The organism is Caballeronia sp. J97 (assembly GCF_905220305.1).
In the GTDB taxonomy this organism is placed as follows: domain Bacteria; phylum Pseudomonadota; class Gammaproteobacteria; order Burkholderiales; family Burkholderiaceae; genus Caballeronia.
Genome location: NZ_CAJMZL010000010.1, coordinates 1 through 57,671, shown reverse-complemented (window position 1 = coordinate 57,671; position 57,671 = coordinate 1). Strand labels below are relative to the sequence as shown.

Below are 57,671 nucleotides of genomic sequence, written 5' to 3'. Positions count from 1 at the left end.
CGTTCAGCCACAAGTGAAAGCGGTTTGCTCGCGATCCCGGCAGACAAGCGTGTAGAGACCTATGTGGCGCGAACTTTTTGCGCTCGCCATTGCGCGTTCCGTGTCACGCCTTCAGCGGCCGAATTCGGACAGTCATCCCCACGTGTTCAGCCCATCGCGCCAGCGAGATTTCAAAAAATTTACGTCTGTTGTCTATCCAAATACGGACACTCACGTCGGCTTCGGCTCCCGATGGCGGCGATTCCGAATTCCACGTTCTCGTTACAGTCCGGCTTCGGACGTTCATTTCGTCATGATCGTCTCATCACGCCCGCGAGACTTCAAATTCCGATTCCACTTCACTGTCCGAATTCGGACACTCATCACGAGGACATCTACTGATTGCGCCCACGAGCCTTCGGACTCCACGTCCCTACCACTGTCCGAATTCGGACACTCATCTCGCCGTGTCCGGTTCATCACGGCGACGGCGCTTCGAATTCCACGCTGGACAGTTCCGCATCTTGACTCTCATCTCAGCGCATTCGGTCCATCACACCGACGAGATGCCGAATCCTATGCCGGCGCGCTGTCCGAATTCGGACACTCTTGCGGATAGCTTGTGCCGCTCGCCCCGACGACACCTCCAAATCACTCCAATAAAAAACCCGCCGAAGCGGGTTCTGAAGCGAATTACTCAGATCGTATCGAGAACATCTTTCCTATGTGTTCTCTAAGCTGGCTTTCCTGCTCCTCAGTCATAACACCCGCTTTGAACTTGAACGTGAGACCTTTGACGTCCTTCGTTATGCTCCCGGCTTGTACCTTGCCGGCGAAAATCTTGAGAATGCTCCGGCCTCCCGCGTCCGTCGCGGACTCGCCACGGCTCGCGTGTGCGCTCAAGCTCGCCGCGACCTTGGTTTGAACGAGATCTCCTGAGAGAACCTGTGGCCACAACTCCTGAAGCGCCTTGAAACCCTGTTCGCCGGTCTTCTTCAGCGCGTTGGCGATATCCTGCGCCGACGACGCTCCGAGCACCGATGGGTTCAAATCCAGATCTCGCTTCACAAAGTCTGGCAACGCATCGTATGCGAGAAAGCGATAAAGATCGCTGCGCGTGATCCCCATCGCTTCCGCTAGCCTGGTCCGATTGGGAAACTCTGCTTCGGCTCGACGGATCGCAATGGCTATTTCGTAATCGGACAGATCATCGCGCGTGACGTTTTCCATTAACGCCAGCGCGGCCATATCCTGATCCGTACAGTCGATGACGACCGCCCGAATCGTTGCCTTGTTAATTAGTTTGTGTGCCCGCCAACGCCGCTCGCCGGCTACGAGCTGAAATGCTTCGCCAACGCGTCGAACCGTCACCGCCTGAAGCAGACCCACCTCACCGATGGAGCGTGCCAGTTCCGAAAGTTTCGCCTCGCTGAATTGGCGACGTGGCTGCCAAGGATTCGGGACAATGGCGTCGACGGAGATTTCCGTTTCGACGCCCCGCGATTCCAGTTCCTGAATCCGAAGCTGAGCGGCAGCCAACGCGCTCGTGATGCCCGGCATCGTCTGCGGACCGCGATTTGTCTTATCCTTTTTGTTCTCGCCTTTGAAATCGGCTGGCTTCGGCAAGTTGGCCGTCTTGGCCATCAGTTGTTCCCGAATATTATTGCTCATGCCGACTCCTTCCACGATTTGACAAACATATCATCCAGCCATTTGGCATATTGCATCATGGGCTGTCGCACGCGTTGAAGCGACTTCGCCGTGGAATGCGTGCTGACGACATCCAGGGCAGTCGAGAAGGAAAGGGCGCCGCCGCTCATCACCGAGCTGGCCGGAATCTCGAATGGATCGAGCCAGCGGCCGTATGCGCTTTGTGCCCATTGACGCACGACCGGCGCCGACGACGTCTTGCCATAGTCGACCTTCGACAGCAGGATGGAGATGAAGTCGTAGACCTTGTCTTCTTCGTAAGGAAGAAAATCTTCCGCGACGTCGGAGAAGAGCCGCCAGAATGCCAACGAACTGATGAAGTCCAGATTCTCGGGAATCATCGGCATGACGAGCGCGTCGGCGGCAAGCAGCGCATTAAGGTTCATGTACGACAGCGACGGTGACGTATCGATCAAGATGTAGTCGTACTGCGATCGCAGCGGTTCGAGACCTTCGCGCAACACCGCCCAGAATCGATAACCTTGAATCGTTTTCTGGCGAGCGGGGAGAAGAAACTCCGCACCATATAAGAACGTGTGACCGGGGATGATGTCGAGGCCGTCCCAATACGTCGACTGTACGCTCGCTCCGAGCCCGCCTTCGACGTTCTGGTCATAGATATAGGGCAGGACGGTATCGTCGCCGGATATTTCCTTCTCGGCATAGAGGCCACACAACTCGGACGCGGATGCCTGCGGATCGAGGTCGATCAGCAAAACCTTGCGACCGAGGAGCGTCAGCGCCTGCGCCAGGCAGACGGTCGTCGTCGTCTTCGCCGATCCGCCTTTCAGTTGAGCAGTCGTCAGTACTTTGCCCCTGAACGCACCGTCACTGTCGTCGAGACGAGTCTGGTAGATATCAGACGCCATCTTCACCCAGACTCGAACTTCCGGCAGAGTAAACGTCCGACTGCGCCCGCTGCCATTGAGCGTGCCCGTCGGCAGCCCACCTTCGCCCTTGGTCACCAGATATTGGATCTGCTGCCGAGTCAGATTGCACATCTCGGCCAGTTCGCTGATCGTATAGAAAGGCGCGACCTTGCGCGGGCGGGGAGCGAGGATTTGTTCCCGAAGGTTGTCCGAAAAGGGTTCGAGGTTATCCGCGAAATCCGCCACTTCACGAAGGGTAACCTTCCGGTCTTCCATAGGTAGAGTGCCTACGTTTGCCATTCTGCGCTTTCTCCAAGTATTGACGTCGAAGCGCAGAATACACGAATACGTGTAAACAAGGTTGTATTGCGCCGAGATTTAACCGTTCGGCCATCTCGTGCACGACATTACTTTGATTTTGAAGCGGTTTTTAAGCTGCCCCAATCGACGTTCTGCACGCCTAACCCGCCTATTACTCCGGTTCTATCGCATCCCGCCAGATCGCCATTGCGCCTGCACAAAAACCACCCAGGGGACGGTTTTTGTGTCGACTGCCTATGAACTAATTTTCTCTTGAAATTCAATCGCTTAGCGTATTCGATGCGAATTTGGCGAGTAAACAATCCCCTGCGTTTGTTTGGTTTTTTTGTAAACCTAGACCCGCAAACCAACAAACAGGGAACCCCTTTTCCCTTATGAATCAACTAACAAGCCTGTGAATAGGGACGCTTTTTGTGAAGAGCCGGGCGGTTTTTGTGCTGAGCAGTTCGCAAATTGGGCTGCGGGGGGCGGAATTTGTGGCGAGCCGGGCGGAAATTGTGATCGTCTGAAGCGATCGGGACGGTTTTTGTGCGGATAACATCATGCGAGCGCCGGGGCGGTTTTTGTGTTGACACCCCTTGCTCGCCTGATAGAGTGCCGGGGATCGAAGCCGAATCGGAAGCATGGAAAACCAAGACCTCACTGTCACGCCGCAGCAGCTTGCGCTGGACATTTACGAAGACATGTCCGCACAAGGCTCGGCGATCTGCGAGTCGACGAGGGACATCGGTTTCCTGCGCAACAACATCTTCACGCGCGTCGGCGGCCTTGGCATCGCCGCGCGGCGCGTGCTGGATGCGGCCTATTTCATCGTCGCAACGAAAGCGCCCGAAGAGCTCGTCGACGACAAGGTCTACACCTTCACGGCTGACGTCAACTACTTCAAGTGGCTGATGCGTTACGACAGCCGCAACCACAGCCACCTCATCGCGCAGATGCGAGCCGCGGCGCGCGCACGCGTCGAAATCATGACGGCGCCGTCGATCGAGGAACTGACCGAAAAAGACTCGTGGGGCACCATCAGTCTGCTGGGCGACTGCTATATCGAGCGCAACGTCGTTTGCGTTCTGCTCGCGGGGCGCGTCATCAAGTATCTGATCAGCCCGTACAAGGCCCACTGGCTGAGTCTGCGCGCATCGACGGCGTTCTCGCTTTCGCTGGCCCGGGCGATCTACGACCGCCTCATTCCGTGCGAAGGCCACGGCGTGACGGAGTGGTTCGCATTCGACGACGTGCTCGAATGGCCGGGAAAAGTCGGCGAGTCGCGCAAGGAAGTGAAGGAGTTCAAGAAGCGCTTCCTCGAGCCCGCCATCGACCAGCTCAACGAGGTCTCCGACTTCGATGTCAGTTGGGAGCCGAATGCCGAACGTGTCCCCGCGGAGAAACTGAAGATTCGTTTTCGCTTCACGAAGAAGCAGGGCGCCGATGCAGCGCGCGCCGGCATTCAGGACTCGATGTATCTTCTCCTGCACAACGAATTCGCCTTCGACACGCCCGACTTCGAACGCCTCGCGAAGCGTCGCGACGTCTGGACCGACGAGCGGCTCGAGCAGGCCATCGAATACACGCGTTACAAGCTCAACGAAGGCAAGGTGACGGTCAGCCCGCGCGGCTATCTGTTCAAGGCGCTGGAGGGAAACTACCGCATCGGCGAAGCGGACCGCAGGATGGCGTCGATCAAGGCGAAGCAGCTGGAGGACGACAAAAAAGACCGTCGTTCACGCGATTCGGCGCAAGCGAATCTCGAAGCCAGTATCCAGGCTCAGAACGACTCGGCCAAGGCCAAGATGAGCGAGGAGATCAAAGCCGGCCGCGACTACTTCGAATCGGTCGACGCGCCGTCACGCAAGGAGTTGTGCCACTCGTTCGTGAGCCAACTGATTCCGCAGCGTCTCATCGAAAAACAGGGGCTTTCGCGCGAGAGCTTGAGCGCGGAAAACATTCTCACGGTCAATCGCGTCGTCGCCGACGCGTTCTGCTCGCACGTCTACGCGAAAATGAAAAAGGCGCGCGCGGGCAGCCGGATCTGACCCACGCGAAGCACCGCGGATTCATTCGGACTCCGGATGATCAGTCACGCCGCGTCTGACGTGCGGTGCAACGGCTTCTGACACGCCGCGAGCATCGCACCCACTGCCAGCACGAGCGCCGAATACACGAGGCCGCGAGTCAGCCCCGCGCTGTCCGAGATCCGCCCGATCACGACCGGACCGACGATCTGCCCCAGCGCGAACACGATCGTGAACGCGTTGATGCCCCTCGGCCACTGATTCGCCGGCAGGTTGTGCCGCACGAAAGCCGTCGTCGATGCCACCGCCGACAGGAACGTCGCACCGAACAGCGCACCCGACACGAATGCCGCCAACGGATGCGCGAGCATCGCGGGAACGAGCGTCGCCGCGGCGAGCAGGCCGTTGAGAATCGCCAGCGCCTGGCCGCCGCGCATCCGGTCGAGAAGCCCGGACCACATCCGCGCGGACACGACCGTCGCCACGCCCAGCAGGACATAGAAGCCGCTCACCACCGCCGCGCTCATGCCGGTGTTGCGCAGCAGGGCGACGATGAAAGTCATGTAGCCGATATAGCCGATGCCGAAGCATCCGTATCCGGCGAGCGCGAGCGCAAAGCGCCGCCGTTGCACCGGCACGCCCGATGCGGACCCCGCGCCGTGCCGCGCCGACGACAGCGGCTGCGCGATTTCGATTCGTCGCGCGGCCCAGATCGCGGCGCCCGAGCACGCGGCGCATGCGGCCGCGAGCGCGAACCACGCGAAGCGCCAGCCGTGCGCGACGGGCAGCACCGCAAGCGGAACCAGCAGCGACGAAATCACGATGCCCCAGCCCGTGCCGCCGTAGTAGAGGCCGATCACGAGCCCGGCATCGCGCGGCGACATCGATGCGAGCCGTGCCGCCAGCACGCCGCCGCTCACGAAGACGAGCGCGCTGCCGATGCCCGTGCCCACGCGCAGCGCGAGCAGGGCATCGGTATCGGTCGTGGTGCCGCTTGCCGCCATCAGGAAAACTGTCAGCGCGCAGCCGGCGACGAATAGCGTCTGCGAGGGCACGCGCATCGACAATCGTGAGAATGCGAGCGCGCCGAGCAGATAGCCGAACGCATTCGCCGTATTCATCGCGCCGGCCTGGGCGAAGTTCCACGCGAGATCGAGCCGCATCGGCGGAAGCAGCAGCCCGTAGGAAAAGCGCGCGAGCCCGAGCGCGATGGCGCTGCCGAGCGACAGCGCCATCGCGAGCAGGAGCGCTTGCTTGCGATCGGTCTCGTGGACGATCGCCCGGTGCGCGGCGGATGCATCGGATAGGGAAGGGGCTGCGTTGTCCTGGCGAAGTTCTCCGTTCGCATCGTCGTGCTGTCTCACGCGCGTGTCGTCCTCTGGATGGCGATTCGTCTTGTCATGTCGTCGATCTGCGGGCCTATGGTATCGCGGCCCGGTCACATTGCTTACACAAGCCATGGCTAAGCTTCGCAGCGCCGTATCGATCTGCGCGACCTTGCCGGAGAAGCCGATGTCGACTGCTGTATGCCGCCGCCACGCCGTCGTGGCGTGTTTCGTCGCTTGCGCCGGCGCAATCGTTTGCGGATGCAGCAAGCCGGATGCGAGTTCGTCGTCATCGGTCGACGCGTCGAACAACGCGCCTTTCGCGACGCCCGCGTCCGGCGCGACGAGCGAGCTTCAGGACTGGGCGCAGCAGGCCACGGGTGGCGCATCCGATCGGTCCGCGCGACCCGCGATGGCACGGGCCGCGTCGGAGCCGCTCGCGACACCGGTGATTCACTCTGTGGACTGACCTTTCCTCTTCACTTCCCCGCGAAACGAATGAAAAACAAAAACCGTCGTGACTTTCTGCGCGCGGCCGTCGAGGCTGCAGGCGCGACCGCCGCGTTGAACGTGATGCCGCTCGGCATTCGCCAGGCGCTCGCGATTCCCGCGAACAACCGTCATGGATCGATCGAGGACATCGAGCACATCGTCGTGCTGATGCAGGAGAATCGCTCGTTCGATCATTACTTCGGCACCTTGCGCGGCGTGCGCGGCTTCGGCGACAAGAGCGCCGTGACGCTGCCCGGCGGCAAGCCGGTTTTCAATCAGCCGGTCGCGGCCGGCGCGGGCGAAGTGCTGCCGTTTCATCCCGGTGCTGCGAATATGGGCCTGCAATTCCTGCAGGATCTGCCGCACGGCTGGACGGACGGGAAGGGCGCGTTCCACGGCGGCCTGTACGACCAGTGGGTGCCGTTCAAGGGCACGACGACGATGGCGTACCTGCAACGCGACGACATCCCGTTCCACTATCAGCTCGCCGACGCCTTCACGATTTGCGACGCGTACCACTGCTCGACCAACACGTCGACCGATCCGAATCGCTACTACATGTGGACGGGCTATGTCGGCAACGACGGCACGGGCGGCGGCCCGGTCGTCGACAACGCGGAAGCCGGCTACGGCTGGTCCACGTTCCCCGAAGTGCTGGAGCGCGCGGGCATCTCGTGGAAGATTTATCAGGACATCGGCAACGGGCTCGACGCGAAGAATGCGTGGGGCTGGACCGACGACGCCTACATCGGCAACTACGGCGACAACTCGCTGCTGTACTTCACGCAATATCAGAACGCGCAGCCCGGCAGCCCGCTGTATGAAAAGGCGCGCCGCGGTACGAACGCGGCCGCCGGCGACGACTACTTCTCGATTCTGAAGCGCGACGTGCAAGCCGGCACGCTGCCGCAAGTCTCGTGGATCGTCGCGCCCGAGGCGTTTTCCGAGCATCCGAACTGGCCCGCGAACTATGGCGCCTGGTATATCGATCAGGTGTTGCAGGTGCTGACCTCGAACTCGGATCTGTGGAGCAAGACGGCGCTGCTGATCAACTACGACGAAAACGACGGCTTCTTCGATCACGTCGTGCCGCCGTTTCCGCCGACATCCAGCGCGAACGGCCTGTCGACGGTCGATACCGGCGCGGAAATCTTCCCGGGCAGCGCGAAATACGCGAGCGGCCCGTATGGCCTGGGCGCGCGCGTGCCGATGCTCGTCGTGTCGCCGTGGTCCAAAGGCGGCTGGGTGTGCTCCGAAACCTTCGACCATACCTCGGTGATCCGCTTCATCCAGAAGCGCTTCGGGCGCGCGCACGGCCTCGCCGAGCCGAATATCTCGCCATGGCGACGCGCGATCTGCGGCGATCTGACCTCGGCGTTCGACTTCCGCAATCCGAACAGCGCGATGCCCACGTTACCGAGCACGAGCGACTATGTTCCCCCCGACAAGCAACGTCACCCGGACTACGTGCCCGTTCCGCCCGCCGCGCAGACGATGCCGAAGCAGGAATCGGGTTCGCGTGCCGCGCGCGCGTTGCCGTACGAGCTTTTCGTGCGCGCGCGCCCGGATGCGTCGAAGGACGCCGTTGCGTTCGATTTCATCAACACTGGAAGCGCGGGCGCGGTGTTCCTGCTCTATCGCAACGCGAGCACGGACGCGCCGCGCACGTACACGGTCGAAGCGCGCAAGCGTCTCGCAGACCGCGTCGCGGCGAATGCCGACGGCAACTTCGATTTCGTCGTGCACGGCCCCAACGGTTTTCTGCGGCGGATCGCGGGCAAAGCCGGCACGCAGCAGCGGGGCTGGTGGACACGAGAGCAGGCCGCGCCGGAAGTCGCCGAAGGCTACGACGTCGCCAACGGCAATCTGGAACTGAGACTCGCGAATCGCGGAACGGCCGCGTGCACCTTCAGTGTGAGCAATGCGTACGATCCGTCGAAGACGATCACGCGGCGCGTACGGGGCGGCGACATCGCGCAGGTCTACCTCGATCTGCGCGACGCGCACGGCTGGTACGACGTCGAGATCACGATCGACACGGATCGTGCGTTTCTGCGGCGTCTCGCGGGTCACGTGGAGACCGGACGCGACAGCATGAGCGATCCCGCGCTGGGCGAATGACGGGGATCGCGCAAAACATCCATGTCCCATAGCAGACATCGCCGGCCGCGCGCTCGACTCGCGCGCGGCCGCGCATCAGTCACGCATCTTTCTGCAATCCCCCGGCGCGCAGAACCCGGTCGGTCCGACCCACTCCGATAATCTTGCCATTGCGGGCATTTTTTCCGCTCACGCCTCGTCGTACAGCGCACATACGTGGGACATCACGCATTGCGAAGCCCGGCGAAGCCTGTGAAGATCGAGCGTGCACGCCAGTTCAAGCTTAAGATCGACACGACGGTGATTTAAAAATGGCACGCCGCGTGTCGTATCGCACCATCAATCCAACAACGAATTGGGGTGCAACACGGAGACGGGGATGAGAGAACGAGCAACAGTGCTGCTGGTTCGTCACCAGTCAGTGCTGCTGGTCCGCGAACGGGGCGGACCGTGGTTGCTGCCAGGCGGAGCAGTAGCATTCGACGAATTGACGATTGTCGCAGCGATCCGAGCGCTGCACGAAGACACCGGCGTGGAGGCCAAGGCCGCCGCGTTCCTGTTTCAACAGGTGTCGGCGCATCATCTGCATCATGTTTTTCGCATTGCGATACCGGAGGATGTGCATTTGCGGCCGAAGGCCAGTGCCCGATTCCATGAGCTGCTGTGGGTCGAGGCCACCCAGCTTGCGCACCTCAGCGCGACGCCGGGCACAAGGGCGATCCTCACGCGCGCGATGGGCGGCGGCCGCGACTCTGCGAGGCACGCGTGGAACCACGATGGTGCGGAAGCGGAGGTGACGGTCGGCGTCGGCAGGCGCGGGCGCTGAAATCGATCGCGTCGATCCCCTCTGACGATATTTTTTCGTCTGCGCAAATCGCGTGGGCGCATATTTCGCCGCAGAATGAATACTTTTTCGGCGAAGTTGCGTCTATGCTACCGTTGAAACGGTTGCCGGCGCTCGCGCTGACGTAGCGAGCGCGGGCGGCCACCTTGAGCAACGGAAGCATTCGCCCTTTGACTGGCGGAGGAAACCATGAAGCTCGTCAGCATGTTCGCGGGAACCGTCGGATTCGTGGCCGTATTGAGCCTCTCTTTGTTGGCGGTAGCGGACATTCTCTTGACAACGTCCGACAAACCCGCCGAAAAAGAACGCCTTGCATGACAGAGGGATTTCTTACTGTCGATGGAAGATAAATTGTCGGTCAAATGGGCAGTACCGACTGTCGACGATACGTCGAATATCGAAATGAGAAATCGAATGGCGGAATGCTGTCTTAAGCTGATCTCTGCAATTAATTCGTGAACCGTGCGGGATTAAATCGCGAAGCATAGCCCACCCGGCGCGTGCTCCGCGGGCGTCTCGGCCGCCTCGCGCCGGGCTGGCAGGCTTTCGGGCTGCACCGCAACGGTGACGGTCAACGAAACAGACGTGCATTCACCCTTTTGTTCGGCGATTTGTCGACGTCGGATCTGTCCGAAAATCACCTGTAAAAGTCTTGGCGCCAATTTTTGGCCGATCTCGATGTGATATAATTTGTAATAAATCAAAAGAAGAATCGGCCAAAACTTTTTGAAGCGGGATTTATCAAATGCTTGATTCAACGCGGGTGAGCGCGGAGGGAGCATGTCTGTAGTCGGTGTTATAGGCGCAATTGTTTTTTTCGCAATAATCGGTCTGGCATTGCTGGCCGTGTTCGAAATTATTTTCTCGCCGTCTTCGAGGAATAAGGCAGAAGAAACGAGCAAGCGAGGGCACAAGCGTCCTGCGTGGTATCGCAGGCGCGAAGTCGCCGTGCGCCGCGACGAGCCCTGATCCAGGACAATTTTTCCTCATCCGCCAAAGGGTTACGATCGACCCCTAGGCCAGCAATGCAGCCGCTTCGAGTTCGCCCATCAGCACGCCGCGCGGCATTTCCTGCACAGCCGTACAAAATCCCTCGCATTATTTAGCTGTCGCAACTGTGTGCGATAGCGCACCGCACACACCTTCCCCAGACTCTAGTCTTTCTTCGCCGGCATCGGATTTGAAATGTATGTTCATCATTTCGAAAGCGCCGGAACACAAACTATATAAAGACAGTTAAGCGCTTAGCTAAAGATGATTAATCGGTCGATTGGCAAATCCGCTGCTGTCTGAGGGAAACGAAATGGCGCAACCCGCATATCCTTCCATGCTCGAGTGGTGGACGCGCATCGAAAAGCGGCTCTACGGTGACTCTGACGAGGCACCGCGAGGCGGCGTTCGTGCACGCGGCTCGATCATCGTCCTGTACGACGGCTACGAGAATATCGAAGCGCTGTGGAACGCGCTTCTCCAATGCCGAACCCCGCATATCCAGATCGCGTGGAAGTCGCCCGACTCGGGCGAGATGCGACTGCTCGCCGAGTCGTATGTCGCAATACCGGAGAAGCTCTTCTTCCTGAAGTCGCTTCAGACCAGCGAGCGGCGTGTCGCCGTTCTCGTAGAGCGGGCGCAGAAGCGGCTCGAGGCCGCGTCGTCGGTCCGCGATTTTCCGGTCATCGAGGCGAAGGCGCGGCCCGCGCGTCTGTCGGCGTTCACGTCGGCATGTTTCGCGCTGCGGCATCTCGGGCGCAAGGTGCTGAATCAGCCGCTCAAGCTGCTGATCCAGCGCGGTCACTGGGTATTGGCCTATCGTCGCGCCGATACCCCGGCCGAGCCGCGGGCGGAGAGCGGCGTCGACGGTGACGAGAGCCGCAACTGGGTCACGCTTCCGGGCATGAGCTCGCAGTTTCACGCCGATCCTTTCCTCTGGCGCGGCAAGAACGGCGATTACCACCTGTTCTTCGAGAGCCTTCCCTACGACACGAACCGCGGCACGATCAGCCATATCGCGTTCGATCCCGCCACGCAGTCGTGGCAGGAAACGCCGCGCGTCGTGCTCGACAAGAGCTATCACCTTTCATACCCGTTCCTCTTCGAACATGAAGGCGACGTCTTCATGATTCCGGAAACCTGCGGCAACCGCACGATCGAGATGTACCGGGCGGCCGCGTTCCCGACCGAATGGGTGCTGCACAAGGTGATCATGCGCGATGTCGTCGCCGCCGATACGACGCTTCACCACGACGGCAAGACGTGGTGGATGTTCACGAGCATGACGGAGGACGGCGGCTCGAACTGGGACGAACTGTCGATCTTCCACTCCGACAGCCCGTTCGGCGAGTGGACCGCGCATCCGATGAATCCCGTCGTCTCGGATTGCCGTCTCGCGCGCATGGCCGGCAACCTGTTCAAGGACGGGCAGAACCGCCTGATTCGCCCCGCGCAGAATTGCGAGCGCGAATACGGCGCGGCGCTGACCTTCCGCGAAATCACCGAGCTCACGACGACGACTTACGCCGAGCGGACCGTTTCGATTCGCAATCCGCCGCGCGGCCATCAGGGGCTTCATACGTGGAATGCGGTCGGCGGGATCACGGTCATCGATCTCAAGACGCAGCTTCGCAAGTGGAATCCCTGGCGTGGGGCGATGCGGCGCGCGTGACACGGAACGCGCACGGGCAAGACAACGGGCGTGTGGCACGTCGCACAGTGCGTGCCACCGCGCCGGCTTACATTGATGACTCACCGGAGACGGGCATCCGCGCGTGATACAGGCCCTCCGGCGAGGCAGCCCATCGTCAAAAACACACCCGTCAGCACAAGCATTTCCGCCAGCGACGCGCGCGCCGGTTGCCTGGAGACGGGCCCATCGTAAAAAAACGGCAGCCGGGACCATGAAGCTTCTCCATGTCATCATTGCGCTCAATGCGGACGGCGCAGAACGCATGCTTCAGCGCCTCATCGAGTCGCACATCGAACACCCGCGGTTTCGTCACGTCGTCTGCTCGCTGACGACCACCGGCAAGGTCGGTGAAGAACTGGCCGCGCGCGGCATCGACGTGCGCAGCCTCGGCATGAAATCCCCGCTCGGTTTTCCGCGCGCGCTATTGCGTCTCGTGAAACTGATCCGCGAAGTGCGCCCCGACATCATCCAGACCTGGATGTATCACGCCGATTTTCTCGGCGGCCTCGCGGGCCGGATCGCGGCGCACAAGCGCATCGTCTGGGGCGTGCGCACCACCGACGTCAAATCCGGCGGCTCGCGCGTGACCGTCCTCTTGCGCAAGATCTGCGCGTGGCTGTCGTACTCCGTGCCGCAGACGATCGTGTGCGCGGCCGAGGCGTCGCGCCGCGCGCATGTCTCCGTCGGCTACGACGCGAGCCGCATGATGGTCGTGCCCAACGGATTCGATGTCGCGCGCCTGTGCGCCACGCCCGAGCAACGCAACGCGATCCGCGAGCAATGCGGATTCGACGAGCGCACGGTCGTCGTCGGCATTCTCGGGCGCTTTCATCCGGTGAAGGATCACCACAATTTCGTGCGCGCGGCCGGCATGCTGGCTGCGCGCCATTCCGACGTGCGCTTCATGATGGTCGGCCGCGATCTCGACGCGAACAATCGCGAGCTCGCTGACTGGATCGCGCAGACGGGCTTCGCTTCGCGCTTCGTGCTGCTCGGCGAGCGGCGCGACGTGCCCGCGTGCCTGTCGGCGATGGATGTGTTCTGCCTGTCGTCGCGCACGGAAGGATTCCCGAACGTGGTCGGCGAAGCCATGGCGATGGCGCTGCCGTGCGTCGTCACCGACGTGGGCGACGCGGCCATGCTCGTCGCCAGCACGGGCGTGGTCGTCGAGAAGGAAAACACCGATGCACTCGCAGCGGGCCTCGCCCGCGTCGTCGAGATGAAACCCGATGAGCGCATGCGTCTCGGTCAAATGGCGAAAGCGCGCATCCACGCCGAATTCACGATGATGCGCGCGCGCGAGCGTTTCGAAGATATCTACCTGCGGCTCGTCGAAGAAAAGTGAGCATCGCAACAGCGCGGCCTTTGGCCGGATCGTAAGGAGAACGAATATGTGCGGTATCGTCGGCTTTCTGGGTGGACGCGGTTTCGGCCCGGGCGACTCGAAGACAACGGTCCGGAAGATGGCGATGGCCATCGCCTATCGCGGGCCCGACGACGCAGGCGACTGGACCGATGATCTGCGCGGCGTCGCGCTCGGTCATCGCCGGCTGGCGATTCTGGATCTCTCGGCGGCGGGGCATCAGCCGATGTCGTCGGGCAGCGGGCGTTATGTCATCGTCTTCAACGGCGAAATCTATAACCACCTCGATCTGCGCGATGAACTCGAGGACACGCAACGCGCGCCCGCCTGGCGCGGCAGCTCCGACACGGAAACGCTGATGGCGGGCTTCGACGCGTGGGGCATCCAGGCGACCATCGAGCGCGCGGTCGGCATGTTTGCGTTCGCCGTGTGGGACCGGCAGGAATGCCAGCTCACGCTCGCCCGCGACCGCATCGGGGAGAAACCGCTCTATTACGGCTGGCAGGGTCACGGCGAGGAAGCCGCGTTCCTGTTCGGCTCGGAACTCAAGGGACTGCGGGAACATCCCGCGTTCGAGAACAATGTCGATCGCGGCGCGCTGACGCTGCAGATTCGCCATGGCTGCGTGCCGTCGCCGTATTCCATCTTCGAAGGCATCCACAAACTCGAACCGGGCAAGATGCTCACGGTCTCGCTCGAACGGCGCGAGCCGCGCATCTGGTCGTACTGGTCCGGTGTCGAGGCGGCGGTCAACGGCGCCGCGCGCGGCTTCGCGGGCAGCGCGGAAGACGCCGTCGATGAGCTGGAACATCTGCTCTCCGACGCGATCCGTCAGCAGATGCTCTCCGACGTGCCGCTCGGCGCCTTTCTCTCGGGCGGCGTCGACTCGTCGACGATCGTCGCGCTGATGCAGAAGCAGTCGTCGCGTCCGGTCAAGACATTCACCATCGGCTTCAACGAAAGCGACTTCGACGAGGCCAAGCTCGCGAAGGCCGTCTCGGCGCATCTCGGCACCGAACACACCGAGATGTACGTGACGGCGCGCCAGGCGCTCGATGTCATCCCGCGGCTTCCCGAGCTCTACGACGAGCCGTTCGCCGATTCCTCGCAGGTGCCGACGTTCCTCGTCTCGCAGCTCGCCCGGCAACACGTGACGGTCTCGCTGTCCGGCGATGCGGGCGACGAGCTCTTCTGCGGCTATCAGCGCTACCGGACGGCGCCGGACATGTGGGACAAGATGACGGTGCTGCCGGCGCCGTTGCGCAAGCTGGCGGCATCGGGCATCGTCGGGATATCGCCGAAGCGCTGGAACAGCATGGCGGGGCTGATGGAGCCGATCCTGCCTTCGTCGCTGCGCGGCGTGAAGGTCGGCGACAAGCTGCACAAGGGCGCGCAACTGCTGTCGTGCCAGTCGCGTGACGAGGTTTATCTTCACCTCATGTCGCAATGGAACGACCCGGCGGCGCTCGTGATCGGCGGTTATCAGCCGCCCACGCTGATGACCGGCAATGCGCCGGCCTTCACCGGCCTCGACGACGTCCAGCGCATGATGGCGCTCGACATGATCACTTACCTGCCCGACGATATCCTCACGAAGGTCGATCGCGCCGCGATGGGCGTCTCGCTCGAAACGCGCGTGCCGTTCCTCGATCATCGCGTCGTTGAGTTCGCGTGGCGTCTGCCGCAGTCGATGAAGGTGCGCGACGGGCAAACCAAGTGGGCGCTGCGCCAGGTGCTCTATCGCCACGTGCCGCGCGCGATGATCGAGCGGCCCAAGCAGGGCTTCGGCGTGCCGATCACGCACTGGCTGCGCGGCGAGCTGCGCGACTGGGCGGAAGCGTTGCTCGATGCGTCGCGGCTGCGTCGCGAGGGCTTCTTCGATGCGGCCACGGTGCGCGCGAAATGGCAGCAACACCTGTCGGGCGAGCACAACTGGCATCGCCAGTTGTGGAACGTGCTGATGTTCCAGCAGTGGCTGGAGCATCAGCAAGCGTCGTCGATCCCGCTGTTCACGTCGCGCACGGCGGATCTCGCAGGCATCGCAAGCTGATATCGACGGGCGGCGCGAATGCGCCGCTCGCGACGACATCGAATGACAAAAGGCCTTGGTTCAAACGAACCAAGGCCTTTTTCTCGAGCGCAATTCAAGCCGTCGACGTGCAGTTCATAACGATGCATTAAAAACCAAAAGGCCTCGATCAGATTCGATCGAGGCCTTTTGTCTTTCTGCGATTACGGGTCAATCACATCGCTCAGGATTACTTTTGATGCGTTTGCTCGGTGACGGCGCCCGTAACGACGCTCCTCCTCTGGCTGCCGACGAGCCAGCGCGGCGTCTTGAAGCGCACGATTGCTGTGTAGAGCCAGACATACGCGATCGCGAACACCGCCGCGGTCACCGCGAGCACCACCGGGTTGTGCCAGAAGAGCGAGGCCGGCACGATGCCGATCATGCTCAGCACCCACAGATACGGCGACGTGCGTGCGTTTCTGCGCTGGCGCTGACGCGGGTCCGTGCCTTTGCGCACGATGCGTTTGAAAATCAGCGTATGCAGGTGGATGCCGTCGGGCGCACCGACCGGGCGTCCGCGCACGATCCTGCGGCGGTAGATCGAGAACAGCGTTTCGAAAAGCGGATAAATCGCGACGACCATTGCATACCACGCGCACACATTCGGATGCCGCGCGACCAGCAGCACGAGCAACTCGGCAATCGTGAAGCCGATGAAATAGGCGCCGCCGTCACCGAGGAAAATCGACGCGGCCGGATAGTTCCAGATCGCGAAACCGCCGATTGCACCGATCATCGTGAGCGCCGTGCTCATCACGAGCAGATCGCCGACTTCATGCGCGACATAACCGATCGAGCCGAAGATCAAAATCGCCACGACCGCGGCGAGCCCGTTGAAACCATCGATGATATTCACCGCGTTGGTGAGCCCGGCGACGGCGAGGACCGTCAGACCGATCGCGATGGGCGTGACGGAAAGGATCGGATCGACGAGCGGCAGATCCACGCGGCCGACCACGCCGTTGAGCACGAACGCGCCGAGCAGGGCGGCCAGCATCGCACTCAGCAGGCGCGCCCGGACGCTCACGCGCTTGGTCAGATCCTCGATCACGCCGCTACCGAATGCGGGGGCGGCGCAAAGCAACAGCAAAAGGGACTCGTCGCGCGGATTGCCGCCGAAAATTGCGGCGATCGGAAAGGTCACGCAGGCTGCGACCATCAATGCGATGCCGCCGATCCTGGGAACCGGATGAGAATGATTCTTCTGAACCCCGTTCAAATCATGATCCAGGGAGAGCGCCCCGAAGCGCCCCGCGAATCGAACTATAAGTAGCGTCATGCAGAAAGAACTGATGAAGCCAAGCGCAAGGTTTAACATTTTTCTCACTCACGAAGAGGGCGCATCTCTTTTCGAATATCAAAACCCGAAAGCCTATGGTAGGTACAACCCCTGTGATTGTCCACGCATTTATGCCGATTTAATGTGTGAAACCGAGCCTATCCCGATTATATTGGGACTTCCCCCGATTATTCATACAAACCCGATTTTATAATCCCGATATACCTCGAATTCATAAAAAGGTCTTAATGCCTATTTTCTTGAAAACGAGCGTTGTCGGTGCGCAAGCCCACCTTCGCATGCATTCTCTTTCGGGGTCGGTACGTCTTGCCGCCGGGGCAAGTGCCACGGGCCATCTCTACCGCTAGGATAGGCCGGAAGAGGCAGCTCCGGAAGGCGAAAAAATGTCCGGAAATCGACGTCCGGCTAAACCGGCTTTCTTCATAGAATTCGCCGTTTTATTAACAGCGATTATATGTGCGGTGCCGCGCATACAACAATACCCGCTGTGATACTTTCCGATTTGCTCAAATGGCCGGCATACTCAATAAATTCTTAAAAGCGGCAAAGCGAACATTCGGTCGCGTTGAAAGGTTCGATAAACAACAAAAATCGTCTGTGGGAATTTCTCTTTTTTTGAGTCGTGTGTTTCAATACCACTGCAATGCCGGAGCGGGATTTTAACGGCTCCGAATGCAGGCCTGAATTCAAGAATAAGGAAATGGTGTTTGCGCCCTTTTGGGCGCACCGCAGGTGTTTCGATCCGCATCCGGTGCGCATGCCGCGCGCCGGTCCCATAAGAGCCTGTAACGAGACGTTCTATGAAAGTTAAAAATCAGGCGTCAGCCGTAACGGCCGAGAGCGACAAAGAGATCGAGCTCACGTCGATTCTCGAAACGCTGGGCCGTCACTGGAAGATGATCGCGGCGACCGTGGCGGTCGTCTTCAGCATCGGGGTGGTGTACGCGTATTTCTCGGCCCCGATTTATCAAGCCGGCATGCTCGTCAAGGTCGACGATTCGAGCAATGCGCCGCCGACCGACTCGCGCGACATGGTGAGGACCGCCGCGTCGATGTTCGATCAGCGCGCGACCGCCGAAGGCGAGATCCAGGTGATCGGCTCGAAGTTCGTGCTCGGTCCCGTTGTCGATGCGCTCAAGCTGTATATCCAGGCCGCGCCGCATCGCTTCCCGCTGATCGGCGGGATGATCGCGCGCACTACCGACGAAACGTCGACCCCCGGTCTCTTCGGCCGCGGCGGTTACGCGTGGGGCGCCGAATCGATCGACGTGTCCGCGTTCGACGTGCCGAAAAAGTATGAAGGCAAGGAATACACGCTGCGCTATCTCGGCAACGGCCAGTATCAGGTGCGCGGCCCGGGCATCGAGACGGGCGTCGGCGGCCAGACCGGCACCGTGCAGCGCTTCGACACAGAAGCGGGCCCGATCTCGCTGCTCGTGGGTTTCATCCATGGCGAGAAGGGCGTCGAATTCGATCTGACGCGTAACTCGCGCGTGTCCGCCATCGATCGTCTGCAGAATTCGCTGGCGATCGCCGAGCAGGGCAACAAGTCGGGCGTGATCAGCACGACGCTGGAAGGCAAGGATCCGGTGCTCGTGGCGGCGACGATCAACGAACTTTCGCGCATGTATGTGAAGCAGAATGCGGATCGTCGCGGGATCAACGCCGAGAAGTCGCTCGAATATCTCGAGCAGCAACTTCCCGACGCCAAGCGTCAGATGGAATCGGCCGAGGACAACTACAACGCCTATCGCAACAGCCGCACGTTGTTCAACCCGGACGAAGAAGGCCGCATCGTCATGCAGCAGGCTTCGCAGGCGGATGCGCAGTTGCTCGACCTGAAGCGCCGCCGTGCAGACCTGGCCGTGCACTTCTCGCCGTCGCATCCGAGCGTGGTGGTGATCGACCAGCAGATCGCGGCGACCGAGAAGTACATCAACGACCTCGCGGCGCGCGTCAAGGCGATGCCGCAGGCCGAGCAAGGCGCGCTTCGCCTGCAACGCGACGTGCGTGTGAGCACCGATGTCTATTCGGCCCTGCGCAACAACATCGAAACGATGCGCCTGATCAAGGCCGGCCGCGTGCCGACCGTGGAACTGCTCGATCACGCCGAAGTGCCCGAGCGTCCCGTCAAGCCGGTCAAGGCGCTGGTCCTGGTGATCGCAGCGGGTATCGGTCTTTTCATCGGCATCGTGATGGCATTTGCTCGTGACTTCCTGTTCAAGGGCGTGCTCGATCCGAAGGAACTGGAATCGAAGACGGGTCTTTCGGTATTCGCGACCATTCCGGACAGCGAACGTCAGAAGGAACTCGCGAAGCGCATCGCCGAGAAGAAGCCGGAGCAACTCGCGCTCGCCTCGCGCTACCCGACAGACCCGGCCGTGGAAGGCTTGCGCATGATGCGCTCGTCCCTGCAGTACGCGCTGATGGATGCGCCGAACAACGTCGTGATGCTGGCGGGCCCGCTGCCCGGCATCGGCAAGTCGTTCGTGTCGGCGAATCTGGCGACGTTGCTCGCCGCCGGCGGCAAGCGTGTGCTGCTGATCGATTGCGATCTGCGCCGTGGCCACCTGAACCAGTACTTCGGCATGCCGCGCGGCAAGGGTCTCGTCGACATCGTGAACGGCTCGGCCACGCTCGAAGAAACCGTGCATCGCTCGGTGCTGAACAACCTCGACTTCGTCCAGTGCGGCTTCTATCCGCCGGACCCGGCCGAGCTGCTCCTGTCGGACGCGTTCACGGAATCGGTGAGCCGTGCGTCGGGGGAATACGACATCGTGCTGCTCGACGCGCCGGCGATCCTGGCGGTGTCGGACACGGCGATCATGGCGCCCGTCGCGGGTTCGATCTTCCTGGTTGCGCGTTATGGGGATACGCGTTCCGGGGAAATCTCGGAGTCCGTGAAGCGTCTGGAACAGTCGGGCGCAAGCGTCACCGGCGTGCTGCTCAACGGTTTCAAGGTGCATTACGGCAACTACGCCCAGGCGCGCCAGTACGGCGGCTACGCCTACGCTGCCTATAAGGCCGACAAGGAAGACTAGAGGCTGACTCATCCGGCATTCGCTCCTGTTGGACCCCGAATCAAAAAGCAGTACTAAACAAATGTCCTGAGTTGTATAACGAGGAGAAGTGAATATGTTCTCGCCGCAAGAGTTGAAACTCGGCATCGTTGGCCTGGGCTATGTCGGCCTGCCGCTCGCCGTCGAATTTGGCAAGCGCCATCCCGTCGTCGGCTTCGATATCAATCGTGCGCGCATCAACGCGCTGCGCGAAGGACGCGATGTCACGCTCGAAGTCGACGATGCCGAGCTGGCCTCCGCCACCTTGATGCAGTACAGCGCCGAAGTCGAGGATCTGCGCAGCTGCACCGTCTTCATCGCGACGGTGCCGACGCCGATCGATCACTACAAGCGCCCGGACCTCTCGCCGCTGATCGGCGCGTCGACGACCATCGGCAGCGTGCTGAAGAAGGGCGACGTCGTCATCTATGAATCGACGGTTTATCCCGGCGCGACCGAGGAAGAGTGCGTGCCGGTGCTCGAAAAGATGTCGGGCCTGAAGTTCAACGAAGACTTCTTCGTGGGCTACAGCCCCGAGCGGATCAACCCGGGCGACAAGTCGCACCGTCTGCCGGACATCAAGAAGGTCACGTCCGGTTCGACGCCCGAAGTGGCCGATTTCGTCGACGAGCTGTATCGCGGCATCATCTCGGCGGGCACGCACAAGGCGAGCAGCATCCGCGTCGCCGAGGCGGCCAAGGTGATCGAGAACACGCAGCGCGACGTCAACATCGCGCTGATCAACGAACTGTCGATCATCTTCAACAAGATGAACATCGATACCGAGTCCGTGCTGCTCGCGGCGGGCACGAAGTGGAATTTCATTCCGTTCCGTCCGGGCCTCGTCGGCGGCCACTGCATCGGCGTGGACCCGTACTACCTGACGCACAAGGCGCAGGCGATCGGCTATCACCCGGAGATCATTCTCGCCGGGCGCCGCCTGAACGACAGCATGGGCAACTACGTCGTCTCGCAACTCGTGAAGACGATGACCAAGCGCGATATCGCCATCTCGGGCGCGCGCGTGCTCATCATGGGCCTCACCTTCAAGGAGAACTGCCCGGACCTGCGCAACACGCGCGTGGTCGACATCATCGCCGACCTCAAGGAATACGGCGTCCAGGTGGATGTGTACGACCCGTGGGTGTCGAAGGAAGAGGCGCATCACGAGTACGGCATCGATCCGATCGATCAGCCGGCGAAGGGCATCTACGACGCGATCGTGCTCGCCGTGGCGCACCGCCAGTTCGCCGATGAAGGCGCGGAAGGCATTCACGCCTACGGCAAGGCGCAGCACGTGCTGTGCGACCTCAAGTACGTTCTGCCGCCCGAGGCGAGCGACATGCGTCTCTGAGGCCCGCTGACATCGGCTACGGACCGATGCAGCCGTCGCACAACATCGCCGCGGTTCGGCTCCCGAGATTCGGGGGTTGCCCGCGGCGATGTCAACCGGACGTTCGGAGTTCGCAATGAAGATGCCCAAGGTAGTTCTGTACGCCAACACCGATTGGTATCTATTTAATTTTCGCCTTTCGTTCGCTCGCAAACTGCGCGATGCGGGTTTCGAAGTCATTCTGTTGTCACCCGATGGCGAATACGGCCCGAAGTTGCGCGATCTGGGTTTTCGCTGGCACGCGGTGCCGATGAACCGGCGCAGCCTGAATCCGCTGCGCGAGATGGCGCTCGTGCTGTGGCTCGCGCGCTTCTTCCAGCGCGAAAAGCCGCAGCTCGTGCACGGCTTCACGATCAAGAGCGCGGTGTACGGCTCGTTCGCGAGCAAGCTCGCCGGCGTTCCGGCGCGCGTGAACGCGGTCGCGGGCATGGGTTACGTGTTCACGAGCCGCGATCTGAAGGCGCGTATCCTGAAGCCGATCGTGCGCTCGGTGATGCGCACGGCGCTGAACGGCCGCGACAGCATTCTCGTCCTGCAGAATCCGGACGACATCAAGCTGTTCGAAGCGGCGCGCATCGTCGAGAAGCAGTCGATCCGCCTCATCAAGGGATCGGGCGTCGATCTGACCCGCTTCAAGGTGCGCGAGGTGTCGGAGGACGATGCGGGCAAGCCGCTGCGCATCTTGCTGGCGGCGCGGCTCGTGTGGGACAAGGGTATCGAGGAATATGTGGAGGCGGCGCGCATGCTGCGCCGCGAGAATCGCACCGTGCGCTTCCTCCTCGCGGGCTCGCCCGATGACGGCAATCCCGCGTCGGTGAGCACGGCGATGGTGCAGGGCTGGGTGAAGGAGGGGCTCGTCGAATGGCTCGGCCACGTGAGCGACATGCCGAAGCTCTTCGCTGAAGTGGACGTGATGGTGCTGCCGAGCTATCGCGAGGGCTTGCCGAAAGCGTTGATCGAAGCGGCCGGCTGCGCGCTGCCGCTCATCACGACGGACGCGCCGGGCTGCCGCGAAGTGGTCAGCGAGTCGGGCGTGGACGGTTTGCAGGTGCCGGTGCGCGACGCACGCGCGCTCGCCGATGCGATCCGCCAGCTCGACGACGACCGCGCGCTCGCGAGAAAGCTGGGGCTCGCCGCGCGGGAGAAGGCACTGAAGAATTTCGACGAACGCATCGTCATCGAGAAGACGCTCGCCGTGTATCGCGAGCTGGTGCCCTCGATCGCGATAGAAGACGAGCGCCGCGAACATGCCGCGCCCGTCGGCAAATTTGGAGACTTTCATGTCTGACCGTTACGAATCGATCCGTCAGCAACTGGCGAGCAATCCGCAGAAGTGGCTGATCACCGGCGTCGCCGGTTTCATCGGCTCGAACCTGCTCGAAGCGCTCCTGAGGCTCGATCAGGAAGTCGTCGGGCTCGACAACTTCGCGACGGGCCATCAGCGCAATCTGGACGAAGTGCGCTCGCTCGTGACGCCCGCGCAATGGGCGCGCTTTCGCTTCGTCGAAGGCGACATCCGCAAGCTCGACGATTGCCGCGCCGCGGTGAAGGGCGCCGCGCACGTGCTGCACGAAGCGGCGCTCGGCTCGGTGCCGCGTTCGGTGAACGATCCGATCACCACGCACGAAGTGAATATCAGCGGCTTTCTGAACATGCTGGTCGCCGCGCGCGACGCGAAGGTGGAGAGCTTCACCTACGCGGCATCGAGCTCGACGTACGGCGATCATCCCGGTCTGCCGAAAGTCGAGGATCGCATCGGTCAGCCGCTGTCGCCGTATGCGGTGACCAAGTACGCCAACGAGCTGTACGCATCGGTGTTCGCGCGCACGTACGGGCTGAACGCCATCGGCCTGCGCTACTTCAACGTGTTCGGCAAGCGCCAGGACCCGGACGGCGCCTATGCGGCCGTGATCCCGAAGTGGACGGCCGCGCTCATCGACGACGAGCAGGTGACGATCAACGGCGACGGCGAGACGAGCCGCGATTTCTGCTTCATCGACAACGTGGTGCAGATGAACATCCTCGCCGCGCTGTCCGCGCCCGAGGCGCGCAACCAGGTCTACAACGTCGCGGTCGGCGATCGCACGACGCTCAATCAGCTGTATGACGGCCTGAAGCGCGTGCTCGCCGAGAACGGTGTGGTGAACGACGGCAGCCCGGTGTATGCGCCGTTCCGCGCCGGCGACGTGCGTCATTCGCAGGCCAACGTCGACAAGGCCGCGCAACTGCTCGGCTACGCGAGCGCCATCCCGCTCGCCGACGGTCTCGCGATCGCGATGCCCTGGTACATCCGCTTCCTGTCGGGGCGGCGCGTGCCGGTCGAAGCCGACATGGCGACGAGGATCGCATGAAGATAGTCGTTTTCATCTACTCGATGCACGGCGGCGGCGCGGAACGCGTCACCGCCAATCTCGCGAACGAGTGGGCGGCGCTCGGCTGGGAGGTGACCGTCGTCACGCTGACGGCCGGAGAAGGGGACGTCTATCCGTTCCATCCGGGCGTGAAGCGCATCGAGCTGGGTCTCGCGGGCGGCGTCGAGGGCGGCGGCTTCGTGCGCACGCTGATGTCGAACGTGAAGCGCGTGCTGGCGTTCCGCAAGGTGCTGCGCGAGACGAAGCCGACGGTCGCGCTCGGCGTGATGGCGACGGCCAACGTGCTCGCCGTGCTCGCGGGCATCGGCCTGCCGTACAAGATCATCGCGAGCGAGCATACGCATCCGCCGCGCGCGCCGCTCACGCCGTTCTGGGAGCGTCTGCGGCTTCTCACGTATCGCTTCGCGGACAAGGTCGTCGCGCTCACCGACGAAACCCGCGACTGGATCGAAACGCATTGCCGCTGCACCGACGTGAAGGTGATTCCGCCGCCGTTCACGCTGCCCATCGCGAGAACGAACCCGATCATCGAGCCGAAGAGCGTCGTCGGTGACGAGCGCAAAGTGCTGCTCGCGGTCGGACGGCTGTCGCCCGAAAAAGGCTTCGACAGCCTCATCGACGCATTCAGGAAGATTGCCGGCGCGCTGCCGCAATGGGATCTCGTGATCGTCGGCGAAGGTCTTGCGCGCGCGAGCCTCGAGCGCCGCGTCGACGAAGCGAAGCTGCGCGGCCGCGTGTTTCTGCCGGGCCGCGCCGGCAACGTGGCCGACTGGTACGAGCGTGCGGATCTCTACGTGCTCAGCTCGCACTTCGAAGGCTTCTCGATGACGCTCGTCGAAGCGATGGCGAGCGGCTGCGCGGCGGTCAGCTACGACTGCGATTCCGGGCCGCGCGTGATCGTCACGCACGGCACGAACGGCTTGCTCGTGAATCCGGTCGGCGATGCGGGCGCGCTCGCGAAGTCGCTCGAAACGCTGATGAAGGACGACGCCGAACGCAATCGCATGGCGCTGTGCGCGACCTCGGTCAACAACACGTTCGCGCTGCCGAAGACCATCGCGCTGTGGCAGGAAGTGTTCGAAGAGTCGGGCGTGAAGGTGCCGCGGCGCGCGGACCTGCGCGTTCCCGTTGTCGAGCGATGAGGAGCCGCCACCCATGAAAATCATGCTCGTGGTCAGTTCGATGGGAAGCGGCGGCGCCGAGCGCGTCGCGGCGTCGCTCGTCAATGCGTGGGCGCAACGCGGCGATACCGTGACGCTCGTGATCACGTACAGCGGCCGCGGCGCGTGCTTCTATCCGCTCGCGCCGAACGTGCGCTGCATCTTTCTCGCCGATCGCGTGAAGGCCGGCGCGCGCCTGCTGCAGTATCCCGCGCGGTTTCGCGCGCTGCGTTCGCTGATCCGCGAGAGCGCGCCGGACGTGGTCGTGTCGTTTCTGTCGAATGTGAACATCACGACGATTCTCGCGACGCGCGGCCTCGGCATGCCGGTGATCGCGTGCGAGCACATCGATCCCTCCGCCGACGGCCGCTCGCGGCTCATGAGCCAGATGTGCCGCTTCGTCTATCCGAGCGCGGATCTGCTCACGCTGCTCACGGACAACATGGAGGCGTCGTTCAGAAAGATGGTGCCGCGCGTGAAGCGCATCGAGGTGGTGCCCAATCCGCTGCCGGACGAGCTGTTGCTGCTGCAGCCCGAGACCGTCGAGAAGAGTGCGCGCAAGCGGCTCGTCGCGGTGGGGCGTCTGAACACGCAAAAGCAATTCGATTTGCTGATCGATGTGTTCGCGACGCTCTCGCCCGAGTTTCCCGGCTGGGATTTGTGGATCTGGGGCGAAGGCCCCGAGCGCGCGGTGCTCGAAGCGCAGATCGCGCAATTGAAGATGGGCGAGCGCGTGCTGATGCCCGGCAAGACGACGACGCCGTGGGAAGAGATGGCGCGCTCGGATGCGTTCGTGCTGTCGTCGCGTTACGAAGGCTTGCCGATGGCGATGCTCGAAGGCATGGCGCTCGGGCTCGCGACGGTCGCGTTCGATTGCAAGAGCGGCCCGCGCGAACTCACCCGCGACGGCCAGGACGGTCTGCTCGTGCCGCCCGGCGACAAGGCCGCGCTCACCGATGCGCTGCGGCGCGTGATGTCGGACGAAGCGCTGCGCGCCGAGCTCGGACGCAAGGCGGCGGCTTCGGTGCGGCAGCGTTACTCGTCGCCGGCGATCCTGCGCCAGTGGGACGCGATCTTCGCGCAACTCGGCGCGCGCACGCGCGGCGACGAAGGCAAGGGCACAGCCTATCGACGCACGATGACGGGAGAGAAGGCGTAATGGTCGGCCGGCGACGCGTGATCCACTCGCTGCTGATGGGCGCCGTCGCCGGTGGTGCGGGCGTCGCGGGATTCGGCGCGCGCGCGGCGCAGAAGCGCGATATCGTCATCGACAAGTCGTTCGGCGTGAAGGGCGACGGCACGACCAACGACCGCATGGCGTTGCAGCGGGCCATCGACCAGTCGGTCGACCAGACGCTCGTCATCACGGGGAGATGCCGTATCGACGAGAAGGGGCTCGACCTGCGGCGCAACAGCCATGTGCGCTTCGCGCGGGGCGCGTCGATCAAGCTGCTGCCGCACAAGACATCGTTCTACTCGATGTTCCGCATCTGGGACGTGAACAACGTGCTCGTCGAGAACGCGGCGCTCGACGGCAGCAAGGAGCTGAACGCCGCCAGGCCAGAGCTGCGTGAAAACGGCCACGGCATGGGCTTTTCGATCGCCGGCAGCACGGAGGTGACGCTCATCTCGCCGAAGACGGTCGGGTGCTGGGGCGACGGCATCTACATCGCCAACAGCTACAACGTCGATTACAAGTACAGCAGCGGCATCCGCGTGGTGAATCATCATGCGAACCGCTGCCGCCGACAGGGCGTGTCGATCATCAGCGGACGCAACATCGTGTTCGAGAATCCGCTGTGGGAGAACATCGGCGGCACGCAGCCGGAGGCGGGCCTGGACGCGGAGCCGAACAGCAACGCCGACATTCTCGAGAACATCCGCATCGTCAATCCGACGACGCGCAACTGCCGGTACGGCATCATCGTCTGGCTGGAGGAGATCGCAGGGCCGATGCCCAAGCATGTCGATATCGGCATCACGAATCATCGCGACGAAGGTGCGAGCGATGCGGCCTTCGCGGTGTCGGCGCTCAAGCTGAACGGGCGCAGGGTGTCCGGGCAGATTGCGAGCCACTCGCCGACATGGGTGAAGCCGCGGCTCTCGACGGTGGAGAGCATCGATTACGACAAGGCGGGACCGAAGATCGTCGTCACCAACCTGAGGCTCGTGCAATGAAAGCCGCGCCCACACACAATAACTAAAGCGGAAAAAGGCCAATACGATGCAAGCAACGACAATGAACAATACAGCGCAGCAAAGCGCACCCATCAGGCGGATGACCGGATTCGCGTACTTCATGACGCCGTCCGGATGGGCATTCCTCGTGCTGGCGGCCACCGCGCTTTCGATCGTCGCGTTTCGCGAACGCAGCGTCGGGCTGGTCTTCGACCAGGAAGCGTACATCCAGTATTTCCGCTCGACGGACTGGCACTGGCTCGTGCAGTTCTACCGGAACCGCGAGTCGGATATGGGCTTCCTCATCAGCCTCATCACCGAAGAGCTCGGCTGGCGTTCGTGGGTCATCTTCCTGAACGCGTTCGGCGTGTCGCCCGAAGGCGGCATTCGCACGACCGTGGTGCTGCTCAATCTCGTGGTCATGTATTCGCTGTTGCAGACGCGTCGTCCGCTCGTCGGCCTGATTCTGTGGCTCGTGATTCCCTATGCGCTCGCGACGGTCGGTCTGTTCCAGATCCGCCAGGGCTTCGGCCTCGCGATCGCGATGCTGTTCGCATGCCGCTTCAACCGGCCGACGATCGGCATGGGACTCGCGAGCTTCGTGCACACGACCTTCGCGGTGCCCACCGCGTTCCTGATGACCGCGGCCTTCGTCGGCGAGGAGAAGAAGACGCGCGCGCTCGTCGCGGTCAGCGCGGTGGCGATCGTGCTCGCGTCCGCGGCGAAGTTCCTGTTCGCGACTTACGGCGGCCGGCGCATCGACGAGTACACCGGCTATCAGGAAAACTTCACGATCAAGCTGCTGTCGCTGCTGCTGTTCTACACGATGGCATCGGTCATGGTGCTGTACTCGACGTGGCGTGCGCAGGATACGCAACGCCAGCGTTCGCTCACGCGCCTGTCGATCATGCATGTCGGGCTGTTCGTGTATCTCGTCGTCGCGTTCTTCGTGTTTCCGTTCGCGAAGGGCCGCGTCTGGTACTGCGTGCCGTTGCTCCTGCCGTTCCTCGCGCCGGAGATCAAGTTCAAGAACGCGATCGTCCTCGTCATCACCTTCGGCGTGTTCGTGGCCGTCGCCGCCGACGCCACGAAGAGTTATTTCGAAGGCGTCTATCACTACTTCCTGATGCCCTGACGACGATGTCCTACTTCCTGATCTCGCTCGATTTCGAACTGATGTGGGGCGTGCGCGACCATCGCACGACCGCCACATACGGCAAGAACATCCTCGGCGTGCGCGAGGCGATTCCGGCCATGCTCGCGATGTTCACGAAGTATCGCGTGAAGGCGACGTGGGCGACCGTGGGCATGCTGCTCTTCGATAACAAGAAGGATCTGCTCGCGCATCTGCCCGATGTCCGGCCGACCTATGCCGATGCGAAGCTCAGCCCGTACACGAACGGCTATCTCGATTCGATCGGCGCCGACGAGAAAAGCGATCCGTATCACTATGGTCTGTCGCTCGCGCGCCAGATCGTCGATACCGAAGGCAGCGAGCTCGCGAGCCATACGTTCTGTCATTACTACGCGCTCGAAGCGGGGCAGGACAAGGCGCAGTTCGCCGCCGACATGCAGGCGTCGGTCGAATCGATACGGCGTCTCGCCGATCCGCCCGCGAGCATCGTGTTTCCGCGCAACCAGGTGAACAACGCGTATCTTTCGGTGTGCGCGGAGCAGGGCCTGATTGCGTATCGGGGCACCGAGCGCAACTGGATGTATCGTGAAACGTCGCGCGCCGATGAAGCCGCGCTGCGCCGCGCGGCGCGTCTCGCCGATGCGTATATCAATCTCTCGGGCGATCACGCCTTCGATCCGCGCCCTTCGCGCGGGCTCGTCGACGTGCGCTCGAGCCGCTTCCTGCGCCCGTACGCGCCCAACAAGCGCGCGCTGGAATGGTTGCGCATCCATCGGATCAAGCAGTCGATGACCTCGGCGGCGCGCACGGGACGCTCGTTTCACTTGTGGTGGCATCCGCATAACTTCGGCGCGAATCTGGCCGAAAACCTCGCGGTGCTCGAAGCGGTGCTCAAACATCATGTGCACCTGAGAGAGACCTACGGCATGCAGCCCGCGACCATGGCGGAAGTCGCGCGGGCGACGCAATCCGAAGAGAGCCGGCTTGCGGAGATGGAGTTCGGGTTGTTCGTTTGACGTACTGAGTAAAAAACGATAAGACGCCGGAAAACGACCCGCACCGCGGGCGCGATGCAATGGCAGCGGCCATCGCATTGCGCCGGCGCGTGCGCGGCATAAAAAAAGCAGTGGGGGAAGCGCGATGAACTTTCGTAACGACATCAACGGCCTGCGCGCGTTCGCGGTTCTCGCGGTCGTCCTGTTCCACTTCGACGTGCCCGGTTTCAAGGGCGGCTTTCTCGGCGTCGACGTGTTCTTCGTGATCTCTGGCTATCTGATGACGAGCATCATCTTCAGGCGCCTCTCGAAGAACAAGTTTTCGGTGCTCGAGTTTTATGGCGACCGCGCCCGGCGCATCATACCGGCGCTCGCGTTTCTGTGCCTCGCGCTCGGCGTGTTCGGCTGGCTCGTCTTGCTGCCCTCCGAGTTCCGCGCGTTCGGCAAGGCGGCGGGATCGAGCCTCGGCTTCTTCTCGAATATCGTCTACTGGCGTGAAGCGGGTTACTTCGACACGCGTTCGCACCTGAAGTGGCTGCTGCACACGTGGTCGCTTTCGGTCGAATGGCAGTTCTATCTGCTGTATCCGCTCGGCATTCTGCTCGTGCGCAAACTGTTCGGGCATCGCGGGACGGTGATCGCGCTGATCGGCGGCGCGCTCGCGTCGTTCGCGGTCTGCGTCTATCTCTCCGACCCCACGAAATGGCCGACAGCCGCATTCTTCCTGCTGCCGACGCGCGCGTGGGAAATGCTCGCGGGCGGTCTCGTATATCTGTTCCCGGTGACGGCGGGCAGGCCCGTGCGCCGCACGATGGAATTCGCCGGCCTCGCGATGATCGTGTACGGCGCGCTCACCTTCAACGAGAACAATGCATGGCCCGGCTATCTCGCGCTCGTGCCGGTGCTGGGCACGGCGCTCGTGATCCTCGCGGGACGCAAGCATTCGATTTTCACCTGCAATCCGCTCGCGCAACTGATCGGCAAGATCTCCTACTCGGTCTATCTCTGGCACTGGCCGTTCGTCGTCGCGCTCACGTACTTCGACAAGGAAGGCTCGCTGCGTTGGCGCATCGCGGCCATCGCGGGCGGCTTCGTGATGGGCTATGTGTCGTATGCGCTCGTCGAGTCGAAGACCCGGAAAGCGTCGGGCGGCGACGCGCTCGCGTTCCCGCGCCTCATGACGCTGCGCCCGATTCTCGCGTTCACGCTGCTGCTCGCGATCGGCGGCGGCAGCATCTATGCGAGCCAGGGCGTGCCGAATCGCTTCGACCGCTCGGTGTTCATCGCCGACAGCGAGACCTACGACACGAATCCGCATCGCACGAAGTGCCACATGATGATCGATCCGTGCGATGTCGCGAGCAAGCAGAAGGAGAGCCGCGTGGTGGTGCTCGGCGACAGTCACGCGGAGGCGATCGCCGAAGCCGTCGTCGATGCGGTGCCCAACGGCAAGCCGGACGATGTGCTGCTCATCACGATCGAAGGCTGCCCGACGATCTACGGCATCCGTCGCGGCAACGGCGACTGCTTCGATCAGGACCGCAAGTACATCGATATCCTGAGCCGCGATCCGGCCGCGAAGACGCCCGTCATCATCGCCAATCATTGGTCGCAGTACTGGTCGGGGCCGTCCACGGACGACTTCTCGTTCGTCAATCCCGAGCAGCCGGGGCAGACGTCCACGCCGTTTTCGACGGAGCAGTATCGCGAGCATTTGCTGTCGACGGTTTGCCGCATCTCGAAGATCCGCCCCGTCTATCTGGTCGAGCCGATTCCGGAGTTCGACTTCAATGTTCCGCTGACGCTCGCACGCGAGAAGATGAAGGACCCGAAAGCGCCCGATCTGTCGATCAGCATGTCCGACTACGTCGCGCGCAACGGCGCGTTGCTGCGGGCGATGCGCGAGGCCCACGACGAATGCGGCATCCATCTGCTCGACCCGCGCCCGTACCTGTGCCCGGACGGCCGATGCATGGGCTCGCACGAGGGCCGGCCGCTCTATTCGGACTTCCACCACATGAGCGAGTACGGCAACCGTTTCCTCGTGCCGATGTTCCGGCGCGTCTTCGAACAGAGCTGAAATCAGACGCGCGATACTGCGCTCATTGCGGTGTTCCGGCATCGGGCTGCGGCCCGTTGCCGGTGAAAGGCGGCGCGAAGCGCGTCCAGAAGATGTAGCTCGCGAGCACGGCGATCGCGCCGATACCGGTCGCGAGCAGCACGCCCTGCGCGCCGTAGAAACGAACGAGGATGACATTGCCGATGATCTTGGTCGCGAAGCCGATCAGCGAAATGACGGAGATGGCCCGGTAGCGCGTCTCGCTCGCGAACAACTGCACGAGCACGCACATGCCGAAGTAGAACGGCACCTGCAGCAGCCCGTAGCGAAAGAGCGTGGTGACCGCGATCGTGTCGTCGGCGGTGAACGCGCCCTTCTGAAAGAGCAGCTTGACCACGTGCGGCGCGAGCGCGTACGCGATGAGACTGCCGGTGAGACCGAGCATCGTCATGATGACGGACCACTTCAGCGCGGTGCTGCGCGCGCGTGCATGATCGCCGCGATGAAGGATCTCCGCGAGAATCGGCAACGTCGCGCGCGTGATGGCGAGCGCGCCCATGCTGAGCACGAGCGAGAGCAGCCGGTTCGCATAGCCGAGCGTCGCGATGGCGCCGTCGCCTTGCTGCGCCATGAAATACTGGTCGATGGGAAGCCACAGGCTCGCGACGACCGCGCCGATCGTGAGCATGCCCATCGAGCGGATCGTCGACGGCCACTGCGTCGCGCGCATCGAGACGCGCGGCATGGCGGGCATCGCGTCGGCGCGTCTGGCCAGCACGCGCAGCCACGCGGCCTGCACCACGAAGCCGAGCGACGTGCCCATGACGAGCGGGAAGATCGACTCGTTGTTGCGCGCGGCGAGGACGAAGACGAGCAGACCGATCGCCGGCACGCATTCCAGCAGCGTGTTGATGTGCCTGCCCGAAGCCTGCAGCCGCGATGAGGAAATGCAGATCGTGAAGGTCAGCACGCCGACCGGCGTCATGCTGATGATCATCGCGCGGCACATGTCGCGTGTCGATTCCGCGAGACTGCCCGCGACGACATCGGCGAGTTGGGGCCAGAAAAGCCAGAGCAGGAACGAGGACGCAAGGCCGAGAACGAGGCCCACGCCTTCCAGCTCGCCGAGAAAGCCGTTGCGCTGGGACTGGTCTTCCTTGAGCGAGACGAGCGCGGGAACGAGCAGCACCGCCAGCACGTTCGTCAGCATCGTGGGCAGCCAGGTGACGAGCGTGAGGGCGAACTGATAGGCGTCGACGGTGCCGCTGATCCCGTAGCGATACGCGATCGCCATTTCCTTAGATGCGCCGATGCACTTCCCGGCGATCACGAATATCAGCAGGACGACCGCGCTTCTCGCGATGCGCTTGTGATCCTGATGCACTCCGCCGAGGCGTCGTCTTACCGATTGCACCGCTGCGCTCAGCACGTGTACGTCTCCTGCGTGGGAGTCTTTCGTCGCGTGGCCCGACGGCAGGACGAAATCGCCATCCAATGGAATAGCGCGAAGGCCGACGAAGGCTTTCGCGCAAGAATGGAAAGCGTGCACCAAAACGGGCGGCGCGACTGTTCGCTAAGGCACCTGGCGGCGCCGATGCCGGCGGGCGTTTCGTCTGCGAAACGCGCCGGGCGCGGCCCTCATGCCGTGTTCGAACTCCACGGATGCCTGATGTAGCGCGCGGCCCGGTCGAGAGAGGCATCGTCGGTGAGGATTCGCGCCGGGCAACCGGCCACGGTGACGTTGGGCGGAATGTCCTTCGTCACGACGCTGCCCGCGCCGATCGTGACGTTGTCGCCGATCGTCACGTTCTCGACGATGCAGACATTCGGCCCGATATACACGTTGTCGCCGATCGTCGCCGCCTGGCCGTGGTTCGATCCGATCGTCACGCCCTGCGAGATGTTGCAGTTCGCGCCGATGACCGTCGTCGGATTCACCGCGAGCGTGCCGATATGACTGATATAGAAGCCCGGCCCGATCTTCGTGCGCGGGCTGATGACGAAACCGAAGCGGCGCTGCTTGAGACGGACGATGTGATTGAGCACGAGGCGCATGGGCCGCGACGACGCCGCGCTCGCGAGCCGTAGCCAGAACATGTAGTTGAAGCCTTCGTTCAACAGCAGTTGCTCCAGCAGAAGCATGGCGCTGTACTCGCCGGTGTAGCGATAGAGGTCGCTCTTGATCAGGTCGAAGGTCTTCATTGCAGCACGTCTGTTCGTTTACGTGTTTTCTTGTAATACATCGGGCCGGCTGCGTGGCTTCGAGTCCCGGACAATGCCGAATGCCACAACCCTAAGACTAATGGCTCCCGCCGGTATGTTCGGTGCGAAATGGAACATATGACCGATGTCCAGCGGAACGACTTTCCGGGTGTCTGGTTATTTTGTCTGTTGAATAAGTGATTTTCTTTGATCAGATTATTAGAAAACTGCGAGATAGCGCGCGCACGCTGGGATGCGGACGTTTCAAGGCATCCGCGTATAAACCCTATACGGGTATTCACCATAGGGTCTTTCGTCTTCGACATTAAAAAAATTTTTAGTGCGGCGCTTACAAAATCGCATTGATCAGTTTAAAGCGATTAAGGGCCACATTTCAGACTGTAATCTGGGCATGCGCGATCGTATAAGTCAGGTCATTTTGGCGCGCTAGATGAGAATCGTTGCGGATTGATCGGTCAATAAATCGAAATAATCGGGCGGTCCATGTTCGTTTCGGCATACGAAAGGCGTCCAGTCAGGCCTTGCGGGGCTTTGCGATGGGCTCCCGCGCGGCTCGGGCAAGTGAACGTTCGTATCGCTAAAATCGAATGTTCAGATGAATATTAATCATCCTATCGAATGTGGATTAAAGTGGTGCCATTCATCTACGGTATTAACATTAACAGTCGCGTAGATTAATTCACTCCGCAGCGATTAGAAAGGAAAACACCCGGCGATAAAGCGCTTAAAAAGCAAAATAAAAAGTTACAAGCGTACATTCTGTAACAAGTGGCGGGTAGAAATACTCCGTAACAATCTGTAGGATTTAAAAAAGACGGTAATTACTGCCGTCGGATTCGAGTGCTTCATCAGCCTGTTCGCGGGCTAATCGGAGCACGGGATGAGCAGGTTGTTTCCGGAATATCTGGTTCCTCCAATCCCGAAGCCGTTCTGTTTTCGCCGAGATGCCTTTCGGAGTCGCCGTGTGCGGCTGTGAAGCGCTGGGCGGCGCAATCGTTTGCGTCTGCTTTTTTAGCGTTGGTCATCTCACGCCCATAAAGAAACGTTGCGTGCGGCCGATGTCGCAGGAACGGGTCCGCCCGTCGATAACGCACGATCAAATCGGAAAGACTAATGCTTTCGAACAACACTCAGGCAGACACCCAGGCAGACAACACCGTCGTCGACACCCGTATCGCGACCCGTCGCAAGCTGCTGACCTCGCTCATCGCCGGCAGCGGCGCATTCGTGCTGGCCGCGTGTGGCGGCGGCGGCGACAACTCGGCCGCTGATTCGGTCGCGGATCGCTGGAGACGCCGCAACACCGACAGCAGCGCGTCGTCGGCGACGCCCGCAAGCTCGGCTTCGTCGGCAAGCACCACGACGAGCGCCAGCGCGCCGGCGGCGGCCAGCTCGACGAGCGCCGCCAGCACCAGCACCGCCGGCACCGTCGCCGCTTCGTCGTTCGGCGTGAAGGCCGACGGCTCGACCAACGACCGCGCCGCGCTGCAAGCCGCCATCGACGGCACCGTCGGTCAGATCCTGCTGATCTCGGGCCAGGTTCGCATCGACACGACGGGCCTCAAGCTGCGCAGCAACACCCACATCCGTTTTGCGTCGGGCGCCTCGATCAAGCTGCTGCCGCACAACGCCGACATCTACCAGATGATGCTCATCGAAGACGTGAGCAACGTCATCGTCGAGAACGCGTACCTCGACGGCAGCAAGGAGCTGAACTCGGCCTCGGGCGGCGAGCACGGCATGGGCTTCTCGATCATCGGCGGTCAGAACGTGCACCTCATCGCGCCGACCACGATCAACACGTGGGGCGACGGCATCTACATCAACGATAGCCAGACGAAGAAGAACACCCCGACGTACAACCTGGTGGTCGACAACCACAAGGCCGACGGCTGCCGCCGTCAGGGCGTGTCGATCATCTCGGGCGACACGATCACGTTCAACAGCCCGGTGTGGCAGAACATCAACGGCACGGCGCCGGCGTGCGGTCTCGACTTCGAACCGAACGACAACTCGGCCGTGTTCAAGAGCATCACGATCAACAGCCCGACGACGGCGAACTGCAAGGGCGGCGGCATCAACGTGTGGTTCGGCTCGCTGCCGGGTCCGATCAGCAAGACGGTCACGATCGCGATCAACAACCACGTCGATACGACGAGCCCGGGCGGTTCGTTCGCGGTGCAGGGTCTGTCGCTGGACGGCTACATCGTGAACGGCCAGATCAGCAGCACGAATCCGAAGTGGAAGTACCCGCTGATCGTCGAGCAGTGGGACAACAACGGTCCGCGGATCAACGTCCAGAATCCGACGATCGTCAAGTCGTAATCGCCGACGAAATGAAGAACGCCATGCGGAGATATGTCCCGCATGGCGTTTTTTGCTTTGCCGCGCCGCCTACTTGAACCAGCCGAGATTCACCGAATTGGCGATGGCCTGCAGCCCCGCCGGGTTCGGATGCAGATGGTCGCCGCTGTCATACGCGCCTAGCATCACGGGCGGATTGGACGGATCGCCGAGCGCGGCCGCCTGATCGAGCACGGCGTCGCAGCCGCTGTCGGGCGTGGCGACGAACGCGTTCACCGCGGCGCGCGTCGTTTCGATGTCCGCCGTCCACGACGATACGCCCTCGAACGGCGTGAGCGTCGAGCAGATCACGCCGACGCCCGCCGCGTGCGCGCTTTGGGTCAACTGGCTGAAGGCGGCGTTCAGGCGCGCGGCCGTCGGCGGCGAACCGCCGATCAGGTTGTTGACCGCGTCGTCGGAAATGATCACCCACTTCACGTTGTACTGATCGAGCACGTCGCGCTTGAAGCGCGTGAGACCGGCATCGCCCGAGCCGTTCGTGAAGAAGTCGTTCCCGGAGATGCCCTGGTTCAGCACGCCGATCGTCATGCCGGCCTGCTGCAGGCGCGCGGCCAGCAGATTCGGCCAGCGGCCGTTCGCGTTCGGCGTCGACGCGATGCCGTCCGTGATCGATGCGCCGAACGCGACCACGGCGCCCGTCGCGCTGGCGTTCTGCACGACGACGTCGGTGAGGAAGTAGTAGGACTGCGCGCCGAGCGCATTGACCACGCCGCCCGTGAAGTCCGTGCTGGCGCTCACGTCGCCAGGGGCGATATACACGTCCTGCAGGCCCTCTACGTGCCCGGTCGTTTCCATCGGCGTCTGCTGCGGCAGATACGCGCTGATCACGAGGTCCGAGAGCGCGGGCACCTGAAACGCGACCGGGTCGCTCATCATTACGCGGCCCGGCGGGATCGTGACGAAGGATTGCCCGCTGAAGGTGACGGCTTTGTCGCTGCCGGCCACGGTGCGCTGGCCGCTCGCGCGCAACGCGACGCGCACTTCGCCGATCACGAGCGGCTCGCTGCCGTACTGATTCGAAAACTGCACGCCGACGGCCGTCCCGCCGATGCTCGTGTGCACGATCTGCCGGATCGTCTGATTATTGAAGCCGCCGTCGCCGGTGATCATCGGCGCGGTGCTCCAGGTGCCGGTCCACGGCAGGGTGGTGCTGACGCTCTGCGCAAAACTCGACGACGAAAGCGGCAAAGCGAGCGCGGTGGCCACTACAGCTCGCCTGAGGCGAGGAAATCGCTTGTTCAACTCGTTCTCCGAAACCAGCCGGGTAGAAAGGACGTTTTCTCGCATGATGCGAGCGACATCGCGGGGTGCGGGGAAACTCGGCAAGACCGGTTTCCGCTCGTTTGACTGGCGCGTGTGGCCACAGCGCGCCGGTGCGTGCGGCGAAATCTTGACCTGAATGTTTCGCCTTGGTGAATCGAAGCACCAATTGCGCGCGTGTACCGTGCGCGGACGCTCATACCGGGGAGAAGGCGGTTTCGTGTCGATGCGGTGCAACTAACCGTCGTGCAGAGCGCCCGCCGCACGAGGCGAGCGCGGTGAGCGTCAGGGCTGAACGTCGGAGGCAGGCGCCGCCGGCGCGCTCGCCGCGTCGCTCGCACTTTCGCCGGGCGCGGGCAGGATCGGCGGCATCGTCGTGAACACCGGCGGTTGCGGCGGTTCGTCGTTCACTTCGGCCGCAGGCTCCGATGGCGCGCGCTTCGCACGCACCGGAGGCTGCGCGGCCGTTTGCGCGGTCTTCGGCTTGGCCGGCTTCGGCGCTTTCGAGAACGTTTCGTCGAACCAGGTTTGCGCGCGCGCGATCATCGTCTGCCACATGCCCGGCGTTTCCTGCGTGTCGAAGCGCGCGCGTGCATCGACCAGATGGGAGCGCAGCGAGCGCTGCATGAAGTCGCCGACGATCGGCAGCGCGCTATGAGCGCCTTGTCCCCAGTAGTCGCTGCGCAGCGTGACGCGGCTGTCGTTGAAGCCGACCCACGCGCCCGCCACGAGTTGCGGTTGCATCAGGATGAACCAGCCGTCGGCGTTGTCCTGCGTGGTGCCGGTCTTGCCGGCCACGTCCGCGCGGATGCCGAAGCGCGTGCGGATCGTCGTGCCGGTGCCGCGATTGATCACGTCGCGCATCACGTCGACGAGCTTGCGCGTCGCATCGACCGACAGCGCGCGCTCGGGCGTGCTCTCGAACTGCGCGAGCACTTCGCCGTCCTTGTTCTCGATGCGCGTGACGAGCAACGGCTCCATATAACTCCCGTCGTTCGCGATGGTCCCGTACGCCGACACCATTTCCTTCAGCGTGACCGGGCTCGTGCCGAGCGCGAGCGACGGCACCACGTCGAGATGACTGTCGCGCACGCCCATGTCGCGCGCGAGCCGCGCGACACGTCCCGGCCCGACCTGTTCCATCAATTGCGCGGTGATGCGGTTCTTCGAATACGCGATGCCGTCGCGCAGGCTGACGGGGCGGCCCGAAGGCGGCGAGTCGTCGGTCGGGCGCCAGGTTTCCGCGCCGCGCACCGGAATTTCGACGGCCTGATCGACGAATGTGTCGCCAGGGCTCGCGCCGCGCTCGAACGCCGCGCCGTAGACGAAGGGCTTGAACGTCGAGCCGGGCTGGCGGCGCGCCTGCGCAACGTGATCGAACGGATCCTGGGTGAAGTCGCGGCTGCCGACCCAGGCCTTGATCTGGCCGTTGCGCGGATCGAGCGCGAGGAACGCCGCCTGCACGCGCGTCTTGCTCTCGCACAGCGCCTGCATGAACGCGCGGTCGGAGCTGAGCTTCTTGAGCGCGTCGGCATCGTTCGCGCCGCTCGTACGCAGCGCGCGGTATTGATCCGTCTCGCGGATGAACGCGTGCCCGAGATCCCCGTTCGCGTTCGCGCAGCCGGCGCGCCCGCCCCACGCCGCGTTGGCGATCGATTGCAACTGATTGCCCTGCAGCGCGAGCGCGTTCGTCGCCATCGTCTGCAGGCGCGAGTCGATCGTCGTGCGCACGACGAGGCCATCGGAATAGATGTTGTAGTCGTTGTTGTCCGCCCAGCCGATCAGCCACTTGCGCAACTGTTGCGCGAAATGCGGCGCACGGCCCGGTTCTTCCGTCTGCCGCTCGAAGTCGATGCGCAGCGGGCGCTTCTTGAGCGCGTCGAGCTTCGTCGCCGGCAAGTGGCCGAACTTCACCATCTGCCCGAGCACGATGTTGCGCCGGTCGAGCGCGCGCTCCGGATTGATCACCGGGTTGTAGTAGCTGTTGCCCTTCAACATGCCGATGAGCGTCGCGCTCTCGAGCACGTCGAGCTGGCCGGCGGACTTGTCGAAGTACGTGCGCGCGGCCATTTCGATGCCGTATGCGTTGTAGAGGAACGGCACCGTGTTCAGATAGGTTTCGAGGATCTCGTCCTTCGAATACAGCGCTTCGATCTTGAACGCGGTGATCGCTTCCTTCAGCTTGCGCGTGAGCGTCTGCGAGCGGCCGATTTCCTCCGGATACAGATTGCGCGCGAGTTGCTGCGTGAGCGTCGAGCCGCCTTGCCGGTCGCCGGAGAACGTATGCAGCGCCGCGCCCGCGGTGCGCCGGAAGTCGATGCCGTGATGCTGATAGAAACGCCGGTCCTCCGTCGCGATGAGCGCGTCGATCACTTGCGGCGAGATCTGCCGGAGGCTCACCCATTCGCGATGCGTGGGCTTGAATTCGGCGAGCAGCTTGCCGTCGGCGGAATAGATCTGCGCGGGCTGGTCGACCTTGGCGCGGCGGATATCGCGGATGCCCGGCGTGAACGGAATCAGCACCAGCACGTAAATGACGAAGAGCGCCGGCAACAGAAGCAGCGTGCGGGGACGCAGATGCGGACGCAGCCGCGACGCGAGGCGAGCCAGAAGCGCCTTGGCCAGGGCTTTGAATTCAGACGCGGTCACAACGAAACGGGATGCCTGGACATGGAAAACCCTGAATCGTAGCGTAATTTTTCAGCAGGTCTTTCGCAAAAGTGTCATCGACGCTACAGCGTGCGCGTTCCCGCCGATTCGCCGATCGGAAAGGCCGTCGTCGACAGCACCTCGCGCAGCACGATGAAGGTGCGGATTTGCCGCACGCCCGGCAGATACAGCAGCTTCTCGGCGTGAAGCCGGTTGAAGCTTTCGCTGTCTCGCGTGCGGATCAGCATGAAGAAGTCGAACTCGCCCGTCACGACGTGGCATTCCATGCAGCCGGGCACTTTCTGCGCGGCTTTTTCGAATGCATCGAAGGAATCGGGCGTCGAGCGGTCGAGAATCACGCCGATCAGCACGAGCATGCCGGCATCGAGCGCTTTCGGATCGAGCAGCGCGACGGTCGCGCGGATCAGGCCCGCTTCGCGCAGCCGCTCGACGCGCCGCAGACAGGCGGGCGGGCTCAGATTGACCTTCTCCGCGAGCGCGACGTTCGAGATCGACGCATCGCGCTGCAACTGACGCAGGATCGCGCGATCTACGCGATCCGTCTGAACGCTTGCCGGATGCGGGTTTGAAGCGGCTGCGGTTTTTTTCATTGCTTCGACTGGTTATAGAGCGAAATAAAAATAGGCGTTATGGCTTTTTCATTCGAAAACGTTAGGCCGAACGGCTTTTTTTAGCAACCCGGACGGCGGTGAGAATCTCTACGATTCTGTTCATGCTGTCCCACCTTCACGAGGATGCCGACCATGAACCTGCAACGTTTTCCCCGCTATCCGCTCACCTTCGGACCGACGCCCATCCAGCCGCTCAAGCGCCTTTCCGCGCATCTCGGCGGCAAGGTCGAGTTGTATGCGAAGCGCGAGGACTGCAACAGCGGTCTCGCGTTCGGCGGCAACAAGACGCGCAAGCTCGAATATCTGATTCCGGAGGCGATCGCCGAAGGCTGCGACACGCTCGTGTCGATCGGCGGCGTGCAGTCGAACCAGACGCGCCAGGTCGCGGCGGTCGCGGCGCATCTCGGCATGAAGTGCGTGCTCGTGCAGGAAAACTGGGTCAACTACTCCGATGCGGTGTATGACCGCGTCGGCAATATCCAGATGTCGCGGATGATGGGCGCGGACGTGCGACTCGTCGCCGACGGCTTCGATATCGGCATCCGCAAAAGCTGGCAGGACGCGATGGAAAGCGTGCGCGCGGCGGGCGGCAAGCCGTTTCCAGTGCCGGCGGGCTGCTCCGAGCATCCGCTGGGCGGTCTCGGCTTTGTCGGCTTCGCGGAGGAAGTGCGCGCGCAGGAAGCCGAACTGGGCTTCAAGTTCGACTACATCGTCGTGTGCTCGGTGACGGGCAGCACGCAGGCGGGCATGGTCGTCGGCTTCGCGGCGGACGGGCGCGCGCGGCGCGTGATCGGCATCGATGCATCGGCGAAAGCGGAGCAGACGCACGAGCAGATTGTGCGCATCGCGAAGCATACGGCGGCGCTCGTCGATCTCGGCCAGGACATCACGCGCGACGACGTGATTCTCGATACGCGCTTCGGCGGCCCCGAATACGGCTTGCCGAACGAGGGCACGCTCGAAGCGATCCGTCTGTGCGCGCGGCTCGAAGGCGTGCTGACCGATCCCGTCTACGAGGGCAAATCGATGGACGGCATGATCCAGATGGTGCGCAACGGCGAATTCCCGGAGGGCTCGAAGGTGCTGTATGCGCATCTCGGCGGCGTGCCCGCGCTCAATGCGTATAGCTATCTGTTCCGCAACGGTTGAGCGCCTAAAACGCTTCGCGGAATGCGCGGAACAGCGCGGCGACCGTTTCCGACGTATCGGCTTCGAACACCGGCATGCGCGAGCCGAGCATGTGCGCGAGAATCGGCGGCGCGGGATCGTCCGGGCGCAGGATCGCGAGAATCTGCGCGCGCAGGTCTTCGTCGTTCGCGATGGCCGCCGTGTCGCGGCCGAGCAGCGCCGCACCCGCGATATCCGGATCGTGGCCGTGCCGTTCGACGAGATCGAAGGCTTCGGCATAGAGCCGGTCCAGATTGCCCGCTTGCGCATAGCGAGCCATGAGAAAGAGCAGGTCGATCGCGTCCTTGCGATCGGTGGCGTGCCGGTCGTGCCACGCGACGATTTTCAGCATCGCCTGCGCGGGCAGCGATGCGACCGGCACCACGAGATCCTTCGCGATGCGCACGGGAAGCGCCGCATCGAGCGCCTGCCGAAACCCCCCCACGTTCATGCGCACCGACCCGTCCGGCGGCCACGCGATTTCGCCGTGCTCGTCCTGCACGCCGCCGAAGGGCACGATATCGAGCCACGTCCGCTCGCCGCTCGCAAGGTAGTTCAGCCGATGCGCCGCGCCCTTGGGCGCCGTGAAATTCCCCGATGCGAGCAGCGCGCGCCGCAGCGCGTCGTGGCCCGGCCAGCCTTGAATCGAGATGCCGATATCGACGTCGGCGGTGGCGCGCGGCGCCTCGATATCGTGGACGTGCGTGAGCAGGATGTCGCGCGCGCTCGCGCCGCCGACGAACCACGCGATGTCCGTCGCGTGCGACGCGGCGACGACTTCGCGCAGCATCGTGGAAACGACGCCGGCGAGCGGGCGATGCGGCAGCAGTTCAAGCGGCAAGGTAGCGTTCACGCAGCATCCTGGCGGTTTCGAGATTGCGCGGGTCGCCGCTCGCGACGAGGTCGGCGTAGACGATCAGCGGCGCGACGACGTTCGGCGGCAGGCCATCGACAGGCGCGAGCGCGACCGGCGCGCGCAGGAATTCGATATTGCCCGCGGGATCGGGGCGCAGGCGCGCCTTCATGATCCACTCGCGCGGCACGGCGTCGGCGCAATAGGCGGTGATCGTCGCAGGCTTCAGATATTGCGTGAGTATCGCCGCGGCCGGTTCGCCGCCGAACTGGCATTGACCCGGCAGATCGGGCGCGTCGCGCCACCAGTCGGCCGAATCCGCGCGATATCGCCCGAGGAGCAGCGATTCGCGCAACTGACGCGGATACAGCGTGACCCATTCGTCGACGAGCCGTTCCTTGTCGGCGAATTGCAGGCCGCGGCCGTCGGGCCGCTCGAATACCTCGCGATGATCGATGAGCGCGCGCACGGCGTTCTGCACCGTGCCGTGGCTGACACCGGCGCTTTTCGCGATCTCGCGGTAGCCGCGCTCCAGCAGCGCGGGCGCGATGAGCAGGGCGAGCGTCACGCGCAGCGTCGAGCGGGTCCAGGTTGCCGGGCGACGCGCCTTGCTGCGCGCCACGCGCGGCCGGCCGGAGACGATCACGACGCTATCGCCTTCGATAAGGCTCGCGTTGCCGGCGAGATCGAGCGCATCGACGCCCAGATCGCGGCATGCGCGGATCATGTCCGGCGAGAGATGCGCGGTGACGAGCGTGGGCTTCTTGCCGCCGTCCCGGATGATCGGTGCGCTGGCCGCGGCCAATGTGCTGACGCGATCGATGTTCTCCCGCACTTGCACGGAACGCTTAAAACGCGTGCCGCCGATGCGAAATTCGATGGCGGCATCGCTATTGCGACGCTTCGGCGTCCCGACGCGGCGCGCGACGAGGCCGGTCGCCTCGCTGAACGCGGCGGCGGCGGCTTCGGCCAGTTCTTCGAAGTGTTGATCGGCGGGCGGCATTCGGCAGCCTGAATGTCCAATTTTAAGCAGTGTACACGAAACGTGGACAAGCATAAAAACTGGACAATCTTCGATCGATGCTGATCCGCTGCGGAGGCATGCGCGCCCCTAGACTTACGGGCTCTCGCGGCGGCGCTGAGACTCGCCGCGTCAGGCCCATCAAAGATAGCTGCAGACGTAATCGAGCGTTTCGATGACGTCGATATCGAAGCGGCTCTTGCCCGGCACCGAGAACGATTCGCCCGCGCCGTACGTCTTCCATTCGTCGCTGCCGTCGAGGCGAATGCGGCATCGGCCGGCTTGCACTTCCATGAGTTCGGCGGCGTCGGTGCCGAAGTTGAGCGTGCCGGGCAGGATCACGCCGAGCGTTTTTTTCGTGCCGTCGGCGAAGAGCACGGTGTGCGACACGCACTTGCCGTCGAAATACACGTTGGCGCGCTTGACGACGGAAACCTGATCGAATTGCGTTGCTGCGGTCATGATGGCGGTCCTTGGATGGTCGCGAGGAAGGGTCCGCCATCATACAAAAATTGAGATGCCGGCCGGATTTCCACGCTTCGGGCGGGCAGTCCGGTTTCGACTCGCTCATGTGCGGCGGGCGACACATTTTTGTCGTCAATCAATCGCTGCCGTATTTAAGAAATTTCTGACTATTACCAACTATTAACGTGATTGAGAATGAGCGCCCCGTTCCGTGCGCGCAAGCGTGACGTATTTGAATAGCAGTACACAACAACAAAAATGAACAAGAATTCGTATCGATTGGTTTTCAGCCGTCTCCGACACATGCTGGTCGCCGTGGCTGAATTTGCAACATCGCATGGCACGGAGCCTCAGAGCGGCGCGGGCGCAGCGACGTTCATTGCCACAGGATTACGTGCCGTGGCCATTGCCGCGATGTTGCTGTTCGGTACATCTTCGACGGTTGCGCTTGCCCAGATCGTTGCCGCGCCGGGTTCCGGCGCGCAAGTGATTCAGACGCAGAATGGTCTGCCGCAAGTCAATATTGCTCGCCCGAGTTCGGCGGGCGTCTCGCTCAACAATTATTCACAGTTCGACGTACAGCGTCAGGGCGCGATTCTGAACAACTCGCCGACCCTCGTGCAAACGCAGCAGGCGGGTTACGTCAATGGCAATCCGAATCTCTCGCCGGGGCAGTCGGCGCGCATCATCGTCAATCAGGTGATGAGCAATTCGCCCTCGCAGTTGCGCGGCTATCTGGAGGTGGCCGGGCAGAGGGCGGAAGTGGTGGTCGCCAATCCTAACGGGCTGATGGTCGACGGCGGCGGCTTCATCAATACGTCGCGTGCGATTCTCACGACGGGTACGCCGAACTTCGGGGCGAACGGAAGTCTCACGGGCTTCGCCGTCAATAGTGGCAATATCAGCGTGCAAGGGGCGGGGCTGAATGCGACGAATGTCGATCAGGTCGACCTGCTGGCCCGTGCCATTCAGGTCAACGCCGCGATCTATGCCAACAACCTGAATGTGATCGCGGGCGCGAATCAGATCGATCACGACGCTCTCACGACGACGGCGATCGCGGGCAACGGCGCCGCGCCGTCCGTTGCGATCGATGTGAGCCAGCTCGGCGGCATGTATGCCAACCGGATTCTGTTGGCGAGCAACGAGTATGGGGTCGGGGTTTCGACTCGCGGGATTCTTGCGGCGCAAGCTGGCGATCTGACGCTCAAGTCCAATGGCCAGCTCGTGCTCGCCGGAACGACGAATGCAAGCGGGAGCGTGAGCGCATCGGCGCGCGATGGCATCGACAACAGCGGCGTGACCTACGCCCAGGGCGATGCAATCGTCTCGACCTCGGGAATGCTGACCAACAGCGGCACGCTGACGGCTCAGACGGACCTGCAAGTGAACGGCCAATCACTCGATAACAGCAACGGTTCGCTGCCGTTGGTGTTGTTCAACGCATTGCCCACCGTGGCCGCAAGACCCGTCTGAGCGATGACCTTGCCCGACGCGTTGTTCAGCGCGCCCGCATTGGCCATGACCTTTCCGTTGCTCTGGATCGTGCCGCCCGCGTTCGAGATCGAGCCCGCGCCATTGCCCGCATTCAGCGTCAATGTGCCCGTGCCCGCGTGCGTGATCGTACCGCCGTCGTTATCCAGTGTGGCCGGTGCGAGCGTCAGGTCCGTGCTGTTGGTCTGGAATGTGCCGCCCGCGGAGTTGTCGAACGTGTTGCTGGCGGCGCTCACCGTCGCCTTCTGCCCGGCCGCGATCGAGCCGCCTGCGTTGCTCAGATGCGATCCGGCATTGATCGTCGCATTGCCCGTGGCGGCCACCGTCACGTCCTGCTTCGCGTCCAGCATCACGCTACCGTTGCCGCTCACGATCTGGCTGCGCATGGTGCTCTGCGTCTGCGAGGCCGTGTACACGCAGACGCGAGAGTCGGGTTTGAACCCAGCCTGTTCGAGCCATCGGCCCATGAGCCGGATACGGGGCATGCGGTGCTCGTTGGCGTCGCAGTTGATCGAGCGAACAGAAAACGTCGTTGTTGCTTTAAGATTGGCGTCAGCCATAGTCAACTCCTGAGTTGAGTTGGTGGTGGTCAGCGGGCCGTGAGTGTTGGAAGCACTCACGGCCCGCGCTTCGCTTACGCGGTACTTCTCCTTCAGTTGCTCATGACGCGGTTGACCTTGGCGCGTTTGACAAGACTGTCCATCAAGATCACCAGCGCCTGCTGATCCTCGTCGGGCAAGGCATCGACTTCCTTTAACAGCGCGTGCAGCTTCGGGTTATGCACGGTCGGCTCACTGGCCGCCGAGGATCGCCCGGAAAGTTCATCAAGGGTTACGTTATGTACAACCGGCAGTTGCATCAAGACAGCAAAGCCAAGGAAGAAACGTTAGCTAAGAAACTGGCCGACGAGAGCGGGGGGCGAATACACCACGCAGCAGATTGAAGACCAGATGGCGCAGATGAATCTGACGGAGAACGGTCAGACTGAGTCAGGTGTGGTGTGTGTAGCGACCGGAGCTCAGCCGCAGGACGGAACTGACTGACAGCCTTATGGGGTGAATCAGGCCGGACAGCAGGTATGGGCGCAGAGGCTTGGTCCAGGTGATCCGGATTGCAGGCGTATATTGCGAAGGGTGCGCAAGGTAGCGGGCTGTCGTGTCAGCCGACGACTACGGGCTCTAATCCAGGCTTGGTTCGTGCGCCGGACTTCGTGAACTTCCGGATTGATTACTTCGTGGGCAGTGCGTGGGGAACGTTTACGCGCGATGGGAATGCGTTCGTGGGAGGCGGGGTTAATATGAACGTTCCCAACCCTGTTAGCTTTGGCGTAGGAGTGTCACTCGGTTGGCTTAATTCAGGCAAAGTGTCGCCTGGACAAACGAATAACTTTGCAGTTGGTTGTGCGGGCGGGATGAGCGGAGCCTATGATTTGCTCGGTGGTGGTTGATGTACTCGCCGGGTTACGGAAGTGCGACGATGATCGATGTCGGTACCGGCATAAATGCGGGCAAGACCAATAATATCGGCACGATTGGAGGTGGGTACACGGTGGACCGAGGAAAAACTGGAATCAAGAAGAATCAGGTGAACTGAACATCACCAACAACAACCACATCCAGATTAAGATTAATGAGATATGCTGACCGAGTCGGCTTCGTCCTCTGGCAAACTCGCGACTTTGATCTGAAAACCGTGCCGGGGCGAGATGGCTCGCACTGCCGAATCAACGCGGTCCAAAATCGTTGGCCCATTGGGGCGAAACCTGATTCGACAAAGCGAGTCGCGTCGGATCATGTATCGGCGCGTATGCGGATATGTAGCACGATCCGGCCCCGCCCGACGCATGGGATGAAGTTCGAGACGTCGCGCAATCGCCCGATAGCCTGGCGTCGAAACAGCAAACCGATGCATAGCCGAACCTGCCCACTTCGACCCTTACCCCGACGCTGAACTCTGCCTTTTCGAACCACCGCTCAACGAGCTCGAGCCACGGATAAAGCGGAGGCGACCACCTGACCGGCCACATAGAGAAACCGGCTCGCGTCCCTCCTCAGATGACCGTTTGTTTTATTCAAACCAAAAAAGCAACTCGATGACCTACCCAAAGAGGCTCGCGGCACTGCCGCTCATGGCCCTGACGTCGCTCGCCGTTCACGCGCAGCAAATCCCCATTCCTGTCGACGAAGCCGCCGCCGCGCGCGCCAACGCGATTCAGGATCAGCAAGTGCAGCAACAACGTGAGGCCCAGCAACGCGAATCGGCTATTCAAGCGCCGTCCGTGCGCTCGGACGTGCCTGAGGATCGCGGCTTTCCGACGCTCCCGCCGGAGACGCCATGCTTTCGCATCGACACGTTCGCGCTCGATGTGCCGTCGTCCTTGCCCACGTCGATACACCTCAAAGGCGCATCCGCACTGCCGTTGGACCCGTTCGCGTTCGCGCGCGAATGGCTCGATCACTACAAAGGACAATGCGTCGGCAAGGCTGGCGTGAATGCGCTGACCAAGGGCTTGCAGCAAGCCATCCTTTCGCGCGGCTACATCACCACGCGCGTGCTGTTGCCCGAACAGGATCTGTCGAGCGGACGACTGGCTATCGCGCTCGTGCCGGGCGTCATTCGCGACGTGCGCTTCGCGGAGCCTTCGTCGTGGGGCACGTGGAAAACCGCGTTCCCCACGAGACCCGGCGAAGTGCTCGATCTGCGCGATCTCGAACAAGGCCTGGAACAGATGAAGCGTGTCTCCAACCAGGACGTCGACATGAAGATCGAGCCGACGACCGTACCGGGAGAAAGCGATGTCGTGCTGTCGGTCAAGCGCACCAAGCCGTGGTCGCTGGTCGCTTCTGTCGACAACTCGGGCAGTCGCGCGACGGGCAAGCTGCAAGGCAGTCTCGGCGTGGGCATCAATAACCTGCTCGGCCTGAACGATATCCTGAGCCTGAGCGCGAATCAGGACTTGTATTTCGATGACACGAGCCTGGGCTCGCACGGCTTCAACGGCTCGTATTCCGTGCCTTGGGGTTACTGGACCGCGACGCTGTTCGGCTATACCAACACGTACTATCAGCAGATCGCGGCCGTAAACGAGACCTTCGTGTCGAGCGGTAACGCGCAGACCGCGGGGTTCAAGCTGGCGCGCGTGCTGCGTCGCAGTCAGACCGATGTGCTCGGGAGCTACGTGCAGTTGTCCAAGCGCTTCGGCGCGAGCTTCATGGAAGATACGCCCATCGAGCTTCAGCATCGCAACAACACGTTCCTCGAACTGGGCGCGACCGATCGTCATTACTTCGGCGGCGCACAGTTCGATGGCGCGCTGGCGTATCGGCAAGGCATCGGTGCATTCGGCGCAACGCCCGATCCGTCGCTGCCGCCGGATCCGAACATCGCATCGACGCCGGCCACGACGCCGGGCGACCCGACCTACCGCTTTCACATGGCCGTGCTCGACATGAACCTGTCGGTGCCGTTCGCCATCGCGAAGCAGAATCTTCGCTATGTCGGCAGCGTCCACGCACAGTACACGAACGACACGCTGTACTACATCGACGACCTGACCATCGGGAGCCGCTACACCGTGCGCGGTTTCGACGGCGAGAAAATGCTGGCCGGCGAAAAAGGCTTCTACTGGCGCAACGAACTGCAATTGCCCATCGGCCAGACGGGACAGTCGCTCTATGCCGGCGTCGACTACGGCCGCGTGTTCGGACCGAACACGGCCGACCTGGTGGGCACGCAACTCGTCGGCGCGGTGATCGGCATTCGTGGCGGCATCCCGTCGAAGTATGCGGGCTTCAGCTACGATCTCTTCGCGGGCACGCCGATCTACAAGCCGTCGGGATTCGTTACGTCGCGCGTGACGGTCGGGTTCCAGGTGGTCGCGCAGCTTTGAGTGATCGCGCTCAGTCGAACATATCCGGCTGCGTGGCGACGAGACCGTTCCAGATCGTCTGGAAGTGCAGCCAGCCGATATAGTCGCTGCCCACATGCTCGCGGCTGTAGCGCGCGCGGTCTTCTGGCACGAGCTTCGGCGCGATGCCCGTCGCTTCGACCATCAGCTGTTGCCGGCAACAGCGCTCGAGCGCGATGAACCAGAACGCCGCCGAATCGATGCTGTGCCGGCTCGCCGTGAGCAGGCCGTGGTTCTGGTGAATCGCGGCCTTCACGCCCTTGAACGCATTCGCGACCCTGTTGCCGCCCTTCACTTCGACGGCGACCTTGCCGGCTTCATCGCCGATCACGACGTGGTCTTCGAAGAACGCGCACGCGTCCTGCGACATCGGAACGAGCGGCTTGCCCAGCGCCGCGAACGCGGTGCCGTAGACGGTATGGGCGTGGCACATCGCGACGATGTCCCGATGCTGCTCATGCACGGCCGCGTGCAGCACGAAGCCCGCGCGATTGATCGCGTGTCTGCCTTCCACGACCTCGCCCTCGTGATCGGCGCAGATCAGGTTCGAAACCTTCACCTGCGCGAAGTGCACGGCCATCGGGTTGGTCCAGTACAGCGACGGATGCGCCGGGTCGCGCACGGTGAGGTGGCCCGCGAAACCGTAATCGAAGCCTTGCAGCGCGAACGCACGGCACGCGGCGACGAGGCGCTCCTTCAAATACTGACGATGTTCGGCGTGGCTCGCGAACGCCGGCAACTCGGGGAAGACAAGACCTTCCTGTTCCGGCTGATAGATCGACACGCGGCCCTTGAGGTCGATGGCCGGTTCGGCGGTCTGTGCAGGAGTCTCCAATCCGTCGCTCATTTGTGCGCTCCATTCCGATCAAAGAGGATGCTACGCATGGTGCCGCGAGCGATGCCAGCGCACAAACGAAGTTTGTTCACCGATGCCTGGAGCACATTCGTGTCAAAGCCGCGTGAAGCGGCTCGCGAATGAGGAAATCCGCTTAGGTTTAGGCGATGCAACATTTTTTGCGCCGCCGCGAAACCGCTCCGGATCGCGTTCGGCGCTGCGCCAGCGCTTGGACAAATCCTGTGAAGGCCCGCCACACAAGGCTCCGGAGAAAACACGGGGCAGGACTTCAGCCGCCGCGCTCGCGGCCGTTAACCACCTTTGCAACATTTTTTGAGCGCGGGCCGTTTCTGTGACGACAAGGCTTTCAAGCGCCCGATCGAGCGCGTTTCGCGACGCGGGCGCTTCATCGGGCCTTTGCCTGACGGGACATTCGACATACGAAAACGTTTGGCATTCGCCAGGCCGCGCGCGCGATCCGTATGAAGGTCGCTTTTCACGTTTGAATCAATTTTCTTCGTACTTGAACGCACGTTGCCGCGCGTTGCGTGTGGAACCGCGCAAAGCCCTGTTGATATAAGGATTGGCGCTCGCTGGCATAGCTCTCGCTAATGTATGACCACGCACGAACATCGCCGCGGGACTCAGACAAGAAGAAGCGGCGGGTTGGTGCTACGGGGCTGGTCGCAACAGGGTTCGATGCACGTCATCAGATGCATGCACGAATCCTGTTGCGAGCCAGAAAAATCTAAAAGCGCGAAGCGCACACGAACGAGACTAAAAAAATGTTGACTCTTCAATCCGACCTGCACGGCAATCATCTGTTGGGCGCACTTCCGGCGCAAGAATGGCAAGCCATCGCGCCTCATCTCGAACTCGTCCAGTTGCGCACGGAGCAGTTGCTGTGCGATTCCGGCCAACGCATCCACCACGTGTATTTCCCGACCACGGCGATCATCTCGCTGCTGCATACGATGGAAGACGGCGGCTCCGTCGAGGTCGCGGCAGTCGGACGTGAAGGGATGTCGGGCGTTCCGGTGCTGACGGGCGGCGACACGATGCCGACGCGCGTACAGGTGCAATGCGCGGGCTTCGCATATCGCATGAGCGCGGGCGCGTTGCGGGATCACTTCGGGCGCTCGGACTTCCTGCGCCGCGTGATGTTGCTGTACATGCAAGCCCTGCTCACGCAAGTCGCGCAGACGGCCGCATGCAACCGCCATCACTCGCTGTCGAAGCAACTGTGCCGCTGGCTGCTGATTCAGACGGACCGCACGCCGTCGGATCAACTGCGCGTGACGCAGCAGATGATCGCCGACATGCTCGGCGTGCGCCGCGAAGGCGTGACCGAAGCGGCCGGCAAGCTGCACGACGCGGGCCTGATCCATCACAGCCGCGGCTGCATCAAGATCCTGGATCGCGCCGGACTGGAAGAGCGCGCATGCGAATGCTACGGCATCGTCAAGCGCGAATTCGACCGCATGCTGCCGCGCCGCCAGGCCGAAGCGCTCGCGTAAGCAGCGCGATCATACGAGGGCGCGGCTGGCAGCAGCCGCCCGCCCGCGCAACCAGTTGATGCTTGCGAAGAGCAGCACGGCGAACACGATCAACATCGTCGCGACCGCGAGAATCGACGGATCGATCGAATCGCGAATGCCGCTCCACATCTGCCGCGGCACGGTGCGCTGATCCGGCCCGCCGATGAAGAGAATCACGATCACTTCGTCGAACGAGGTCGCGAACGCGAATACACTGCCCGTGGCGACCGCCGGCGTGATGAGCGGCAGGGTCACGCGGCGAAAGGTCGTCCACGGCGTCGCGCCGAGGCCGGATGCGGCGCGCAAGAGACTTTGATCGAACGACAGCAGCGATGCCGTCACGGTGATCACGACGAAGGGCGTGCCGAGCGCCGCGTGCGCGAGAATCACGCCGGGATACGAGTTCACGAGGCCGAGCGGCGCGAAGATCAGATAGAAGCCCGCCGCGACGACGACAATCGGCACGATCATCGGCGAGATGATGATCGGCATGATCACCGAGCGCAGCGGAAACTGCGCACGCGAGAGGCCGAGCGCCGCGAGCGTGCCGAGGCCGGTGGCGATCAGGGTCGACGCCGCGCCGATGCCGATGCTGTTCAGGAGCGAGCGCTGCCAGTCGGGGCTCGTGAGCGCCTGCTCGTACCAGCGCAGCGAGAAGCCCTGCAACGGGTATGAGAAATACGATCCCGAGTTGAACGAGAGCGGGATGATCGCGAGAATCGGCGCGACGAGAAAGAACAGCACGAGCGCGGTATGCACGCGCACCCAGCGCGATGCGATGCGTTCCGTCAGCACCTTGTTGCGTGGTTCGGTCATGGCGGCAGGACTCCTCAGCCGAAGCGCAACCGGTCGATGCCGACGATGCGGTTGAACAGGAAATAGAAGATCGCGGTGAAGATCACGAGGTACGCCGAGAGCGCGCCCGCGAGTCCCCAATTGAGCTGCGTATTCGTCTGCAGCGCGATGAGCTGACTGATCATTTCATCGCCCGCGCCGCCGAGCAGCGCGGGCGTGATGTAGTAGCCGAGCGCGAGCACGAAGACCAGAAAGCAGCCCGCGCCGACACCCGGCAATGTCTGCGGAATATAGACGCGCACGAACGCGGTGAACGGATGCGCGCCGAGCGATTGCGCCGCGCGCAGATACACGGGCGACACGCCCTTCATCACCGAGAAGATCGCGAGAATCATGTACGGCAGAAGCACGTGCGTCATGCCGATCAACACGCCCGTGCGATTGAAGATGAGCGGCAACGGATGCGTCGCGAGCCCGAGTCCCGTCAACAGGCCGTTGATGACGCCGCCCGGCTGCAGCAGCACGTACCACGCGGTCGTGCGCACGAGCAGCGACGTCCAGAACGGCACGATCACGAAGAGCATCAGGCGGTTGCTGCTCTGCGTGGGCAGATTGGCAAGCAGCCATGCGACCGGATAGCCGAGCACGAGGCACAGCAGCGTGACGGACGCGCTGATCGATATCGTGCGCAAGAATGCTTGTCGATATACCGACGAGTTGTCCGGCACGAATGCGACGTTTCCTTGCGGCGTCACTTGCGCATCGACGGCGGCGAGCAGATAGTCCGGCGTCGGCGAGGCGGCCGCGCGTTTCAACAGACGCCAGATTTCCGGCGAATTCCAGCGTTCATCCATTTCGATCAACGCGGGCTTCCATGCTGGCGGCGTTTCGTCGCGCACGCTCCGTGCGGTGCGCATCAACAGACTGCGAAACTCGGGCTGCGCGAAGTTGAGCCTGCGCGCGACGGTGCCGAGCTGTCCGCTCTGCTGCGCGTCCTTCAGACCTGAAGCGAGCAGCGCGAAGGTATGTTCATCGGGAACGCCGCGCCCGTCCCACGCGTCGAGCGCGCGCGAGAGCACCGGCATGCTGTCGGGCACTTCCTTGTTCTCGACACTGCGCGCGAGCAGCAGCGCGATCGGTGCGATGAACGTCGACAGCAAAAACACGATGAGCGGCAAGGCAAGCAACAAGGCCTGCACCGATGCGCGGCGGCGCGCTCTTTGATACGAGGCGCGGCCATCGGCTCCCGTCGGAGAGCCGGAGGCGGGCGCGTGGATCGATGCAGGCATGTCGTTCCTCGGGTCCTTTTGCGACGTTACTGCGTCAGCCACACCTGGAAGCGCTTGTTGATCTGATCCGCGTTATCGGCCCAGAAGTTCGCGTTGATCTGCACGGCGCGCTTGAAGTTGTCCGGCGCGGTCGGCATGTCGGCGAGACGCTGCTTGTCCACGAGCGCAACCGCGTCCTTGCGCGGCGGCGCATACGCGATGTACTTCGACAGATCGGCGGATGCCTTCGGCTGCGCCTGCGACACGATGAACTTCGCGGCGGTATCGGCGTGTTTCGCGCCCGTCGGAATGGCCCACCACTCGAAGTCGTAGACCTGCGCATCCCAGACCGCCTTGAAAGGCTTGTTGTCCTTCTTCGCGGCATCGTCGATGCGGCCGTTGTACGCCTGCACCATCACGACCGCGCCGTCGGCGAGCAACTGCGGCGCCTGCGCGCCCGATTCCCACCACACGATGTTCTTCTTGATCGTGTCGAGCTTCTTGAACGCGCGATCGACGCCCGCGGGCGTGCCGAGCACCTTGTACACGTCCTTCGGGTCGACGCCATCGGCGATGAGCGCCCATTCCATCGATACCTTCGGCGACTTGCGCAGGCCGCGCTTGCCGGGGAATTTCTGCAAGTCGAAGAAGTCGTTGACCGTCGTGGGCGCGGTCTTCAGCTTGCTCGCGTCATATGCATAGACGGTGGACCAGACCATGCTCGCGACCGCGCAATCGCTGATCGAACCGGGGATGAAATCGCTCGTCTTGCCGAGCGTTTTCTTGTCGAACTTCTGCAGCAGGCCTTCGTCGCATGCGGTGATCGCATCGTTGGTTTCGAGATCGATCAGGTCCCATGTCGTGTTCTTCGCCTGCTCCATCGCGGAGAGCTTGGCGAGGCCGCCGTCGTACGATTCGGTCGAGAAGTTCACGCCCGTCGCCTGCGTGAACGGATCGAACCAGGCTTTCTTCGCAGCGGCTTCGTACGCGCCGCCGAAGGTCACGACGGACAACGTCTCCGCCGCCTGTGTCGAGATCGTGGCGAACGCGAATACGGCGAGTGCGGCGCATTGTGCTTTGATGTGAGTGCGCATGTCAGTTGGCTCCTTCGGGTGCGGTCGAGATGAGAGAGGGTGAGGGCGGTGTGGTCGGGGCTATCGCGGGTGCGCTCTTCGGCGCCGTGATCGCGAGAATCTTGCAGTCGTCGTGACGCCACGCGATGTCGATCGTGCTGCCTGCCGAGGGCAACGCATGACGCTGGGTGTTGGGCACTTTGACGACGATGGAATCGCGGGCGCCCAGCTTGAGATGCACGCGATGATGATCGCCGCAATACACGAGTTCCTCGACGCAGGCGCGCACCACGTTGCTGTCTCCGTCGGGCTGCATGTCTTCCGCGCCGGGGATATGCGCGCGTTCGGGGCGCAGCGCGAGCATCGCTTCGTCGCCGGCGCGCAGGCCGTGTTCGCATCGTCCGCGAATGACGCTGCCGTCGGATAGCGCGAGCGTCGCCCATTCGTCGTTCGCACTGACGACGCGCCCCGTGAGTCCGTTGTTTTCGCCGACGAAGTTCGCGACGAACGCGTTCTGCGCGTTCTCGTAAAGCTCGCTCGGCGTCGCGGCCTGCTGAATGCGGCCATCGGAGAAGACAGCGACACGATCGGACATCGTCAGCGCTTCGGCCTGATCGTGCGTCACATAGACGATCGTCAGCGAGAGCTCGCGATGCAGGCGCATGATTTCGTATTGCATCGTTTCGCGCAGGCGTTTGTCGAGCGCGCCGAGCGGCTCGTCCATCAGCACGACGCTCGGTTCGAACACGAGCGCGCGGGCGAGCGCGACGCGCTGCTGCTGCCCGCCGGAAAGCTGCGAGGGACGCCGGTTCGCGAGATGCGGCAGCTCGATCATCTCCAGCGCGCGCTTCACGCGCGCCTTCTGCTCGGCGCGGCTCACGTGACGCACGGAGAGCGGAAATGCCACGTTCTCCGCGATCGTCAGGTGCGGAAAGAGCGCGTAGTTCTGAAACACCATGCCGATGTCGCGCTGATGCGGCGGCTTGTCGTCGAGCCGCCTGCCGTCGAGTCGGATCTCGCCTTGCGTCGGCGTTTCGAAGCCCGCGAGCATCATGAGCGTGGTCGTCTTCCCCGAGCCCGACGGTCCGAGCAGCGAAAGAAACTCTCCCTTGCGCACGTCGAGGTTCAGGTCCTCCACGACGTAATGCGCGCCGTCATACGATTTGCTCACGCCCGAGAAGGAGATGAAAGAAGGGTCTGACATCGTGATCGCGTCCGGTCTTTCAGTGCTGTGCGAGCTTCGCCGCGATATAGCGCGCGAAGTCGAAATTGGGCCGTTCGAGATGGCTCAGATTGCCGGGCTTCGCGAGCGGCGCATGCACGCCGCGAAACCCCGCTTCCACGCCGCGCCTGTCTTCCGCGTTCACTTCGTCGAGCAGTGTCTTCAATGTCGACATGTGCGCGTTGGCTTCCGGATCCGCGATGAATTCAGGCGCGAGGCCTCCGCCGAAGCGGATATGCACTTGCCCGACGCCGGGCGGCATCGCGCGCGCATCGCTGAATGAGCGTTCGCAATTCGACTGCAACTGGTCGATGAGTGTTTCCATCGCTATCGTCCTTGCCGGACTGGCCATGAAGCCCTCCTTGTCTCATCCCCGTGAGAGCGCGCTGGCGCGGGCTTTGATCGCGCTGCGCTCGACATGGACATCAATCTATCAAGCCAATTTGCCAGCCAAAATATTGTTTTCGGATACAAGGCAAAGTTTTTGCCTATGTAGCGCTGATAACTTTCACGAGTCGATATGCAATCGCCGGATATAAGTCTCGCAGAACGACGAGAAGCGATGCACGATTTGCCGCGGACGCATCGTGCGCGATTGCGCAATGCCTAGCGTCGTCGCGTTGACGTTGTCCTTGAAGCGCTTAATCACGAAGTCTTCGCCATCCACCGTGCGATTCGACTTGAGCGGAAAATTAAGGCTGCTATAGCCGAGGCCGTTGGCCACCATGCCGCGCACGGCCTCCGGCTGCGATGAGCGATACGCGGGCACGGGGCGGCTGCCGACCGCATCGAAGAGCGCGGTGAAATACTCGCGGCTGTGGGGAAAATGCAGCATCACGTAAGGCTCTGGCAGCAAGTCGGCGAGCGATACCTTGCGCGCCCGCGCAAGCCGGTGCGTCTTCGGTCAGGTCCAGGCTAAAGGTAAGCGCGATATCGAGCGAGCCGTCATGCAGGCCGCCTCTTCAGCAGTTTGCGCGCTTGCCCGAGCAGATGGCGCCCGGACTGCGTGAGCGACAGGCCGCTCGCATGATGTCGGATGAATAGCTGCACGCCGAAAGATGCTTTGAGATCGGCGAGCGCAGTAGATTTGGACGGCTGCGAGATATGCAGTCTTCGCGCGGCGGCGGTAAAGGACAAGGCTTCCTCGGTGACCACGAAATAGCGCAATTGCCGCAACGAATAGCGCAAGGGATGGCTTTCCATCGGGGACATTCCGTAAATCAGCGTCGATGCGGCACATTGTGAAGTGCTCAAAATTCATTGCATAGCCAAATCCGATGCTATGCATTTTTTAAATATATTTTTCAGATTCTATCGAGACGGGTAGATTTTCACGGACGACATCGCGGATACAACGCCTTTCAGAAGGACATAGCCATGACAGTGGAAACAACGTCTATCGACACGCTCGTGGTCGGCGCCGGCCAGGCCGGCGTCGCGATGAGCGAACATCTGAGCAAGCTCGGCGTACCGCATCTCGTGCTCGAG

At 62.5% G+C, this 57,671-nt stretch carries 42 protein-coding genes and 3 pseudogenes; 23 read left to right on the top strand and 22 right to left on the bottom strand.

All coding sequences use genetic code 11. The annotated features are described in order from the left end of the window. Positions 1 to 672: 672 nt before the first annotated feature. Together U4Y90_RS15300 and U4Y90_RS15295 are read right to left on the bottom strand one after the other, a co-directional pair. Positions 673 to 1,650: a ParB/RepB/Spo0J family partition protein gene (locus tag U4Y90_RS15300; RefSeq protein WP_321795614.1), complete on the bottom strand. Its 978-nt coding sequence runs from the start codon at positions 1,648 to 1,650 to the stop codon at positions 673 to 675. Beyond that, on the bottom strand, positions 1,647 to 2,858 hold the full coding sequence (locus U4Y90_RS15295; RefSeq protein WP_321795612.1) for a ParA family protein: 1,212 nt from the start codon (positions 2,856 to 2,858) through the stop codon (positions 1,647 to 1,649). Before U4Y90_RS15295 ends, U4Y90_RS15300 begins: the two co-directional genes overlap by 4 nt. 644 nt (positions 2,859 to 3,502) lie before the next feature. On the opposite strand from U4Y90_RS15295, the gene U4Y90_RS15290 reads away from it, so the two are divergent. Continuing rightward, on the top strand, positions 3,503 to 4,909 hold the full coding sequence (locus U4Y90_RS15290; RefSeq protein ID WP_321795610.1) for a replication initiation protein: 1,407 nt from the start codon (positions 3,503 to 3,505) through the stop codon (positions 4,907 to 4,909). Between the two features lie 44 nt (positions 4,910 to 4,953). Here U4Y90_RS15290 and U4Y90_RS15285 read toward each other — a convergent pair whose 3' ends face one another. After that, the gene (locus U4Y90_RS15285) at positions 4,954 to 6,123 is read right to left on the bottom strand and encodes a YbfB/YjiJ family MFS transporter (RefSeq protein WP_321795835.1); all 1,170 of its coding nucleotides are present in this window, start codon (positions 6,121 to 6,123) and stop codon (positions 4,954 to 4,956) included. Between the two features lie 277 nt (positions 6,124 to 6,400). Between U4Y90_RS15285 and U4Y90_RS15280 the strand changes: the two genes are divergently transcribed. From U4Y90_RS15280 to U4Y90_RS15265, 4 genes are all read left to right on the top strand, one after another. Next, complete coding sequence (locus tag U4Y90_RS15280) at positions 6,401 to 6,682, top strand: hypothetical protein (RefSeq protein WP_321795608.1); 282 nt, start codon at positions 6,401 to 6,403, stop codon at positions 6,680 to 6,682. A 29-nt stretch (positions 6,683 to 6,711) separates the two neighbouring features. After that, on the top strand, positions 6,712 to 8,826 hold the full coding sequence (locus U4Y90_RS15275; protein ID WP_321795606.1) for a phosphocholine-specific phospholipase C: 2,115 nt from the start codon (positions 6,712 to 6,714) through the stop codon (positions 8,824 to 8,826). Positions 8,827 to 9,184: 358 nt separating this feature from the next. Continuing rightward, entirely contained in the window at positions 9,185 to 9,631 is a 447-nt protein-coding gene (locus tag U4Y90_RS15270) for an NUDIX domain-containing protein (RefSeq protein ID WP_321795604.1), read from the top strand. Between the two features lie 207 nt (positions 9,632 to 9,838). After that, positions 9,839 to 9,967: a hypothetical protein gene (locus tag U4Y90_RS15265; RefSeq protein ID WP_321795602.1), complete on the top strand. Its 129-nt coding sequence runs from the start codon at positions 9,839 to 9,841 to the stop codon at positions 9,965 to 9,967. A gap of 152 nt (positions 9,968 to 10,119) precedes the next feature. On the opposite strand, the gene U4Y90_RS15260 is transcribed toward U4Y90_RS15265, so the two are convergent. Next, a complete protein-coding gene (locus U4Y90_RS15260; protein ID WP_321795601.1) occupies positions 10,120 to 10,551 on the bottom strand; it encodes a hypothetical protein in 432 nt (143 codons plus the stop codon). A 401-nt stretch (positions 10,552 to 10,952) separates the two neighbouring features. Between U4Y90_RS15260 and U4Y90_RS15255 the strand changes: the two genes are divergently transcribed. From U4Y90_RS15255 to asnB, 3 genes are all read left to right on the top strand, one after another. Next, positions 10,953 to 12,311, top strand: coding sequence for a hypothetical protein (locus U4Y90_RS15255; RefSeq protein ID WP_321795599.1), 1,359 nt, complete (start codon positions 10,953 to 10,955; stop codon positions 12,309 to 12,311). 232 nt (positions 12,312 to 12,543) lie between these two features. Beyond that, positions 12,544 to 13,677, top strand: a complete 1,134-nt coding sequence (locus U4Y90_RS15250) for a glycosyltransferase family 4 protein (protein ID WP_321795598.1) — start codon at positions 12,544 to 12,546, stop codon at positions 13,675 to 13,677. Between the two features lie 46 nt (positions 13,678 to 13,723). Then, entirely contained in the window at positions 13,724 to 15,745 is a 2,022-nt protein-coding gene (gene asnB, locus U4Y90_RS15245; RefSeq protein ID WP_321795596.1) for an asparagine synthase (glutamine-hydrolyzing), read from the top strand. A gap of 208 nt (positions 15,746 to 15,953) precedes the next feature. Here the strand turns inward: asnB and U4Y90_RS15240 are convergent, their stop codons facing one another. Further along, complete coding sequence (locus U4Y90_RS15240) at positions 15,954 to 17,084, bottom strand: glycosyltransferase (RefSeq protein ID WP_321795594.1); 1,131 nt, start codon at positions 17,082 to 17,084, stop codon at positions 15,954 to 15,956. Positions 17,085 to 17,866: 782 nt separating this feature from the next. Here U4Y90_RS15240 and U4Y90_RS15235 point away from each other — a divergent pair. The 10 genes from U4Y90_RS15235 to U4Y90_RS15190 all read left to right on the top strand — a co-directional run bounded on the left by U4Y90_RS15235 (position 17,867) and on the right by U4Y90_RS15190 (position 31,438). Then, on the top strand, positions 17,867 to 20,107 hold the full coding sequence (locus U4Y90_RS15235; RefSeq protein ID WP_321795592.1) for a polysaccharide biosynthesis tyrosine autokinase: 2,241 nt from the start codon (positions 17,867 to 17,869) through the stop codon (positions 20,105 to 20,107). Between the two features lie 94 nt (positions 20,108 to 20,201). Beyond that, positions 20,202 to 21,479, top strand: coding sequence for a Vi polysaccharide biosynthesis UDP-N-acetylglucosamine C-6 dehydrogenase TviB (gene tviB, locus U4Y90_RS15230; RefSeq protein WP_321795591.1), 1,278 nt, complete (start codon positions 20,202 to 20,204; stop codon positions 21,477 to 21,479). A 115-nt stretch (positions 21,480 to 21,594) separates the two neighbouring features. Next, the gene (locus tag U4Y90_RS15225) at positions 21,595 to 22,806 is read left to right on the top strand and encodes a glycosyltransferase family 4 protein (protein WP_321795590.1); all 1,212 of its coding nucleotides are present in this window, start codon (positions 21,595 to 21,597) and stop codon (positions 22,804 to 22,806) included. Beyond that, positions 22,799 to 23,869, top strand: coding sequence for an SDR family oxidoreductase (locus U4Y90_RS15220; RefSeq protein ID WP_321795589.1), 1,071 nt, complete (start codon positions 22,799 to 22,801; stop codon positions 23,867 to 23,869). The genes U4Y90_RS15225 and U4Y90_RS15220 overlap by 8 nt, the downstream gene beginning before the upstream one ends. Next, a complete protein-coding gene (locus U4Y90_RS15215) occupies positions 23,866 to 25,032 on the top strand; it encodes a glycosyltransferase family 4 protein (RefSeq protein ID WP_321795588.1) in 1,167 nt (388 codons plus the stop codon). Before U4Y90_RS15220 ends, U4Y90_RS15215 begins: the two co-directional genes overlap by 4 nt. A gap of 13 nt (positions 25,033 to 25,045) precedes the next feature. Continuing rightward, a complete protein-coding gene (locus tag U4Y90_RS15210; protein WP_321795587.1) occupies positions 25,046 to 26,209 on the top strand; it encodes a glycosyltransferase family 4 protein in 1,164 nt (387 codons plus the stop codon). Beyond that, positions 26,209 to 27,228 carry a hypothetical protein gene (locus U4Y90_RS15205; protein WP_321795586.1) on the top strand — a complete coding sequence of 340 codons (1,020 nt, stop codon included), beginning with the start codon at positions 26,209 to 26,211 and terminating at the stop codon, positions 27,226 to 27,228. The genes U4Y90_RS15210 and U4Y90_RS15205 overlap by 1 nt, the downstream gene beginning before the upstream one ends. 61 nt (positions 27,229 to 27,289) lie before the next feature. Then, on the top strand, positions 27,290 to 28,363 hold the full coding sequence (locus U4Y90_RS15200) for a hypothetical protein (RefSeq protein WP_321795585.1): 1,074 nt from the start codon (positions 27,290 to 27,292) through the stop codon (positions 28,361 to 28,363). 5 nt (positions 28,364 to 28,368) lie between these two features. Beyond that, complete coding sequence (locus tag U4Y90_RS15195; RefSeq protein WP_321795584.1) at positions 28,369 to 29,379, top strand: polysaccharide deacetylase family protein; 1,011 nt, start codon at positions 28,369 to 28,371, stop codon at positions 29,377 to 29,379. A gap of 124 nt (positions 29,380 to 29,503) precedes the next feature. Next, positions 29,504 to 31,438, top strand: a complete 1,935-nt coding sequence (locus U4Y90_RS15190; RefSeq protein ID WP_321795582.1) for an acyltransferase family protein — start codon at positions 29,504 to 29,506, stop codon at positions 31,436 to 31,438. Positions 31,439 to 31,460: 22 nt separating this feature from the next. Here U4Y90_RS15190 and murJ read toward each other — a convergent pair whose 3' ends face one another. Both murJ and U4Y90_RS15180 read right to left on the bottom strand, forming a co-directional pair. Beyond that, positions 31,461 to 32,846 carry a murein biosynthesis integral membrane protein MurJ gene (gene murJ / locus U4Y90_RS15185; protein ID WP_321795580.1) on the bottom strand — a complete coding sequence of 462 codons (1,386 nt, stop codon included), beginning with the start codon at positions 32,844 to 32,846 and terminating at the stop codon, positions 31,461 to 31,463. 209 nt (positions 32,847 to 33,055) lie between these two features. Continuing rightward, positions 33,056 to 33,619 carry a serine O-acetyltransferase gene (locus U4Y90_RS15180; RefSeq protein WP_321795579.1) on the bottom strand — a complete coding sequence of 188 codons (564 nt, stop codon included), beginning with the start codon at positions 33,617 to 33,619 and terminating at the stop codon, positions 33,056 to 33,058. A 1,134-nt stretch (positions 33,620 to 34,753) separates the two neighbouring features. On the opposite strand from U4Y90_RS15180, the gene U4Y90_RS15175 reads away from it, so the two are divergent. Further along, on the top strand, positions 34,754 to 35,965 hold the full coding sequence (locus U4Y90_RS15175) for a hypothetical protein (protein ID WP_321795577.1): 1,212 nt from the start codon (positions 34,754 to 34,756) through the stop codon (positions 35,963 to 35,965). A gap of 69 nt (positions 35,966 to 36,034) precedes the next feature. Here U4Y90_RS15175 and U4Y90_RS15170 read toward each other — a convergent pair whose 3' ends face one another. The 3 genes from U4Y90_RS15170 to U4Y90_RS15160 form a co-directional block, all read right to left on the bottom strand. After that, positions 36,035 to 37,210 (bottom strand): GDSL-type esterase/lipase family protein, encoded by a 1,176-nt coding sequence (locus tag U4Y90_RS15170; protein ID WP_321795575.1) that lies wholly within the window; start codon positions 37,208 to 37,210, stop codon positions 36,035 to 36,037. Positions 37,211 to 37,549: 339 nt separating this feature from the next. Beyond that, the gene (locus U4Y90_RS15165; RefSeq protein ID WP_415749357.1) at positions 37,550 to 39,913 is read right to left on the bottom strand and encodes a penicillin-binding protein 1A; all 2,364 of its coding nucleotides are present in this window, start codon (positions 39,911 to 39,913) and stop codon (positions 37,550 to 37,552) included. Between the two features lie 83 nt (positions 39,914 to 39,996). Then, a complete protein-coding gene (locus U4Y90_RS15160; protein ID WP_321795573.1) occupies positions 39,997 to 40,524 on the bottom strand; it encodes an Lrp/AsnC family transcriptional regulator in 528 nt (175 codons plus the stop codon). Positions 40,525 to 40,677: 153 nt separating this feature from the next. On the opposite strand from U4Y90_RS15160, the gene U4Y90_RS15155 reads away from it, so the two are divergent. Beyond that, positions 40,678 to 41,694: a 1-aminocyclopropane-1-carboxylate deaminase gene (locus U4Y90_RS15155; protein ID WP_321795571.1), complete on the top strand. Its 1,017-nt coding sequence runs from the start codon at positions 40,678 to 40,680 to the stop codon at positions 41,692 to 41,694. Positions 41,695 to 41,698: 4 nt separating this feature from the next. Here U4Y90_RS15155 and U4Y90_RS15150 read toward each other — a convergent pair whose 3' ends face one another. The 3 genes from U4Y90_RS15150 to U4Y90_RS15140 form a co-directional block, all read right to left on the bottom strand. Further along, complete coding sequence (locus tag U4Y90_RS15150) at positions 41,699 to 42,565, bottom strand: nucleotidyl transferase AbiEii/AbiGii toxin family protein (RefSeq protein ID WP_321795569.1); 867 nt, start codon at positions 42,563 to 42,565, stop codon at positions 41,699 to 41,701. Next, complete coding sequence (locus U4Y90_RS15145; protein WP_321795832.1) at positions 42,543 to 43,568, bottom strand: type IV toxin-antitoxin system AbiEi family antitoxin; 1,026 nt, start codon at positions 43,566 to 43,568, stop codon at positions 42,543 to 42,545. The genes U4Y90_RS15150 and U4Y90_RS15145 overlap by 23 nt, the downstream gene beginning before the upstream one ends. Before the next feature lie 159 nt (positions 43,569 to 43,727). Continuing rightward, positions 43,728 to 44,048: a pyrimidine/purine nucleoside phosphorylase gene (locus tag U4Y90_RS15140; RefSeq protein ID WP_321795568.1), complete on the bottom strand. Its 321-nt coding sequence runs from the start codon at positions 44,046 to 44,048 to the stop codon at positions 43,728 to 43,730. A gap of 261 nt (positions 44,049 to 44,309) precedes the next feature. Here U4Y90_RS15140 and U4Y90_RS15135 point away from each other — a divergent pair. After that, a pseudogene (locus U4Y90_RS15135) lies at positions 44,310 to 45,476 on the top strand (filamentous hemagglutinin N-terminal domain-containing protein); the annotation flags it as partial. On the opposite strand, the gene U4Y90_RS36155 reads toward U4Y90_RS15135, so the two are convergent. Together U4Y90_RS36155 and U4Y90_RS15125 are read right to left on the bottom strand one after the other, a co-directional pair. Then, positions 45,422 to 46,030 (bottom strand): hypothetical protein, encoded by a 609-nt coding sequence (locus U4Y90_RS36155; protein ID WP_415749356.1) that lies wholly within the window; start codon positions 46,028 to 46,030, stop codon positions 45,422 to 45,424. The pseudogene U4Y90_RS15135 and the gene U4Y90_RS36155 sit on opposite strands and share 55 nt — an antisense overlap. Before the next feature lie 167 nt (positions 46,031 to 46,197). Further along, positions 46,198 to 46,407, bottom strand: a complete 210-nt coding sequence (locus U4Y90_RS15125) for a hypothetical protein (RefSeq protein ID WP_321795567.1) — start codon at positions 46,405 to 46,407, stop codon at positions 46,198 to 46,200. 1,230 nt (positions 46,408 to 47,637) lie between these two features. On the opposite strand from U4Y90_RS15125, the gene U4Y90_RS15120 reads away from it, so the two are divergent. Then, positions 47,638 to 49,434: a ShlB/FhaC/HecB family hemolysin secretion/activation protein gene (locus tag U4Y90_RS15120; RefSeq protein ID WP_321795565.1), complete on the top strand. Its 1,797-nt coding sequence runs from the start codon at positions 47,638 to 47,640 to the stop codon at positions 49,432 to 49,434. A 10-nt stretch (positions 49,435 to 49,444) separates the two neighbouring features. Here the strand turns inward: U4Y90_RS15120 and U4Y90_RS15115 are convergent, their stop codons facing one another. Then, the gene (locus U4Y90_RS15115; protein ID WP_321795563.1) at positions 49,445 to 50,299 is read right to left on the bottom strand and encodes a class II aldolase/adducin family protein; all 855 of its coding nucleotides are present in this window, start codon (positions 50,297 to 50,299) and stop codon (positions 49,445 to 49,447) included. A gap of 773 nt (positions 50,300 to 51,072) precedes the next feature. Between U4Y90_RS15115 and U4Y90_RS15110 the strand changes: the two genes are divergently transcribed. Further along, complete coding sequence (locus U4Y90_RS15110) at positions 51,073 to 51,804, top strand: Crp/Fnr family transcriptional regulator (protein WP_321795561.1); 732 nt, start codon at positions 51,073 to 51,075, stop codon at positions 51,802 to 51,804. Between the two features lie 9 nt (positions 51,805 to 51,813). Here the strand turns inward: U4Y90_RS15110 and U4Y90_RS15105 are convergent, their stop codons facing one another. The 6 genes and pseudogenes from U4Y90_RS15105 to U4Y90_RS15080 form a co-directional block, all read right to left on the bottom strand. Next, entirely contained in the window at positions 51,814 to 52,641 is an 828-nt protein-coding gene (locus tag U4Y90_RS15105; protein WP_321795560.1) for an ABC transporter permease, read from the bottom strand. Between the two features lie 14 nt (positions 52,642 to 52,655). Beyond that, positions 52,656 to 53,909 (bottom strand): ABC transporter permease, encoded by a 1,254-nt coding sequence (locus U4Y90_RS15100; RefSeq protein WP_321795558.1) that lies wholly within the window; start codon positions 53,907 to 53,909, stop codon positions 52,656 to 52,658. A 26-nt stretch (positions 53,910 to 53,935) separates the two neighbouring features. Further along, positions 53,936 to 54,982 carry an ABC transporter substrate-binding protein gene (locus U4Y90_RS15095; protein WP_321795556.1) on the bottom strand — a complete coding sequence of 349 codons (1,047 nt, stop codon included), beginning with the start codon at positions 54,980 to 54,982 and terminating at the stop codon, positions 53,936 to 53,938. A gap of 1 nt (position 54,983) precedes the next feature. Beyond that, a complete protein-coding gene (locus U4Y90_RS15090; protein ID WP_321795555.1) occupies positions 54,984 to 56,165 on the bottom strand; it encodes an ABC transporter ATP-binding protein in 1,182 nt (393 codons plus the stop codon). A gap of 19 nt (positions 56,166 to 56,184) precedes the next feature. Further along, positions 56,185 to 56,442 (bottom strand): annotated as a pseudogene (locus tag U4Y90_RS15085) ((2Fe-2S)-binding protein); the annotation flags it as partial. A 249-nt stretch (positions 56,443 to 56,691) separates the two neighbouring features. Continuing rightward, positions 56,692 to 57,386: pseudogene (locus U4Y90_RS15080) on the bottom strand (LysR family transcriptional regulator). Between the last annotated feature and the right edge of the window lie 285 nt (positions 57,387 to 57,671).

Coding starts and splice junctions, on each gene's coding strand:
- U4Y90_RS15300 (WP_321795614.1), bottom strand. CDS start 1,650: ATGAGCAATAATATTCGGGAACAACTGATGGCCAAGACGGCCAACTTG.
- U4Y90_RS15295 (WP_321795612.1), bottom strand. CDS start 2,858: ATGGCAAACGTAGGCACTCTACCTATGGAAGACCGGAAGGTTACCCTT.
- U4Y90_RS15290 (WP_321795610.1), top strand. CDS start 3,503: ATGGAAAACCAAGACCTCACTGTCACGCCGCAGCAGCTTGCGCTGGAC.
- U4Y90_RS15285 (WP_321795835.1), bottom strand. CDS start 6,123: ATGGCGCTGTCGCTCGGCAGCGCCATCGCGCTCGGGCTCGCGCGCTTT.
- U4Y90_RS15280 (WP_321795608.1), top strand. CDS start 6,401: ATGTCGACTGCTGTATGCCGCCGCCACGCCGTCGTGGCGTGTTTCGTC.
- U4Y90_RS15275 (WP_321795606.1), top strand. CDS start 6,712: ATGAAAAACAAAAACCGTCGTGACTTTCTGCGCGCGGCCGTCGAGGCT.
- U4Y90_RS15270 (WP_321795604.1), top strand. CDS start 9,185: ATGAGAGAACGAGCAACAGTGCTGCTGGTTCGTCACCAGTCAGTGCTG.
- U4Y90_RS15265 (WP_321795602.1), top strand. CDS start 9,839: ATGAAGCTCGTCAGCATGTTCGCGGGAACCGTCGGATTCGTGGCCGTA.
- U4Y90_RS15255 (WP_321795599.1), top strand. CDS start 10,953: ATGGCGCAACCCGCATATCCTTCCATGCTCGAGTGGTGGACGCGCATC.
- U4Y90_RS15250 (WP_321795598.1), top strand. CDS start 12,544: ATGAAGCTTCTCCATGTCATCATTGCGCTCAATGCGGACGGCGCAGAA.
- asnB (WP_321795596.1), top strand. CDS start 13,724: ATGTGCGGTATCGTCGGCTTTCTGGGTGGACGCGGTTTCGGCCCGGGC.
- U4Y90_RS15240 (WP_321795594.1), bottom strand. CDS start 17,084: ATGTTAAACCTTGCGCTTGGCTTCATCAGTTCTTTCTGCATGACGCTA.
- U4Y90_RS15235 (WP_321795592.1), top strand. CDS start 17,867: ATGAAAGTTAAAAATCAGGCGTCAGCCGTAACGGCCGAGAGCGACAAA.
- tviB (WP_321795591.1), top strand. CDS start 20,202: ATGTTCTCGCCGCAAGAGTTGAAACTCGGCATCGTTGGCCTGGGCTAT.
- U4Y90_RS15225 (WP_321795590.1), top strand. CDS start 21,595: ATGAAGATGCCCAAGGTAGTTCTGTACGCCAACACCGATTGGTATCTA.
- U4Y90_RS15220 (WP_321795589.1), top strand. CDS start 22,799: ATGTCTGACCGTTACGAATCGATCCGTCAGCAACTGGCGAGCAATCCG.
- U4Y90_RS15215 (WP_321795588.1), top strand. CDS start 23,866: ATGAAGATAGTCGTTTTCATCTACTCGATGCACGGCGGCGGCGCGGAA.
- U4Y90_RS15210 (WP_321795587.1), top strand. CDS start 25,046: ATGAAAATCATGCTCGTGGTCAGTTCGATGGGAAGCGGCGGCGCCGAG.
- U4Y90_RS15205 (WP_321795586.1), top strand. CDS start 26,209: ATGGTCGGCCGGCGACGCGTGATCCACTCGCTGCTGATGGGCGCCGTC.
- U4Y90_RS15200 (WP_321795585.1), top strand. CDS start 27,290: ATGAACAATACAGCGCAGCAAAGCGCACCCATCAGGCGGATGACCGGA.
- U4Y90_RS15195 (WP_321795584.1), top strand. CDS start 28,369: ATGTCCTACTTCCTGATCTCGCTCGATTTCGAACTGATGTGGGGCGTG.
- U4Y90_RS15190 (WP_321795582.1), top strand. CDS start 29,504: ATGAACTTTCGTAACGACATCAACGGCCTGCGCGCGTTCGCGGTTCTC.
- U4Y90_RS15180 (WP_321795579.1), bottom strand. CDS start 33,619: ATGAAGACCTTCGACCTGATCAAGAGCGACCTCTATCGCTACACCGGC.
- U4Y90_RS15175 (WP_321795577.1), top strand. CDS start 34,754: ATGCTTTCGAACAACACTCAGGCAGACACCCAGGCAGACAACACCGTC.
- U4Y90_RS15160 (WP_321795573.1), bottom strand. CDS start 40,524: ATGAAAAAAACCGCAGCCGCTTCAAACCCGCATCCGGCAAGCGTTCAG.
- U4Y90_RS15155 (WP_321795571.1), top strand. CDS start 40,678: ATGAACCTGCAACGTTTTCCCCGCTATCCGCTCACCTTCGGACCGACG.
- U4Y90_RS15145 (WP_321795832.1), bottom strand. CDS start 43,568: ATGCCGCCCGCCGATCAACACTTCGAAGAACTGGCCGAAGCCGCCGCC.
- U4Y90_RS15140 (WP_321795568.1), bottom strand. CDS start 44,048: ATGACCGCAGCAACGCAATTCGATCAGGTTTCCGTCGTCAAGCGCGCC.
- U4Y90_RS36155 (WP_415749356.1), bottom strand. CDS start 46,030: ATGCCCCGTATCCGGCTCATGGGCCGATGGCTCGAACAGGCTGGGTTC.
- U4Y90_RS15120 (WP_321795565.1), top strand. CDS start 47,638: ATGACCTACCCAAAGAGGCTCGCGGCACTGCCGCTCATGGCCCTGACG.
- U4Y90_RS15115 (WP_321795563.1), bottom strand. CDS start 50,299: ATGAGCGACGGATTGGAGACTCCTGCACAGACCGCCGAACCGGCCATC.
- U4Y90_RS15110 (WP_321795561.1), top strand. CDS start 51,073: ATGTTGACTCTTCAATCCGACCTGCACGGCAATCATCTGTTGGGCGCA.
- U4Y90_RS15105 (WP_321795560.1), bottom strand. CDS start 52,641: ATGACCGAACCACGCAACAAGGTGCTGACGGAACGCATCGCATCGCGC.
- U4Y90_RS15100 (WP_321795558.1), bottom strand. CDS start 53,909: ATGCCTGCATCGATCCACGCGCCCGCCTCCGGCTCTCCGACGGGAGCC.
- U4Y90_RS15095 (WP_321795556.1), bottom strand. CDS start 54,982: ATGCGCACTCACATCAAAGCACAATGCGCCGCACTCGCCGTATTCGCG.
- U4Y90_RS15090 (WP_321795555.1), bottom strand. CDS start 56,165: ATGTCAGACCCTTCTTTCATCTCCTTCTCGGGCGTGAGCAAATCGTAT.